The sequence below is a fragment of the Faecalibacterium sp. An122 genome (assembly GCF_002160895.1).
GTDB lineage: Bacteria > Bacillota > Clostridia > Oscillospirales > Ruminococcaceae > Faecalibacterium.
The window spans coordinates 1-56,847 of sequence record NZ_NFLL01000002.1 but is presented as its reverse complement, the minus strand read 5'-3'; the positions used below and the strand labels follow the sequence as shown (position 1 = coordinate 56,847).

The window sequence follows — 56,847 nt, the reverse complement described above, 5'->3', positions numbered from 1 at the left end:
TTTGTTACAATCGGATGCTTGCACCGGTTTCAGGTGCAGGGAACCGCAGGTCAAGCCCTTGACTTGGCCCGATTTGCGTTCTTACAGCCGGATGACATGAAAAATCCCTGTTCCCGTCCAGGAGCAGGGATTTTGCTTTTTTCAGAGCAAGGCGGCCGGGCACACAAAAAGGCCCCCGCCGGGCCGGCAGGAGCCTTTGAAAGCGATATCCGAATACAGGTCAGCCGGTGAAGCGCAGGTTGATGGACCCGTTGGTCACCCGGAAAGACCCGCTGGCCACCCCGCCGCCCTCCTGGTTTGCCAGGTTGCTGCGACCGTTTCGGGCTTCCACTTCCAGCCGGTAATCCGCTTTGGTTCCGGCCAAGGTCCCCTGAATATTCCCGTTTCGGGTATTCAGGTGGTAGTCCAACCCGTAGGTCTCATACAAATGAATCCCTCCGTTGGTGGTTTTGGCCTGTACCTTCACCCCACGGGTGTTTTCCAGGGTCACATTGCCATTTGCGCTGTCCAGGGACAAGGTTTCAGCCTCCACCTCTGATGCCGTAATACTGCCGTTGTGGGTTTTACCCTCGATTTTCTCATACACTGCCTCTGGCAGGGTGATGGTGATTTCGTTTTCACACACCACGGCATCCCCCATCACAGTCACATGGATCACCGGAATGTGAATCGGCTTGATCTTTTCCCCTTCGATGGCTTCCACCCGCACCGTCAGAACGCCGTCCTTTAGGTTGATGTCATAGGAATATTCTCCTCTGGCGTCGGCGGCGGAGTCCACCTGGATGGTATTCCCTGTCCCCTTCCGAATCACAAGGTCGGCGTTTTCCACATCCGCCACAACCGATGTCACCGGCTGGGACGTCTCATACCGGCGAATCATGGATTCTTCCGCCGAGGCCGGCAGGACCGAGCCCAGCATCAGCCCCGCCGCAGCGGCCGCCGCCAGGCATTTCACAGACCATTTGGACATGATATACCTCCTTTGTCTACCGGAAAGATCTTTTGATCCAGTATAGCACCAACCGGCGTTTTTTTGTACGGTTTTGCAGCAAACGGTGGAAAAATGCAGCCAAACGAGGGTTCTTATACCGGCTGGCCCACGATGGCGTACAGATCCGCCCCGGCCCAGTGTTCAAAATAGCCCTTCAGCTCAAAATTGCGGTTCCACTTGTCCTGGGGATAGCTGCCGTACCGGCGGCGGACGTCCTCCATCCGGGCCGCCATATCCACCGGGCCGTCCACCCCCGCAATCGAGTCGCACAGCTGAATCAGGCGGTCATAATCATCGTAGACCACCGCATCCAGGGCCGCGGTCAGTTCCTCCAGAGCGTCGGCCGGAATATCCCGGTGGCCGATATAGGCGTCGATGCCCTGAATCTGGAACGAGTGGGTCAGGCAGATGCGGGCCACATCTTCAAAGCCCTGTTCCTGCATATACTTCCAGCCATAGTAGACATGGCGCAGATGGCCGTCCCCGTACCGGCGGCCGATATCGTGGAGCAGACCCAGCACATAGGCCTTGTCGGGGTCCAGACCGGGGCACCGGGCTGCGATTTTCTCGGCGCAGGCCGCCGCCGTCCGGCAGTGGTCCGCCCAGCGGCCCTGGATTTCGCTCACCTCGCTGTAGCGGGCCTGAGCCTCTGCCAGCAATGCCTGCGCTTGTTGACGGGTGGGGTACATAGGCTTTCTCCTTTCTCTGGACCACCGGGGATTTTCCTCCATCAGGGGTCCGATGTTCTGGGCTGCCCGGGACACCGCCCCCAGCACCTGCACCAGGGCCGCCTCGTCCAGCCGGCCGGAATTATTTTGAAAGGCATAATAGCTCCCCTGCACGCAGAAGGACAGCACCACGCTGCGCACCGGGTCGTCCCAATAGCCGGGAATCTCCCGGCTGGTCAGCTCCCGCAGGCCCCGTTCCAGCCGATCCACCAGGGCTCCCCGCCGGGAACCCGAAAACAAAATCTCCACCTGGCGTCCATGGGCCGTGAAGGCCCGGAACAGCTCCCGGGTCAGCCATTCCGGCCTGCCCCGCAGGTCCTCCGTCCGGATCTGGGCCACCTGGGCCAGAATCGATTCCACCAGCTGGCCCTCCATGGCGTCCGCCAGGGCGTATACATCCTGATAGTGGGCGTAAAAGGTGGATTTGTTGATCTCGGCCGCTTCGCACAGCTCCCGCACCCGGATCTTTTCCAGCGGCTTTTCGGCCCGCTGGGTCAAAAACGCCTCCCGAATCGCCCGCTCTGTCTTTTCAATCCGCCGGTCCAAGGCTACCGGTCCCCTCCTTTTCTGGTCTGTGTGCGCAAAGGCCGGCAGCCGCTGCGCTTGCCTGCGCAGGGCCCCGGCCAGAGCACATATCCCACTGTTTTCCAACGAGTGTCGGTTATCCAACGCTTTTCGGTTTTTGCCGCTGGACACCAACCCTCCATCAACGTACAATTGGGATGGGTATTACTCTTTCCGGTAGAGGAGGCCGGCCGCATCCAGCGCCGCCTCGATCCGCCGGAACGCTTCCTCATCGGCGCACCGGATGGTGTGCAGATGAACGCCCCCGGTCATCCGGCTCAGCAGGCTCTCGGGAGAGGCCTCCGCCTGTTTCACAAAGGCGTCGGCGTCGTACCGGCTGGCCACATTCAGGTTGGCCCGGATTTCCCCATAGAGGGCGTTTTCCACCATGACGTCCACCACCGTGCCCCCCTGGTCTGCCACCGTGTACAATTCCAGGCGCATTTCCTCGGGGGTGTTGTGAACGCAGGCCACCAGGCCGGTATATCCCGCCATGGCGGTCCGCATCCGGTAGCCCCGGGGCGTGGCGTCAATCTGGGTGCCGCCGGCACGCAGCAGGGCTACATCTCCCACCACGATCTGGCGCGACACCCCCAGCTCCCCCGCCAGCACGCTGGCGCTCACCGGGCCGCTGGCTTTCGACAGTTTTTTCAAAATGGCTTCACGCCGGGCTGCAGCATCCATACTCTGCCTCCTCCTTTCAGCCGCCCAGGCCCAGAACGGTGCCGTAGTTGCCGGGCAGCTCCACAATCAGCCGTCCATCTTCGATGCGGGCGTGCACCGGCTGGCTGCCTGCGCAGTCCTCCAGCAGGTCCTCCACCGTGTCGGCGGGCACCGGCAGGTTCATCTCCAGACGGGCGGGGGCGTCGGCGTTGTTCAGAACCGTCAGCAGCGCCCGGCCGTCCAGCACGCGGGCAAACACATACCGCTCGGTGGTCAGGATCAGTTCCTGGGGCTTGCCGTAGGTCAGAGCCGGTTCTTCGGCTTTCAGCTTGCCCAGGGCGGCGTAGACGCTGGTCACCGGGTTGGTGTTCACCGCGTCGGGATAGTCTTCCAGCTCCAGGCAGGGCCGCAGAGGCCAGTCGCTGCCCCATTCCTTCTTGCCCTCGATGCCGAACTCCGAGCCATAATAGATGGACGGGATGCCCCAGAGGGTGTACACCAGGATGGCGATGTGCCGGATATGGTCCCGGTTGCGCAGCTTGTTGGGCAGGCGCTCCACATCGTGGTTGTCCGAGAAGGTATACAGGCGGGTATCGTGGCACAGGCCGTCCAGACGGCGCATGGTGTGGGCGATCTCAAAATAGTTGTGGTCATTGTGGCCGCTCCACAGGCCCTTGTGCAGCTCATAGTTGGTCACCGAGTGGAGGGTCTGGGGGTTGGCCCAGCGGCTGTAATCCCCGTGGATCACCTCGCCCATCAGCCAGAATTCGGGCTTGAGGCCGTCGGTGAAGCGGCGCAGATTCTGCATGAAGCCGAAGTCCAGCACGTCCGCCGCATCCAGACGGATGCCGTCGATGTCGAATTCCTCCACCCAGAAGCGGACGGTGTCAAAGTGATACTGCTGCACCTCGTGGTTGCGCTGGTTCAGCTTGACCAGCAGGTTGTGGCCGCCCCAGTTGGCATAGGAGAAGCCGTCGTTGTATTCGTTGTTGCCCCAGAAGTTGACGTCGCAGAACCAGTCGCGGTAGCGGCTGCCCTCCCGATGGGCCTTCAGGTCCTCAAAGGCGAAGAAGCCCCGGCCCACATGGTTGAACACGCCGTCCACAATCACCTTCTGGCCCCGGTCATGGCAGGCCGCCACAAAGGCCTTGAATTCCTCATTGGTGCCCAGCCGGCGGTCCACGCGGCGGTAGTCCACCGTATCGTAGCCGTGGGAGCCGCTCTCAAACAGCGGTCCGATATAAATGGCGGTGCAGCCCAGCGTATAAGCGTGGGCCGCCCAGGCGTCCAGCTTCTTGAACGCGCCGGGCACAGCCTGCCCGTCGTTCTCATGGGCGCACCCGCACAGACCCAGCGGATACATATGATAAAATACAGCGCTGTCATACCAAGCCATAAAATCATTCACTCCTGTAATTGCATTTTCGGACAGTCGTCGGACTATCCCCCGACAGTATACCACAAAACTGGGTATTTTGTATCGGTTTTTTCCAAATTTTCCAAAATTTTGTTGCCCGTTTAACAAATTCCACACATTCTTTTTGTATTCTGAACCCATTGCAGTTTGAACCAAAGGAGAGCAATCTATGAGTTATCCTGAAATCCCGCAAGCATTTTGGGACGGCGGGTGCTTCGACGCCTACCGTTGGATGGGCGCCCACCCCGCCGCCGGGCCCGACGGCGAGGCCGGCTGGCAGTTTGTGTTCTGGGCGCCGGGCGCCACCGACGTCCAGCTGGTGACCGGCGGACGGGATATCCCCATGCAGCGGGCCGAGACCGGATTCTGGAGCGTCTTTGTTCCGGGCCTGGCCGAGGGAGACTGCTACCAGTACCGGGTGACGGGGGCGGACGGCAGCGTCCAGCTTCACGCCGACCCCTACGCCTTTGCGGCCGAACTGCGCCCCGGCACCGCCAGCCGTCTGGCTGTGCTGGACTTTGCCTTTGACGACGGGGAGTGGATGGCCCAGCGCACCAAGGGCCGGGACCTGCCCATCAGCATCTACGAGATGCACGTCGGCAGCTGGAAGCACAAGCCCGATTCCTGCGCCCCCGACGGGTCGGACGGATGGTACAACTACGAGGAACTGGCCCGGGAGCTGATTCCCTGGCTGAAAGAGCACCACTACACCCATGTGGAGCTGCTGCCCCTGGCGGAACATCCCTTTGACGGCAGCTGGGGCTACCAGACCACCGGGTATTTCGCGGTGACCAGCCGGTACGGAACCCCGGCCCAGTTTGCCCGGTTTGTCAACGCCTGCCACCGGATGGGCATCGGGGTCATCATGGACTTTGTGCCGGTGCACTTTGCCGCCGATCCCACCGGCCTGGCCCGGCTGGACGGCACCTTCCTCTACGAATACGACAGCGACGTGGGCCAGAGCGAATGGGGCACCTGCAACTTCAACTACTACCGCGGCGAGGTGCGCAGCTTCCTGAACAGCGCCTGCGCCATGTGGATGGACGTCTATCACTGCGACGGCATCCGGATGGATGCCATCTCCCGGGCGGTGTACTGGCTGGGGGACCCCGCCCGCGGGGTGAACCAGGGCGCCCTGGATTTTCTGCGGAACCTGAACCACGGCCTGAACCAGCGGTGGCCCACCGGCCTCTACATCGCCGAGGATTCCACCAACTACCTGAAAATCACCGCCCCCACCCGGTACGACGGCATCGGCTTTGACTACAAGTGGGACATGGGCTGGATGCACGACACCCTGGACTATTTCGCCACCCCCTTCGGGGAGCGGCCGGGGCAGTACGACAAAATCCTGTTCAGCATGCACTACTTCTACCACGAGCTGTACCTGCTGTCTTTGAGCCACGACGAGGTGGTCCACGGCAAAAAGACCATCATCGGCAAGCTGTGGGGCACCTACGAGGAAAAGTGCTGCCAGCTGCGGACCCTTTACTTTTATATGTTCACCCATCCGGGCAAAAAGCTGAACTTTATGGGCAACGAGCTGGCCCATTTCCGGGAGTGGGACGAGAAAACCCAGCTGGACTGGAACCTGATGGCCTATCCCTTCCACGACAGCTTCCAGAAATTTTTCGCCGAGCTGTCCCGGATTTACGCCAGCGAGCCGGCCCTCTATGTGGGGGAATACGACAGCCGGTGCTTTGAGTGGGTGGCCTGCGAGAGCCGCACCGAAGGGGTATACGCCTGGCTGCGGCGGGGCCGGGGCCAGAGCCTGCTGTGCGTCATGAACACCCAGGACAAGCCCCACCATCAGTTCCCCCTCTATCTGGAACTGCCCGCCGGGGCCCAGGAACTGCTCAACACCGAGGACAGCTGCTGGGGCGGCTGCTTTGAGGGGGAGCGGAACCTCCACACAGTGGACGGCGGTGTCTATGGCCGGGACTACACCCTCTTTGTGGACCTGCCCGCCATGGGCAGCCGGCTGTTCCGCCTGATCCCCGAGGCGCCCCATCCCGGCGCCGCCCAGGTCAGCGCCGCCAACGCCGCCCGTCTGGCCCGCAACGCCAAGGCCCGGGCCGCCCGCGCCGCCAAAAAGGCAGCCAAATCCAAAACCTGAACTTTTTCCTTCTTTTTCTCCTCCGGGCCTGCGCCTGTGTTCATCCGAACCGGCGCAGGCCCCTTTGTTTTGACCAAAAATGCCTTTTTCTGTCTTGACTGGACAGGATCGGTCCGACTTTGGTATACTGGTACTACAAATCCCCACCGAAAGGAAGTCTTTGCCATGCCGACCACCGTCGTCCGGCCCCGGCTGCGGGGGGCCGTCCCTGCGGCCCTCGCCCTGTCCCTGGTCCTGCTGTGCGTCTGCAACGCCGCGGGCCTGACCGGGTCCTTCTTTTTCCCGCTGTTCAGCCTGTGGGCTGACGCCTTGCTGTTCTGCCTCACCCTGGCGGCCATCCGCCGGGCCGGCGTCCGGTTCCAGCTGTTCCACGGCTCCATCCTCGTTGCTGTCTATCTGGTGCTGGCCATCTGCCTCACCCTCCAGGTGAACAGCCGGGCCTTTGTCTATGTCTGGGACTACAGCAACTACACGCTGCTGCAATACCAGGCCGAGGCCGCCTTTGAGGGCGGAGCTCTGGCGGGCCTGTGGCACCTCATCTCCACCCTCACTGAGGACTACACCAGTTTTATCTGTCTGTTCACCGAGTTTCCCTTCTTCCTGTCCGCCCACACGGGGGACAGCTTTGTCCTCAGCCAGCTGGTCAGCATCCTGCCCACCCTGCTGGTGGCTCTGGGCGGTCTGGCCGTCAAGCTGGGCCAGATGCTCCAGGTCCGCAACGAAAACGGCTTTTTCCTCATCGGCGTCAGCCTGGCGGCCTCCTTCCCCCTGCTGCGGATGGCTGCCGCCCTGGGCCAGCCCGACTGGTTCGGCCTCATTTTCACCCTCATCATCCTGCTGCTGACCATTGACTTCCGCTTTGATACCGGGGACCCCCTGCGGTGCATGGGCATCTTCTTCGCCACCGCCGCCCTGGTCCTCACCCGCCGGTGGTATCTGTATTTCATTGTGGCCTACTACGCCGTCTATGCCGTCACCGTTCTGGCCGGGTCGGTCCGCCTCATTCAGGAGGGAGACGGCCGCCGGGCCGCCGACCGTCTGCGGGGCCTCATCACCTTCGGGGCCGGGTCGGTGGCCGCCATGATCATCCTGTTCTGGCCCATCGTCCAGCACATCCTGACCTACAGCTACAGCACCTACTACGCCGCTTACAACGTGGGCGGCCTGGCGCTGGAACTGGCCAGCCAGTCCATGCGGCTGGGCCCCATGTTCCTGCCGCTGGTGGTCTGCGGGGCGGTCTGGGCGGTTTTCCGGGGCAACCGGGCTCTGACCGTCCAGACTCTGGCGGTACTGGCCATCAGCGTGGTGCTGTTCACCCGGGTCCAGAACATGGGCTCCCACCAGTCCCTCCTGCTGATGCCGGGGTATTTCATCCTGATGCTGATGGGCGCCGCCGCCCTGGCCGACAGTCTGGACCGGCTGCGGTATCTCAAGCTGGGGTACTGGATGCTGGCTCTGGCTTTCAGCCTGTCGGCCCGGCTGTCCCCCCTCACCACCATCGCCCTGCCTGACTTCCTTTTCGACTACATCACCGCCCCCTCGGTGCAGGAGTTCATCCAGCTGGACACCCTCATCTATGACCGCTCCGACATCGACCAGATCCGCCGTCTGGCCCGCTGGATCGACAGCCACTGTGGCGACGGGGAGTTCGCCTACATGATCCCCCACTCCATGACCTACTGTCCCGATACCTTCAAAAATGTGGACCTGCCCGAGCAGCCTCTGGAGGACAAGCTCTCCTTTGGCTTCGGCATTCTGGGGACCCACACCTTCCCCACCGATCTCTTTGAGGCCAAGTACGTCATCACCGCCGACCCCTTCCCCTGGTGCTACGAGGTGAGCGGCGTGGCCGCCAAGCTGAACGACCAGTTCCTGGCCCTCAAGGACACCTATTTCGCCTACGAGGCCAGCTTTGACATGGGCAACGGCACCGTCTTTACCGTCTACCGCCGCATCGTGCCCGCCACCCGGGCCGAGGCCAACGCCTATCTGTCCGCCTTCGCCGCCGAGGACGCCCAGTTCCCCGAGCTGTACAGCCAGGTCATCAACAGCTGGTGCGACCAGCACGGCCTGTGAGGTGAATTTTCCCAAGGGCCTTGCCCAATTCACGGTCCTGGTGTATACTTACTGGATGGATACTTGCTATTCCAATCCTTTCGATATACAGGAGGTCAAATCACCATGATGAAGTTATACGGTGCGCCCATCTGCGTCAACTGCCGCGAAGTCAAGCAGCTGCTGGACGAGAAGGGCATCCCCTACGAGTACGTGGACATCACCGAGAGCACCAAGAACCTGCGGGCCTTCCTGGCCATGCGGGACACCCTGCCCGTCTACGACGCCGTCAAGGCTGAGGGCCGCATCGGCATCCCCACCTTTGTGTGGGAGGACGGCTCGGTCACCCTGGACACCGATTGGCTGAGCGCCGGCGGCGCCTGCACCGACTGCTGAGAACAGGAGCGAAGCATGGCAGACAAACATCCCAACATCACCCTGGGCCAGTACAAAGGTCTGGCTGTCACCCGGCACGTCCGGCCCGTTCTGGACCAGACCGTCGAACAGGAGATCGGCCACCGCTGCCGCCTCCACGCCCGCTACGTTCCCACCAGCGCCCCCGCCAAGCGGGGGGACAAGGTCACCCTGGACTTTGAGGGCTTCCGGGACGGTCAGCCCATCCCCGACAGCAAGATGGAGAACGTCACCGTCCTGCTGGGCACCGGCAAGCTGATGCCCGCCGCCGAGCAGGCGGTCTATGGCCACAGCGCCGGCGAGACCTTCCAGTTTGATTTCACCTATCCGGCCGACTTCCGGGTGGAAAACCTGTCGGGCGTCACCGCCCAGTTCACCATCACCCTCCACTCGGTGGCCGAAAAGCACACCCCCGCCGCCGACGAAGCCTTTGCCAAGAGCCGGGGCTTTGAATCCATGGAGGCCATGCGGGCCCAGATCCGCAAGGAGAAAGAGGCCATCCACGAGCAGGCCGCCGACCGCAAGGCCGGCCAGGACCTGCTGGACATGGCCGGGGCCAACCTGACCGCCGACCTGCCCGAAAAGCAGCTGGCCGCCGAGGCCCAGCGGGAATACCGCCTGCTGGAGGACAAGCTGAAAAAGAGCGGCATCCCTCTGGACGCCTACTGCAAGTCCTGCCGCACCACCCCTGAGCAGCTGAAGGCCAGCTACCGCCAGATCGCCGAAAAGCGCCTGCGCAGCATCCTGGCCGCCAAGGCCATCTCGGAGGCCGAGGGCATTGTAGCCCGCAAGGACGAGGTGGACGCCGAATACCGCCGTCTGGCCGCCCAGCACGTCACCTCTGAGGAGGAGATCCGCAAGGTTCTCTCCCCCGACGCCGTGGCCGCCGCCCTGGTGGCCCAGAAGGTCCAGGCCTTCCTGCTGGAAAACGCCCAGGTGACCACCATTCACGACAAGGCCCCCGAACGCCCTGCCAAAAAAGAGGACTGAGCACCCATGAGCATCTTCACGAAAGTTGCAATGAACGTCCTGCTGAACAATTCTCACCCCGAGATTGAGCGCAAGCAGTGCTGGAACCTGCATCCCCACCGGGAGCAGTGCACCGACTGCAAGGATATCTGTCCCTACGGTGAGGATATTTTCAGCCGGCCCAACCTGGTCAAGGACTGGGACCCCTGCACCGACTGCGGCCTGTGCGTGTCGGTCTGCCGGGCCCGGTGCATTATTCCTTCCACCGAACAGGTCCAGCGGGACCTGGCCCCCGCCACCTCGGACAACGACACCGTGTGGATCGGCTGCGAAAAGAGCACCCGCCACAACGATCTGGTCCGGGCTTGCGTGGGCGCTTTGTCCTGGGAGGCCCTGGCCTATCTGGCCCTGAACAAAAAGCTGGTGCTGGATCTGACCCCCTGCGGCGAGTGCGAGAACGATCTGTGCGCCCAGATGCTGCGGAACAACCTCACCCGCCTGGTGGAATTCCTGGGCGAGCCTCTGTTCAACGCCCGTTTCACCCTGGCCTACCAGCCCGAGGACGCCCCCTATGAGGCCAAGGAACTGTCCCGCCGGGAGATGTTCACCCACATGAGCGACAGCTCCAAGAACGGCACCAAGCAGCTGCTGCGGCGGCTGCCGGTGCTGCAGGACGACGAGGAAAACCGGATTCAGCCCTTCCGCTACGCCCTGAGCGAGCGGGTCAAGCAGCTGAAAACCGCCACCGAGACCCCCTTCCACTACGGGGTGTACCTGCCGGCCTTTACCAGCAAATGCTTTGGCTGCGGCCGGTGTGAAAAGAACTGCAAGGCCGGCGCCATCCGGCTGGAGGACCTGCCCGACGGCCAGACCCGGGTGGTCATCACCCCCTGGAAGTGCAGCGAGTGCGGCATGTGCGTGTCCTCCTGCAACCACAAGGCCATCGACGGGATGAAGCTGCGTTCCCTCACCAGCCTGGGGCCGGTGAGCGTCCTTCGGTTCAAAAAGAATCTGTGCAAGGACTGCGGCAAGCCCATCCCCCCCGAGACCACCGATGGCGTCTGCGCCACCTGCCGGGTGAAGCTGCGGACCAAGCAGCGCCAGGCCGCCGCGGCCGAGCGGGCACGGGCCCGGGCCGCCGAGCGGGCCGCCCAGAAAGCCGCCCAAAAGGCCGCCGCCGAAGCCGCCGAAACGGCTGCTTCCGCCCCGGCTCCGGCCCCTGCGGAATCTGTTTCCGCCCCCGGAACCCCCCACTAAGCCGCCCTGTGCGGCTGGTGTAAGCCCTGTGTAAAATATTGACAGACGCCGGTTTCAATGCTATACTTCATTGCAAGCCGAAACATAGACCGGCGGACTGTTACAACGGAGTAACGGATGTGTTTCCGTTGCTCCGTTTTTGTTTTCTGTAGAAGCAGGGCTTTTGCAGAGCGGTCAACTTTAAAAAATAAAGGGGAGTTTTTCATGCGTCACATGCTTTCACGCCGCCAGTTTCTCAAATCTGCCGGCATGACCACCGCCACCGTCTGCACCGCCGGGCTGCTCAGCGCCTGCGGCTCCGGCTCCTCGGGATCTTCTTCGGGCGCCGCATCCGCCGACACCTCCAGCTACACTATTCTGTATTCCAGCCAGCCCTCCACCCTCAACTACCTCACCACCTCCTCCGACGTGGAAATGGTGGTGGGCGCCAACTGTGTGGACACCCTGCTGGAGTTTGACAACAAGGGCGCCCTGAAAGAGGGTCTGGCCACCTCCTGGGAGTTCGACGAAGCCACCCTTACCTGGACCTTCCATCTGCGGGACGAGAACTGGGTGGACATGAACGGCGAAGTGGTGGCCCCTGTCACCGCCCAGGACTTTGTGGACGCCCTGCGCTATCTGCTGACCCCCGACTATGCCGCCTCCAACGTGGGCCTGGTCACCTCCTACATTGCGGGGGCCGACGAATACTACAACTACCAGGTCAACCTGACCAACGCCAACAACGGCTATGTGGGCGACGACGGCACCACCTATACCGTGGACACCGCCGGCGTGGTCACGGTGGCCGCCCCCGGCGCCGAGGCCCAGACCTTCCAGCCGGTGGACTTTGACGCCGTGGGCGTCAAGGCGGTGGACGAGCACACCCTGACCTACACCCTGACCTACAATTTCCCCGGCTTCCTGAGCCTGCTGGTCTACCTGCCCTACGAGCCGGCCTACGGTCCCCTGCTGGAGGAGATGGGCGACCAGTTCGCCACCTCCGCCGAGACCACCTACAGCTGCGGCGCCTTCTATCTGGCCGAGTACATCCCGCTGGAGAGCTGGGTCATGAAGAAGAACCCCGAGAACTACGACGCCGACAACGTCTTTATTGAGACGGTGAGCCGCATCTACAACGCCGAGGCCGACGTCAACGGCCCCGAGATGGTCAAGCGCGGCGAGATCGACGAGGCCACCATCGGCGCCGACATTCTGGACAGCTGGCTGGCCGACGAGTCCACCAAGGACCTGGTGTCCATGGACCGTCCCAACACCAACTACACCTATTTCTACCTGTTCAACTTCATGCCCTTCTACCACGAGTTCTCGGGCCAGACGGTGGAGGGCCTGGACGACGCCTATGAGCCCGAAAACTGGGCCAAGGCCATCAACAGCACCAATTTCCGCAAGGCCTTCCTGTACGGCATCAACAATTCCGTCACCCTGGCCGTCACCGCTCCCGAGGGCTACGAGGGCTACAAGCTGAACACCGTCACCCCGCCCTCCTTCTGCGCCAACGACGACGGCGTGGACTACACCCAGTGCGGCGACCTGGCCTCCATCACCGAATTCTTCGACGAGGCCAAGGCCAAGGAATACCGTGACGCCGCCATCCAGGAGCTGACCGCCCAGGGCGTCACCTTCCCGGTGAAGGTCCAGCTGCCCTACAACCCCTCCACCAACAACTGGGACCGCCAGTGCCAGATCTTCAAGCAGCAGCTGGAGGGCGTGCTGAACGACGGGGCCGACTTCATTGACATCATCATCACCGAGGGTCCCTCGGACAACTATCTGTCGGCGGTTCGCCGGGCCGGCAAGTACTGCTTCCAGCTGTGCAACTGGGGCGCCGACTACTCCGACCCCGAGACCGAGACCGATCCCTTCTACCAGGCCGCAGGCGAGCGTGGCGGCCGCTACGCCTATCTGCGGACCGGCGTGGAGGACGGCTTTATCACCGGCGAGACCGCCGACGCCATCATGGCCTACATGACCGCCGTGGAAGAGGCCAAGGCCATCACCGGCGACATCAACGCCCGGTATGACGCCTTCGCCAAGGCCGAGGCCATGCTCATCAACAATGCCCTGGTCATCCCCATGGGCATGAGCGTGCCGGCCTACCTGGCCACCCGCCTGAACTACTGGGAGGGCCAGTACGCCTCCACCGGCTTCTCCAACAAGCGTCTGAAGGGCATCCACGTGCTGGACCACTACGTCTCCATGAGCGAATACGAGGCCAACCGCGACGCCCGCTGACGTCTCTTTGGCTCACAGGCTGCAGGGGCCGCACCCGTGCAAATCCGGGCGCGGCCCTTTATTTTGTCCCGCGGCGGGCTCTGATGCCCTCCGCTGAGAAAGGAAGTGCGCAAACCCTATGGCGAGCTATCTGGCCAAGCGCATTGGGCACTCGATTTTGACCCTGTTCATCATCGTGACGCTCGTGTTCTGCCTGCTCCGGCTGATGCCGGTGGAGGGCTATTTTGCCAACTACGAAAAAATGACCGAGACCCAGATCCAGGCCGGCCTCCAGTCCATGGGCCTGCTGGACCCCCTGCCGGTCCAGATCTTCCGCTTCTGGCGGGACGCCCTCCAGGGTGATCTGGGGGTCAGCCACATCTACCGGGTGAATGTGCCGGTGGTGGACATCCTCAAGGACAAGCTGCCCATCTCGATCCAGATGGGCGTGCTGGCCATGCTGGTGTCTCTGGTGGTGGGCATCCCGCTGGGATCGGTAATGGGCCGGTTCAAGCACCGGCTGCCCGACAAGATCGGCACGGCGGTGGTCATCCTGATTCAGGCCGTCCCCGCCGCCGTCTACTACCTCTATATCCAGATGTACGGCACCACCGCCCTCAACATCGGCCTGCTGTTCAACGCCGACCGCTGGCAGTACTGGGTGCTGCCGGTGTTCTCCATGAGCCTGGGCAACATCGCATTCTATGCCATGTGGCTGCGGCGGTACATGGTGGACGAGAGCAACAAGGACTATGTGCTGCTGGCCCGGGCCAAGGGCGTCAGCGAGGACCGCATCGCCCTGAAACACATCTTCCGCAACGCCATGGTCCCCCTGGTGCAGTATATCCCCTCGGCGTTCCTGAACACGGTGGTGGGCTCCATCTACATTGAGAGCCTGTACAGCATCCCCGGCATGGGCGGCCTGCTGGTCACCTGCGTCCAGCGCCACGACAATACCATGGTCCAGGGCATCGTCCTGCTGTACGCCTGCGTGGGCATCATCGGCCTGATTCTGGGCGACCTGCTGATGGTCCTGATCGACCCGCGGATCTCCCTGGCCAAGAAAGAAGGTGGTCGCTGATGCTGTTCTTTTTCAAAAACGCCAAGTCCGCCCCGCTGGAAGCGGCCCTGAACCGCCAGCAGGCGGCCGACGGGCCCGACGCCTGGGCCCATCTGCCCGAGGAGGAACTGTTCACCCCCGCCGGGTTCAGCGAAAAGCAGGCCGAGGCCACCGCCTACTCCAACTACAGCTACTGGGGCAGCACCCTGCGCTCCTTCTTCAAGAACAAGTTTGCGGTGGCGCTGCTGATCGCCCTGGTGGCGGTGGTGGGCTTCGCCTTCCTGCAGCCCCATCTGCCCGGTCAGGTGGACCCCAACTACTGCCGTGTGGACCCTGACACCGGCATCCAGCTGCGGAACGTGGCCCCCGGCGTGGACGGCTTCATCTGGGGCTCCAACGCCATCGGCCAGGATCTTTGGGCCCGCATCTGGGCCGGCACCCGCACCAGTCTGGTCATCGCTTTCTTTGTGGCCATGATCGAGGCGGTGGTGGGCATTACGGTGGGCGTGCTGTGGGGCTATGTCCGGCAGCTGGACTTCTTCTTCACCGAGCTGTACAACATCTGCGACAACATCCCCTCCACCATCATCCTGATCCTGATCTCCTATGTGGCCAGCCCCAGCGTCCCCACCCTGATTCTGGGCATGTCCCTCACCGGGTGGATCGCCATGGCCCGCTTCATCCGCAACCAGATCCTCATCATCCGGGACCGGGACTACAACGTGGCTTCCCGCTGCATCGGCACTCCCACCTTCCGCATCGTGCTGCGGAACCTGCTGCCCTATCTGGTGTCGGTCATCATGCTGCGGATGGCCCTCACCGTCCCCGCTGCCATCGGCAGCGAGGTGTTCGTCACCTACATCGGCCTGGGCCTGTCGGTGGAGACCCCCTCTCTGGGCAACCTCATCAACGACGGCCGCCAGGTCATGATGCAGGCGGGGCTGCGCTATCAGCTGATCTATCCCACCATCATCCTGAGCTTTGTCACCATCGCGTTCTATCTGATCGGCAACGCCTTCTCGGACGCCGCCGATCCCAAGAACCACATGCAGTAAAGGAGGGCTGAAATTATGGACAACCAAACTCCCATCCTTTCGGCCCGCAATCTCCACATCTGCTTCAACCTGCGGGGCCGGGTGCTCCACGCCATCCGGGGCATCGACCTGGACATTTACAAGGGCGAGGTCCTGGCCATCGTGGGCGAGAGCGGCTCGGGCAAATCGGTGTTCACCAAGTCCTTCATGGGCCTGCTGGACGCCAACGGCTCCATCACCGAGGGCACCATCGACTACTATGGCGCCGACGACGGAAAAACCATCCGTCTGTCCGGCCTGAAAAAGGAAAAGGACTGGCTGAAGGTCCGGGGCCACGAAATCGCCATGATCATGCAGGACCCCATGACCAGCCTGAACCCCCTGAAAACCATCGGGGACCAGATCGCCGAGGCGGTGGAGCTGCACCAGCATCTGAAAGGCAAAGCCGCCCGGGAAAAGGCCATCGAATACCTGCGGGACGTGGGCATCCCCGACCCGGAGCGCCGGGCCAAGCAGTACCCCCATGAGTTTTCGGGCGGCATGCGCCAGCGGGTGGTGATCGCCATTGCGGTGGCCTGCAACCCCCAGATTCTGATCTGCGACGAGCCCACCACCGCCCTGGACGTCACCATTCAGGCCCAGATTCTGGAGCTGCTGAAGGAGATGCGGGTCAAGTACAACCTGACCATCGTCCTCATCACCCACGACCTGGGCGTGGTGGCCAACATCGCCGACCGGGTGGCGGTCATGTACGCCGGGGACATTGTGGAGATCGGCACCGCCGACGAAATCTACTACGACCCCCGCCATCCCTACACCTGGGCGCTGCTGTCCAGCATGCCCCAGATGGGAGTCAAGGGAGAGGACCTGTTCAACATCCAGGGCACCCCGCCCAACCTGTTCGCCGAAATCCGCGGGGACGCCTTTGCGCCCCGGAACCCCCAGGCCCTGAAAATCGACTTTGTCAAGCAGCCGCCCTACTTCACCGTCAGCCCCACCCACCGGGCCAAGACCTGGCTGCTGGACCCCCGGGCGCCCAAGATTGAGCCTCCGGCGGTGGTGCAGCGGCTGCGAGAGGAGGGAATCTGAATGCCGGAACCCAACAAGGAAGTCCTGCTGGAGGTCAAAGACCTGGAGGTGACCTACGGCACCGGCCGCAAGAAATACCGGGCGGTGTCCCGGGCCAACTTCACCATCTACAAGGGCGAGACCTTCGGCCTGGTGGGCGAGAGCGGATCGGGCAAAACCACCATCGGCCGGGCCATCATGCGGATCATCCCCACCTCCGGTGGCCAGATTCTCTACAAGGGCCAGCAGATCAACGGCAAAATCTCCAAAGAGCTGGACCGGAAGGTCATCAAGGAAATCCAGATGATTTTCCAGGACCCCCAGTCCTCTCTGAACGAGCGGGCCAAGGTCAGCTACATTGTGGGCGAGGGCCTGATGAACGTCCGGCCCGACCTGACCGCCGCCCAGCGGGAGGAAAAAGTCCGCCAGGCCCTGCTGGAAGTGGGCCTTCTGCCGGAATTCGCCTCCCGGTTCCCCCACGAGTTCTCGGGCGGCCAGCGCCAGCGCATCGGCATCGCCCGGGCCCTGATCGTGGAGCCGGACTTCATCATCGCCGACGAGCCCATCTCGGCCCTGGACATGTCCATCCGGGCCCAGGTGCTCAACCTGCTGCGGCATCTCCAGCAGCAGCGGGGCATCACCTATCTGTTCATCGCCCACGACCTGTCGGTGATGCGGTACATTTCGGACCGGATCGCCGTCATCCACAAGGGCGACATTGTGGAGCTGGCCGACGCCGAGGAACTGGTGACCCACCCCATCCATCCCTACACCCGCAGCCTGCTGTCCGCCATTCCCATGCCCAGCCCCCGCCGGGAACGGGGCAAAAAGCTGCTGGTCTATGACCCCTCCATCCATCACTACGACGCCTGCCCGCCCGAGTGGCGGGAGCTGCGGCCCCGCCACTGGGTGCTGTGCAATGCCCAGGAGGCCGGCGCCTGGCTGGAGGAACCGTGACTTTTATTTCATAAACCGCCTGCCGGGCCATGCCTTTGTCAAAAAGGGGCATGGCCCGGTACTTTTGTTTCAAAAATGGGCTGCGTTCACTCTTTAGACAAAAGTTTCTGTTATACTGGCATCCAGCGGCGGGGGCTCCGGTGTTTGTATTGACTTGCCCCTTTCCGTGCTTCTATAATAAGGGATGTGCGGGGTCCGCCGTCACAGCCACATCCGGCCTGACCCCCATCCACGCATCCGTCCATGAAAGAAAGGAATACTATGCCTGTCACCAAAGAGCTGGTCTATGCATCCCAGGCAAAGCCCTGGCTTGGGTCCTATGACCCCAAGTTCCGGGATATGCCCGTTCCTGAATGCACCGCATTTGAGTACGTCTGCCGCCAGAACAAAGGGCACCTGTCGGATATCGCCCTCAGCTATTACGGCAACCAGATCACCTACGCCTCCCTGTTCGTCCAGGTGAAAAAGACCGCCGCCGCCCTCCGGGCCGCCGGCGTCCGCAAGGGCGACATCATCACGGCGGTCAGCGTCATGACCCCCGAGCTGATCTATCTGTTCTACGCCGTCGACATGGTGGGCGCCACCCTGAACCTGGTGGACCCCCGCTACAGCCCCGACGGCATCCACGAGTACATTGAGGAAGCCCAGTCCAAAATGCTGATCTCCCTGAGCGTCTGCTACGACAAGTGCCATCAGGCCGTCCGCCGGACCACCGTGGAGAAGATTCTGCTCCTTTCCCCCGCCGACTCCCTCAAGGGACCCATGAAGCTGGCCTACATGGCCGCCAACCCCGACCGCAACCGCTACGCCTCCAACGTCATCCCCTGGAAGCAGTTCATGGCAGCCGGCAAGGACGCCAGTACCGCCAGCGAGCCCTTTGACCCCAAGCACAGCTGCGTCATGGTCCACACCGGCGGCACCACCGGCTCCCCCAAGGGGGTTATGCTGGGCGACACCGCGTTCAACGCCATCGCACAGCAGTTCTCGGCCTTTGAGGCTCTGTTCTCCCGCCAGCAGCGGCTGCTGAATGTCATGCCTCCCTTCATCGCCTACGGCTACGCCTGCGGCGTCCATCTGCCCCTGTCCCTGGGCCTGACGGTGGTCATCGTCCCCAATCTGGACCCCGCCGAGCTGGGCAAGCTGATCCTCAAGCACAAGCCCTCCCACATGTTCGGCGTGCCGTCCCACTATCAGGTGCTGGCCGCTGACCCCCGGATGAAGAACAAGGACCTGTCCTTTGTGCTGAACCTGGCCTGCGGCGGCGACGCCATCTCGGTGGGCGCCGAGCGGTCGGTCAACGACTTCCTGATCGGCCACGGCGCACCCTACGGCCTGGCCAAGGGCTACGGCATGACCGAGGTGTGCTCGGCCGCCACCGCCGCCGCCGGCATCTACAACAAGCCCGGTTCGGTGGGCCGTCCCCTGCCCAGCACGGTGGTCTCCATCTTTGAGCCCGGCACCGAAAAGGAACTGCCCATCGGCGAGCGGGGCGAGATCTGCATCTCGGGCCCCTCCATGATGCAGTGCTACTACAACAAGCCGGACGAGACCGCTTTCGTCATGCGCAAGCACGCCGACGGCCGGGTCTGGGTCCACAGCGGCGACATCGGCTACATGGACGAGGAGGGCTATGTCTTCCTGGACAGCCGCATCAAGCGGATGATTATCCGTCACGACGGCTTCAAGATCTTCCCCTCCATGATCGAGAATGTCCTCAGCACCCATCCCGCCGTGGCCAACTGCTCGGTGGTTGGCTGTGTGGACAAGGACCACGTCCAGGGCCGTCTGCCCCTGGCCTACATCGTCCTGAACAAGGACTGTCAGAAGAAAAAGCGCCAGATCATCCGGGAGCTGCGGGCCATGTGCGCCGACGAGCTGCCCGAATACATCCTGCCGGTGGCCTATAAGTTCATCGACCAGCTGCCTCTGACCCCCGTGGGCAAGGTGGACTATCTGGAGCTGGAAAAGCAGGTCACCCCCCGGGACTACTAAGTCCCCCGACTGGAAACACAGCGGCTCTGTGCAGGGAGCCGCCTCCCAATTGAACCCGGCGGACGGCCTCTCCGAAACGCCGTCCCATCAAGCCGCACCTGTATGACAGGCAGCTGAGCCGAGCGCGTCCAGTGGACGAAACAGCGAGGCGAAGCTGGCGCAGCGGTCTGAATTTTCAAGCATCATCTTTGATGCGCTGAAAATTCAGGGCACCGCAAGAGGCTAACATACCGAGCGCGTCCGGCAGGCGAAGCTGGCGCAGCGCTCCACTTTTTGCAAGGGCATTTATGCCCGCAGAAAAAAGTGGCTAAGCGCAAGAGGACAACACAGCTGCTGCGTTCCATTGTTGAAACGAAAAGCTGTATTTTGTGCCGCGCTTTTAAAAATGCAGCGCGCCGCAAAACCGGCTCTGTGCAGGGAGCCGCCTCCCAATTGACCCCGGCGGACGGCCTCTCCGAAACGCCGTCCCATCAAGCCGCACCTGTATGACAGGTTGCGGCTTTTTTATTTGAAATTTCCCCGCCCGGGGTTGACATTTGGGGCCCGGGCATTTATGATGAAGAGGTAAAATTTCCCCAAAATCACGTAATTCGTCCTTATTTTACCGGCTTTTTGCCGAATTCGGGACGAAAAGGAGTCTGCTATGAAAAAACGCATTCTCAGCTTCCTGCTGGCGGCTGCTCTGGCGGCATCCTGTCTGCCCATGAGCGCATTTGCTGAGGAACCCGCCGCCCCTTCCGGCCCCGCATCCGTTGGCATCATCGGCAGCGCCGATGGCCCCACCGCCATCCTGATCTCCGAGACGCCCGAGACCGACGGTCCCGCGGCCCCTGCCGCACCGGAAGCCCCCGCCCCCGCGGCGGAAGCTCCGGCCCCTGAAACGCCCGCCGCGCCTCCCGCTCCCGATGCGGCCGCCGAGGATTCGGCCCAGCCCGCCGCACCGGAAGCCCCCGACGCCCCGGTCCTGGTGCCTGAGACCCCCGCCGAGGACGCCGCCGAAGGCCCCGAGGAGGACCACAGCCTCACCTACATCGCCTTTGGCGACAGCATCGCCGCCGGCGTGGGCCTGACCGGCTTCATGTACGACGATTCCAACGTGTTCTATGACATCCGCCCCAACTTCAAGGGCTATTCCAACGAGTGCTACGTCTCCTACGTGGCCGAGGCTCTGGGTCTGGACCGGGATCACGCCATCAACCTGGGCCTGCCCGCTCTGATGACCAAGGACCTGCTGGAAATGGTCCGGGACGGCCAGATGTCCGAGTTCAACCAGCCCGCCGGCACCTACTACTCCTATCCTGAGTTCCAGGACTACATCCGGGAAGCCGACGTCATCAGCATTGAGATCGGCATGAACGACGCCATGGTTCCCTTCATCGTCTCCATCGGCGAGGCCACCAACTGGAAGTCGGAGCAGCTGGCCAACACCATCGTATCGGGCGGCTACCGGGATATGTCCTTCTCCAGCTTCGTCCAGATGGTGCAGCAGCTGTTCAGCATCCGTCTGACCTTCAAGGAGACCTCCGACCTGTTCTACGCCCTGACCACCGGCGCCTCCAACGTCTGCCGCGACGCCTACACCAGCGTGGAAACCTATCTGCCCCAGATCATCGAGGCCATCCGCGCCCAAAACCCGGACGCACAGATCCTGCTGCTGGGTTGCTACAACCCCGTCCCCCTCATGTGGACCTGGAGCAACTTCTTCAACAAGTACAACCGCTTTGTCCGTGATCTGGCCGAGGATACCGGCTGCACCTATGTGCCCATCCCCCGCACCAAGGTCGCCAACGACGGCCATCCCACCATCGCAGGCCACAAGTACATCGCCCGCCAGATTGTGGACGCCATCGAGCAGTAAAAAATTTTTTCGGACACTTTTTTCAGATTTTTCCGCGTCCCCGGAGTTTCTCCGGGGATTTTTTATTGCCCGGGCGCTGTTTCAAACGCACGTTATTGCGTTTATTTTCAAGTGTGCAGCGGTACCCGCACAAAAATCCGAAAAAATTTTCCCATTTTTGCTTGACAGATCCACCCGGTTGTGCTATTATACTTCTCGCAGCCTGTGCCGAACGGCTGTCCCTGATATAAAACCCCATGGGATAAGGACATGCGCCCGTAGCTCAGCTGGATAGAGCAACTGCCTTCTAAGCAGTGGGCCGGGGGTTCGAGTCCCTTCGGGCGCATTGCTGTGGTGCCCATAGCGTAGTCGGTTAACGCGCCAGATTGTGGATCTGGAGATCGAGGGTTCGAGTCCCTCTGGGCACCCCACCAAACGACATCCGCTTTTGCGGATGTCGTTTTTTTTTTTCCCTCTTGTTCCCTCTTGACAGCTCCGCCGCCCCTGTGGTAAGATAAGGCCGTTAGATATAGCTAACCTTCTCCCCGACGGGAGAGGCCCTCCGGCGCGCGGCGCCTTCTTTTTGGGCCAGGAGGTTAGTATAAACTTACCACATTTCACCGGGCCCCGGCCCCAGACCAAGAGGTACAACCCATGGAGAGAAATTTCGAGACCGTCATGATCGAGCAGTGCTCCCCCGTGCTGGCGGGGATCAAACCGGCCAATCTGTTCCGGTATGTGACCCGGGACAAGGCGGGGCTGTACCGGACGGTGGAGGACTGGAACGCCCAGCTCAACGGCCGCGGGCTGCATCTGCGGGTGATGAAGGAATGTCCCCACGGGGAGTGGTATCTCCTCTACCTCTACCGGCCCGCCCGTCTGGGCCCCATTCTGGCCGGGGAGGAAACCGGCCGCTTTCTGGAACAGGAGGGCTACACCCTCCCCGCCCGGCCCGACAGCCCCGCGGGCTGTCAGGTGCTGCTGGACCAGCTGGCCCGGCGTCTGGAATGCGGGGGCGAGTTCCCCCACGAAATCGGGGTGTTCCTGGGCTACCCGCTGGCCGACGTCATCGGGTTCATCCGGAACCGGGGGCAGAATTTCACCTTCTGCGGCTTCTGGAAGTCCTACAGCGACCCCGACGACGCCCGGCGCTATTTCTGCCAGCTGAAAAAGTGCACCGACGTCTACCTCCGGCTGTTCCACAGCGGCACCCCCATTCTCCGGCTGGCGGTGGCGGCGTAAGTTGTGCCAAACCTGCCCAAAAAATCCGGTCCCTGGAGGGAAACAAGTTGTTTGTTTTCACAAACTTACTGATTTTTCGCAAAAGCGATTGACTTTTGAAGTTAGTAAGTATAAACTTACTGCCAGAACGAAGTTTGACAAAGAGAACCAACAGGAGGAATTGCCTATGATGCCCCTGACAACAGCCCGGCCGGGCGAGACGGTGACCATCCGGCGGATCACCGGACGGGACCAGGTGCGCCAGCACCTGGCGGAGCTGGGTTTTGTGGTGGACAGCGACGTGACGGTGGTGAACGAGATCGCCGGCAGCCTGATTCTGCAGGTGAAAAACGGCCGGATCGCGCTGGACAGCCAGATGGCCAACCGGATTCTGTACTAAGGCAAAGCGGCCGCCCTGCCGGGGCGGCGGTTTGGATACAGCAACAATGTGGGAGGAAAACGCTATGAAAACCCTGAAAGACGCCAAGGTGGGCCAGACAGTAACGGTGGCCCGGCTGAACGGAACCGGCCCGGTCAAGCGGCGGATCATGGATATGGGCATCACCAAGGGGGTCCAGATCTATATCCGAAAGGTGGCCCCTCTGGGGGACCCCATGGAGCTGAACGTCCGCGGCTATGAGCTGAGCGTCCGCAAGGCCGACGCCGAGATGGTGGAAATCAACTGAGGACAGCGGAGAAAGGAGAGACAGCAGATGGCACAGATCAAGATTGCCCTGGCGGGCAACCCCAACAGCGGCAAAACCACCCTGTTCAACGCCCTGACCGGCTCCAACCAGTATGTGGGCAACTGGCCGGGCGTCACGGTGGAAAAGAAAGACGGCCGCCTGAAGGACCACAAGGACGTGGTGATTCAGGACCTGCCGGGTATCTATTCCCTCTCCCCCTACACGCTGGAGGAAGTGGTGGCCCGGGGTTATCTGGTGAGCGAAAAGCCGGACGCCATCCTGAACATTGTGGACGGCACCAACATCGAGCGCAACCTCTACCTCACCACCCAGCTGATCGAGCTGGGCATCCCGGTGGTGGTGGCGGTGAACATGATTGACCTGGTCCGCAAAAACGGGGACCAGATCCATCTGGACAAGCTGGGCCAGGCCCTGGGCTGTCCGGCGGTGGAGATCAGCGCCCTCAAAGGCGAGGGCTGCAAGGCTGCCGCCCAGGCGGCGCTCCGGGCCGCCCAGAGCCGTGCGAGCGTTCGCCTGCCGGCGGTCTTCACCGGCGAGGTGGAACAAGCTCTCCAGGCCATCGAAGCCCTGCTGAAGGGCAAGGTGGAGGAGCGGTTCCTCCGGTGGTATGCCGTCAAGCTCTTTGAGCGGGACGAGAAGGTCACCGCCGAGCTCAAGCTGGACGAGGCTGCCGCCGCAGGCATCGAACAGGCCGTCGCCGCCTGCGAAAAGGAGCTGGACGACGATGCCGAGAGCATCATCACGGGTCAGCGCTACGCCTTCCTCCACGGCGTCATGCAGAAAGCCTACACCCGCAAGGCGCGCAAGGACAACCTGACCGCCTCCGACCGGATCGACCGCATCGTCACCAACCGCATCCTGGCTCTGCCCATCTTTGCGGTGGTGATGCTGGCCATCTACACCATCGCCATGGGCAGCACCGCCTTCTCCTTCGGCACCATGGGCACCGACTGGGTCAATGATGTGCTGTTCGGCGAGATCGTACCCCCTGCGGTGGAGGGCTTCCTGGTGTCCATCGGCTGCGCCGACTGGCTGGTGGGCCTCATCAACGACGGCATTGTGGCCGGCGTGGGCGCAGCCCTGGGCTTTGTGCCCCAGATTCTGGTGCTGAGCTTCCTGCTGGCCATCCTGGAGGACGTGGGCTACATGGCCCGCATCGCCTTCGTCATGGACCGGATCTTCCGCCGGTTCGGCCTGTCGGGCAAGAGCTTTATCCCCCTGCTGGTGGCCTCGGGCTGCGGCATCCCCGGCGTCATGGCCTCCCGCACCATTGAGCAGGACCGTGATCGCAAACTCACCATCATGACCACCTGCTTCATCCCCTGCAGCGCCAAAATGCCCATCATCGGCCTGCTGGCCGGCGCCATCTTCGGCGGCAGCAGCCTGGTGGCCACCAGCGCCTACTTCATCGGCGTGGCTGCCGTGGTCATCAGCGGCGTGATGCTCAAGAAAACCCGTGCCTTTGCCGGCGACCCCGCCCCCTTCGTGATGGAGCTGCCCGCCTACCATGTGCCCGCCTGGGGCAACGTCCTGCGCTCCACCTGGGAGCGCGGCGCCTCCTACGTCCGGCGGGCCGGCACCGTCATCCTGGCTTCCACCGTGGTGCTCTGGTTCCTGCAGGGCTACGGCTTTGTGAACGGCGCCTTCGGCGCGGTGGAGGACGCCAACGCCTCCCTGCTGGCCGCCATCGCGGGCGTCGTCGCCCCCGTCTTTGCGCCGCTGGGCTTTGGCAACTGGCGTGCTACGACCGCCTGCGTGGGCGGCCTGATCGCCAAGGAGAACGTCGTTTCCACCCTGGCCGTCACCTTCGGCGTGGCTGAGGTCGCGGAGAACGGCGACGAGATCTGGAGCCTCATTGCGGCCAATTTCACCGCCCTGGCCGCCTACAGCTTCATGGTCTTCAACCTGCTCTGCGCCCCCTGCTTTGCCGCCATGGGCGCCATCAAGCGGGAAATGAACAACCCCCGCTGGACGGCCTTTGCCATCGGCTACATGTGCGCCTTTGCCTACGTCACCTCCCTGATCGTCTATCAGCTGGGCGGTCTGGTGACCGGCGAAGTTTCCTTTAACCCCTTCACCGTGGTGGCCCTGGTCCTGCTGGCCGGGCTGCTGTACCTGGTGTTCCGCAAGAATCCCTACGAGGACGGCGACGGCGTCCGCCTGCGCAAAAAGACTGCGCTGCAGGCCTGAGCCCCTCGTTCCCATTGCTTTCCCACAAGGAGGTCCTGCCGTTATGCTGGAATTTATCACCGCCAACCTCTCCACCATTCTGGTGGCCGCTGTGGTCTTTGGCCTGACGGGGCTGTCGCTCCGGGCCACCATCCGCAGCATGCGCTCGGGCAAGTGTTCGGGCTGCAGCAGCTGCGGCGGCCATTGCAGCGGCAGCTGCCACGGCTGCGGCCACTGACCCTCCCCGAAAGGAGCTGGTTCCCCCATGGAACTTTCCCCCGCCCATCTGCGCTATCTGCTGGCCATCTATGAGGCCGCCCGGACCCAGCGGGACATCTCCTCCCGCACCATCGCCGAGCGGCTGGGGGTGACCCGGCCCTCGGTGGCCCGGGCCCTGGGCCAGCTGATGGAGCGCGGGATGATCGTCAAAGCCCATTACGGCAAAATCTATCTGACCGACCGGGGCTCCTTTGTGGCACGCCGGGTCCAGCAGCAGCTGGACAGCGTGCTGGAAAACTTTCCTCCTTTGGCGCTGGACGCCGCCCCCCTGACCGACCAGGAAAAACGCCAGGCAGCCCTGGCCCTGGCCGCCGCCCTGCCGGAACGTCTCTACTCCGGCGCCTACCAAAACCTCCTGGACGACGCCAGCGTCTGATCCCATCAAAAAGACCCTGCCCGGACCAAACGGTTCACGGACAGGGTCTTTTTGTTTTGTACCGTTACAGCAGCATGCCCAGGGCCCCCAGGCCGAAGCCCAGAACCGCGCCGGCGGCCACATCCCTCACCCAGTGGACCCCGGCCAGCACCCGGGTGACGCAGATGGCCAGGGCCGACACCGTCAGCACCCCGGCCACGGCAGAGTTCACCGGCAGCCAGGCCATGGCGATCACCGCGCCGCTGAGGGCGTGGCGGGAGGGAAAGGACTTGCCCCCGGTCTCCTTGGGCAGCAGAGGGGTGAAGCCGGGCTGCTGGTAGGGCCGAGGCCGGTTGAGGGCGGCCCGCAGGGCGCTGCCCCCCACAAACACCACCCCCGGCACCAGGACTGCCCGGGCCAGCAGCTGCATACAATCCTCACCGGCGGCTGTGCGGGCCGCCAGCAGCCCCAGCAGGGCCAGATACATCCCGGCCTGGGCCAGCGGCAAAAGCCTCGTACAGGCCGCCAGAGCCGCCCTGGCGGCGGGCCGGGCGGCAAACCACCGGTACACCCGGCTGTAGCGCTCAGGACTCACAGCGGCCCCCTCAGAAACAGGTGTCGAGGTATTCCTCGATGTCAAAGGGATCGGGGGCGGCATCCTTGCGCAGATAGAGGGGGTGGTGAGGATGCCCCTTCTTGCTCCGCTTGCCGATGGTGACCCAGGGGATGTTTTTCTCCCGGGTGAGGGCCACCATCTCCCGCATCAGCCCCGGCAGGTAGGCCCGCTTTTCGATCAGGGTGCCCCAGGCTGCCCACATGGTGGGCTGGGTCTGGCTCAGCACCGCTTCCAGCCAGCGCAGGTTCTCATCGCAGAGGGCACGGTCGGGAGTCTGGTCCATGTCGTTGGGATCGGTGGCCCGCTGGGGGTAGACGTTGAACATGATCCAGCTGTCAAAGCCATTGGCCGCCGCCAGCCGTTCCACGCTCTTGACGGTGGGGTCCAGCGCCCCGGGCTGGGCGGTGCTGGGATTGATGCCGATGCACACCAGGGGCCGCCGGCCCGGCTTTCCCAGCACAAACCGGTAGGGCATGTACACGTGGGGCTCATAGTACCACAGGCCCCCGGCGTATTCCCCCGCCTCCAGGACGGGAAGTTGTTTTGTCTCCATAGCGTTTTGGATTCCCTTTCGTTTTTTCTTCTATCCTACCTGAAAACCCCGCCCGGCGCAAGATGCAAAAAAGCCCGCAGGGCCAAACGCACCCGCGGGCAGGATTCACTTTCAGGCCAGGAACGCAAACCACACAAAGGAAACCACAATCGCCGCCAGCATCAGCAGCATGGCCCCGCTGGAAAAGCCGGTGGTCACCGAGGTTTCTCCGTGCTCATAGGTCAGCATCCGGCGGTACTGTTCCAGGAACGAGTCGTCCACGTCCCCATAGAAGTGCCTCCACAGCCCGGGGCGGCCGCGGAGCAGCTGCCAGTCGGTGAGGATGCGCACAAAAAACACCAGGCCGAAGGCGAACATTGCAACGCATATCCACTCCCAGGGGTACAGAGATCCCAGTGCCTGATGCAGTTCATCTGCATCGAGGAAATACAGGATTGCAATATACTCCATCGTATTCAGAAAATGCTGCGTCAAAGGGCCTCTTGGCAGTTCCATACACCCGGCCTCCTTTCGGTCTTTGGGGAACAACTTGTATGACAAGTTTATTATACCGCCCGCCGCCGGGGAAGTAAATGGACGGTTTTCACGTATTTTTCACGTTTTTTTGTTCTTTTGCCCCAGGCCGGGGCCGGGTTTTTATGCATTTTCCCGCTTTTGTAAAAATGGGTGCGGCTTTTCCTTCACGGCCCATGCTTCTCCTAAAGACAAAAACAGGAAAATGTGGTATACTGAAACCAGGACGCGCCAAACTTGGACGTTCTGTGTGTGATTTTCGGCTTTTCGATCTTTGAGAAAGGAGCCTTTATCTTATGTCTTTGGAAGAATACAAACTCGCCCTCAAGGCAGGTCAAAAGGACTACCGGGCCCACGTCGCCCGGGGCCAGAGCCCTTACCTGCCGGTTCTGGACGATATTCTGGTGAACGTCAAGATTGTGGCCACCGAGCCCCTGGGCCTGGTGAACATGCCCAGCGAGAGCATCGTGGGCACCAAGACCAGCGGCCGCCACACTGCCTTTGCTCCCAACTTCATGCCCCTGCTGGACGTGGACACCGAGTTCGCCAGCAAGTGGTCGGTCCTGTGCGAAGCGCACCTGGAGGAGGGCATCCGCAACCCGGTCACCGCCTATGAGTTCCTCAACCAGTTCTATATCGAGGAGGGCAACAAGCGGGTGTCGGTGCTCAAGCACTTCGACGCCGCCAGCATCCCCGGCACCGTCACCCGGCTGATCCCCGCCCGCAACAACAGCCTGGAGAGCCGCATCTACTACGAGTTCATGGACTTCTACAAGCTGTCCAAGGTGAACATCGTCCAGTTCTCCCGCCCCGGTAGCTACGCCAAGCTTCAGAAGCTGGTGTGCAAGGCCTCGGGCGAGGAGTGGACCGACGAGGACCGCAAGAACTTCAACGCCCTGCACACCAAGTTCCGCCAGCAGTTCCGCGCCCTGGGCGGCGCGCGGCTGCCCCTGACGGTGGGCGACGCTCTGCTGGTGTACCTGTCGGTGTACCGCTATTCGGACGCCTGCGACTCCACCCCCGCCCAGATCAAGGAGAATCTGGCCCGCATCTGGGACGAGATCACCGTCCTGACCAAGGACCAGGCGGTGGAAGTGGTGCTGGAACCCGCCTCCGAGCCCGCCGAGGGCCGGCTGAGCCTGTCCAAGCTGAACATCTTCATTCCCCGGCCCAGCGAGCTGCATGTGACCTTCCTCCACGAGGCCAACGAGACCAACAGCGCCTGGGTCCGGGCCCATGAGAAGGGCCGCAGCGCCCTGGCCAACACCTTCACCGACCGGGTGATCCTCTCCTCCCACGAGAACGTGGACCCCCATGTGGACGCCGAACAGATTCTGGAGGAGGTGGCCCACAACGGCGCCGACGTGGTGTTCACCACCAGCGTCCGGATGCACACCGCCTGCCTGAAGGTGGCCGCCCAGCATCCCAAGATCAAATTCCTCAACTGCTCCCTGAACACCCCCCACCCGCTGGTCCGCACCTACTATCCCCGGACCTACGAGGCCACCTATATCCTGGGCATGCTGGCCGGCATCCTGTCCCCCACCAACACGGTGGGCTATGTGGCCAACAACCCCATCTACGGTATCCCCGCCGCCATCAACGCCTACGCCCAGGGCCTGCGCTCGGTGCGGCCCGAGGGCAGGGTCCTGCTGCGGTGGGCCTGCCTGCCCGACCCGGCCCATCCTCTGGACTTCTCGGACCGGGAGGACGTAACCCTCTTTTACGCCCGGGACAGCCGCGAGGCCCCCGACACCCACCGGGACTACGGCCTGTGCCAGCGTCTGCCCGACGGAGTCCTCCGTCCGGTGGGCCTGCCCCAGTGGCGGTGGGATGTGTTCTATATCGAGATCATCCGTTCCATTCTCAACGGCAGCTGGGACGAGGCGGACACCAGCAAGGCCATCAACTACTGGTGGGGCATGAAGAGCGGCGCCGTGGGCATCCAGTACAGCGACGGGCTGCCCGGCGGCCCCCTGCAGCTGCTGGGCCTGATGGAAACCCAGCTCCACAGCGGCCTGCTGACCATCTTCCCCTCTAAAGTGTACGCCCAGGACCACCGGATGCACTCCCCCCAGAAGATCGTCTACACGCCCAAGGAGCTGATGCTGATGGACTGGCTGGACGCCTGCGTGGAGGGCGCCCTGCCCAGCTACGACCAGCTGGACGTGAAAACCCGCACCCTGGCCGACATCTGCGGCCTGGACGTCATCAAGGAGGACGCGGACGGCACAGCGGCGCCGTCCAAGATCTGATCCCCCTGTCTGCAGTACGAAACGACAAACGGTAAAAGGAATTTAACAGAACGGAGCATGAAGGAACGTGAAGATACTCGCTATATCAGACGAAGCCTCCAAGGCGTTGTGGTGTCCGCAATGCCGCGAACGGCTGGAAGACATTGACCTGATCCTCTCCTGTGGGGATTTACCCCGCAGCTATCTTGAATTTCTGACCAATTTCACAGCCGCGCCCATCCTCTATGTCCACGGCAACCACGACGCAGCCTACGCCAAGCAGGAGCCCGGCGGCTGCATCTGCGTGGACGACGAGGTCTATGTCTGGAAAGGCCTGCGGGTGATGGGCCTGGGCGGCTCCATCCGCTACAACCGGGAGAGCCCCTACCAGTACACCGAACAGAAAATGCGCCGCCGGATCGCCCGGCTGCGGCCCAAAGTCCGGCGTCTGGGAGGCATCGACCTGCTGCTGACCCATTCCCCCGCCAAGGGCCTCAACGACGGCACCGACCTGCCCCACCAGGGTTTTGACTGCTTCAACAGTCTGCTGGAGGAGCTGCAGCCCCAGTGGTTCGTCCACGGGCACATCCATCTGTCCTACGACTGCCGCCTGCCCCGGGTCTGTTCCCACAACGGCATCACCGTCATCAATGCCACCGAGCGCTATACCTTCGAGGTTCCTGATTTCGAGGACCGGCCCATCGGCAAGTCCTTCTCGCTCCGCTCGTTCCTTACCACCTTTGCCCGATAAGTCAAATCAAAAAAGGCCCGTCCTGCGGTTCACCATGAGCCGCGGGGCGGGTCTTTGTGTATGTAAGCGATGGGGTGGATCTGAAAACGCCTCCGCGCCGTCTCCTCCTGCCCCAAAGCGCATCTGCCGCGTTGCAGTCGCTTGCATTCCACAGAGGAGTGCGGCGTTCCTGCGCCTTGCAGCTGCATCTTTGGGGCGAACGGTCCGGCACGTCTGCATTCTCAGATTCATCCCGGGGTTATTTCAGGCTGACGTCGTGGCGGGTGGGCTGGCCGGCGGCAAAGGCCCCGGCGCTCTCAAAGACGCCCCGCACCATGCTCTCCACGTCCTCGTCGGTGTAGAAAGCGGTGTGGCAGGTCAGCAGCACATTGGGGAAGCTGCGCAACAGGGCCAGTTCGGGGTTGGCGATGGGGTCGCCGGAACGGTTGTAGTAATACAGGCCGTTCTCGTTCTCCAGCACGTCCAGCGCGGCGGCTCCCACCCGGCCGCTCTCCAGGGCGGCGATCAGGGCATCGCTGTCGATGAGGGTGCCGCGGGCGGTGTTGACGATCACCACGCCGTCCTTCATCTTGGCCAGGGCGGCCGCGTCAATCAGGTGATGGTTGGCTTCGGTGGCGTTGGTGTGGAGGGTGATGACGTCGCTCTGGGCAAACAGGGTGTCCAGGTCCACGTATTCCGCATACTTGGCGGCCTCCTGGTTGGGGTAGAGGTCATAGGCCAGCAGTTTGCAACCGAATCCCGACAGGTGCTGCAGCACCGTCCGGCCGATGTTGCCGGTGCCGATGACGCCCACGGTGCAGCCGGACAGGTCCCGGCCGATCTTCCCCTTGAGGGAGTAATCCTGCACCTCGCCCCGCTTGAGGATATGGCCCACACGGCGCAGGGACATCATCATCAGCATGATGGCAAAGTTGGCCACGCCCCGGGGCGGGTAATCCACGTTGGAAACCTTCATCCCCAGTTCGCGGGCCTTCTGGCGGTCCACATGGTCGTAGCCGATGGACCGGCAGCAGATATACTTGACCCCCAGCTGGTGGAACCGCTCCACCATGGCGGCGCTCATGTCGCAGGGCGTCATCGAGACGGCGTCACAGCCGGCGGCCAGGGCGGCGTTTTCCAGGTTGGGGTATTCCTCACAGCCCTCAAACGCGATGCCGGTCTCGGCGCTGAGCTTCTGCGCACAGGGCAGCTCGTCGTAGGGGCGGAGGGTATAAAAGAAAATCTTCATTTGGCATTCCACCTTCCCAGTCTCTTTGTATGGGTTTCCCCGCCCCTAATGATAGCACGTTTTGGCCCGGCGCGGCGGGGTGTGCAGAGTGAATTTTTCTCACCTGTGGGATGAGCGGCCCACGGCACCGCGGGCCTTGTAAAAGGGCGAAAAATGGAGTATGCTAAAGAGCGGACCAAATCCAAACTGCACCGCCGCCCCGGTCCGGGCCGGGAAATTTTCCAGGCCGGACGGCTGAAAGGAGATCTGTTATGCGCGCTTACGAACGCCTTCTGCGGTACGCCAGAGTGTATACCACCTCAGACCCCACCACCGGGGCCCATCCCTCCACCGAACGCCAGTTCGACCTGGCCCGTCTGCTGGTGGACGAGATGAAAGAGATGGGCATTGAGGATGCCGCTGTGGACGAGCACTGCTATGTATACGGCAGCATCCCTGCCACCCCCGGCTGTGAGAACCGGCCGGCCCTGGGCCTGATCGCCCACATGGACACCGCCCCCGACGCCTCGGGCGAGAACGTCCAGCCCGTGATCCATGAAAATTACGACGGCCAGGACGTGGTCTTGCCCGGCACCGGCGCAGTGATGAAGGTATCCACCTTCCCCTTCCTGGCCTCCATGAAGGGCGAGACCCTCATCACCTCGGACGGCACCACCCTGCTGGGCGCCGACGACAAGTCGGGCGTGGCCGAAATCCTCACCGCCGCCGAGACCCTGCTGCAGGGTGAGATCCCCCACGGCAAGATCTGCATCGCCTTCACCCCCGACGAGGAAATCGGCGAGGGCGCCGACCTGTTCGACATCCCCCGCTTCGGCGCCGACTTTGCCTATACGGTGGACGGCGGCGATGTGGGCGGCATCGAGTATGAGAACTTCAACGCCGCCTCGGCCACCGTCACCATCCGGGGCCTGTCGGTTCATCCCGGCAGCGCTAAGGACACCATGATCAACGCCTCCAACGTGGCCATGGAGTTCCACATGGCCCTGCCCCTGATGGCCCGTCCCGAGACCACCGAGGGCCGCCAGGGCTTCTATCACCTGTGCCAGATGTACGGCGACGTCAACGAGGCCAAGCTGGGCTATATCCTGCGCGACCACGACGCCGACTGCCTGGAATACAAAAAGAGCGAGCTGCAGCAGATTGCGGCCTGGCTCAACAGCCGTTATGGCGAGGGCACCGTCACCGTCGAAATCAAGGACGGCTACCGCAACATGATCGAGAAGATCAAGCCCCACTTCCACCTGGTGGAGACCGCCCGCACCGCCATCCAGATGGCCGGTCTGGAGCCGGAGGAAATCCCCGTCCGGGGCGGCACCGACGGCGCCGTCCTGAGCTGGAAGGGTCTGCCCTGCCCCAACCTGGGCACCGGCGGCTTCAACTTCCACGGCGTGTTCGAGTGCACCACCGCTGAGCGGATGGACAAGGCCACCGAAGTGCTGCTGAACATCATCAGCCTGTACGCCAAGTAAAAACACAGCGCCCCGTACCTGTTTGTCAGGCCCGGGGCGCTTTTGCGGGGTTTTTCAGAGGATTTTCCGCAGCAGATACCGGTCAAAGCCGCCGTACATGGGCCGGCGGCAGACGATCTCAAACCCTTCGGCCAGGGCGTTGCGGAGGCTGTAGGCGTTGTCGGGGCTGACGGTGGCCCCCAGGCCCACAATCCCCTCCGGCAGCCAGCCGCAGGCTGCCCGGGCCATGGTCCGCTGCAGGCCGTTTCCCCGCCAGGCCGCGCAGACCACCACGCTGTCGGCGTTGGCCCAGCGGGGCCATTCCGCCGGGGGCAGGCCCATGAAGGCGGCGTAATTCTCCGGGCTGGAGCCCATGCACCGCAGGGTGAAGTAGGCCCCCAGGGTTTCGCCGTCCCACACCCCCACGCAGACCCCATCCGCCATGCAGGCCGCCAGCTGGTCCCGGGTGTCGGGCACAAACTGTTCCGGGTGAGGCATCCCGGCGTGAACCTCCCGCTGGAGCTGCTCCATGGCGTCCAGGTCCTCCGGACCGCAGCGCCGCAGCTCCACCGGCAGATGCGCCGGCTGACCGTTCACCTTTTCCAGGACTAAATCCATCTTGGTTTCCTCCCTTTGCACTGTGCATCGCGGCTTTTGTTTCCCAGTATAATCCCGGTTTTAAATCCTGTCAAATTATGGTATAATATCCGAAGGATATTACTTTTAATCGGCGCGAAGCGCCTACTTTGTACCACAGGAGCGTCAGCGACTATGGTATAATATCCCAAAGGATATTACTTTTGATCGGCGCAAAGCGCCTACTTTGTACCACAGGAGCGTCAGCGACTATGGTATAATATCCCAAAGGATATTACTTTTGATCGGCGCAAAGCGCCTACTTTGTACCACAGGAGCGAAGCGACTATGGTATAATAACTGCAAAAGCAGTTATTTATTCCAATCGGCGCACAGCGCCCACTTTGTACCACAGGAGCGTCAGCGACTATGGTATAATATAAAAGGATATGACTTTTCACAGCGCGGCCGCGGCGCTGGACAATCAAATTCACACGATGCGGAGCCCGCCGTCTGGGCGGCGGGGAAAGGAAGGCATTGCCATGAAGGAACCCACCCCTGACACAACGGTCCGCCTGGGCGGAACGGTCATCAGCGACCGCGTGGTCGCCCAGCTGCTGGAGGAACTGCGCACCGGCCGTTACGCCGGCGCAGACCGTCTGCCCGCCGAGCTGGACCTGGCTGCAGAGCTGGGCGTCAGCCGGACGGTCATCCGGGACGCCCTCAGCACCATGGAGCGGGCCGGCTATGTGGAGCGGGTCCGGGGGATCGGCACGGTGGTCAACCGCGCTGTTCTCTCCCTGCGCAGCAGGCTGGACCAGAAACTGGAATATTACCCCCTGATCCGCTCGTTCGGCAGCTACCCCCACGCCGACGGCATCCAGGTCCAGCCCATCCGGGCCAGCGAGGACCTGGCCCGCAGCCTGGGTCTGGAGCCCGGGGCCGAGGTCATCTGCATCCGCAAACGGGTGCTGGCCGACTCCACCCCCGTCATCTACTCCATCAACTACCTGCCCAAGGCCCTGCTGGGCGGGCGGGACTACACCCGCCTGGATCTGGCCGGCTCCATCTTCGATGTGCTGGACCAGGTCTGCGGCCAGCAGGTCTCCTCCACCGTGGCCCACATCAAGGCCAGCTGCGGGGACGATACCATCCGTTCCGCCATGCGCCTGGCCCCCGGCGAGGCCATGCTGCTGCTGGACGAGGTGTGCTACACCCGTCTGTGCCGGCCGGTGCTGCGCGCATTCAGTTATTACACCAATTTCTTTGATTTTTCCATCTTACGCAAGCTGTTATAAGGAGGCAAATTGTCTATGCGCCATCTGATTGATCCGCTTGACTTTACCCGCGAGGAAACCGACGCCCTGCTGGATCTGGCCAGCCGCATCCGGGAGGATCCCGCCGCTTACCAGGAGGTGGCCCGCTACAAGAAACTGGCCACCCTGTTCTACGAGCCCTCCACCCGCACCCGCCTGTCCTTTGAGGCGGCCATGCTGAATCTGGGCGGCCATGTGCTGGGCTTCCCCAGTGAAAACGTTTCCAGTGCCACCAAGGGCGAGAGCGTGGCCGACACCATCCGCGTGGTGTCCTGCTACGCCGACATTGCCGCCATGCGCCATCCCAAGGAGGGCGCTCCCCTGCGGGCCAGCCGCTATTCCCGCATCCCGGTGATCAACGCCGGCGACGGCGGCCACCAGCACCCCACCCAGACCCTCACCGACCTGATGACCATCCGCAGCCGCAAGGGCACTCTGAACGGTCTGACCATCGGCCTGTGCGGCGATCTGAAGTTCGGCCGCACCGTCCATTCCCTCATCAAGACCATGGTCCGCTATGAGGGTGTGCGGTTCGTCCTCATCAGCCCCGAGGAACTGCGCGTGCCCGACTACATCATCACCGATGTGCTGGAGGGCAGCGACATTCCCTACGCCGAGACCCGCAGCCTGGAGGAATCCATGCCCGGGCTGGACATCCTCTATATGACCCGCGTCCAGAAGGAGCGGTTCTTCAACGAAGAGGACTATATCCGGTTGAAAAACAGCTATATCCTCACCCGGGACAAGATGGCCCTGGCCAAGCCCGACATGGCCGTGCTGCATCCCCTGCCCCGCGTGAACGAGATCGCCCTGGACGTGGACGATGATCCCCGCGCCGCCTACTTTGAGCAGGTGCAGAACGGCGTCTACGTCCGCATGGCCCTGATTATGACTCTGCTGGGTCTGCCTGACCCCAAAGCGCCGAAGGAGGGCGTCTGATATGCTGAACATTGACGAAATCCAGAACGGCATTGTAATCGATCACATCAAGGCCGGAACCGCCGTGGGCCTGATGGATCTGCTGGGCATCAAGGGCAACCGCTCCGCCAGCGTGGCCCTGATCCAGAACGCCCGGTCCCACAAGTCCCCCACCGGCCGCAAGGACATCATCAAGGTGGAGGGGGATTCCTCCTGGCTGAACCTGGACGTGCTGGCCTATCTGGACCCCAACATCACCGTCACCACCATTCACGACGGCAAGCCGGTCAAGAAGGAGAAGCCCCAGCCGCCCCGCCGTCTGGTGAACATCGTCCGGTGCCGCAACCCCCGGTGCATCTCTTCCATCGAGGAGGAGTGCGACCAGATCTTTGAGCTGAGCGCCAACGGGAAGTATCGCTGCATCTACTGCGAGCAGGAGCTGCAGGTGAACCGCGACTAAGCCCCTCTTTTAAGTCAAAACAATGCCCCCGCTGTCTTTTTCGGGAGAGCAGGGGCTTTTTGGTTTCCTGTTGGTCACACCGTCACACCAGAACGAAGTCCGCGGGCAGGCGGCCGATGACGATGGCCGCCGCCAGCATGGCCACCGTCAGGCCCAGGTACAAAAAGCAGAGGTTCTTTGCACGGCCGTCCTTTTGCTGCCGGGCCGCCTGGTACATCAGCCCAAAGCAGAGGACCGCCAGGCCAAACGCGCAGGCCAGCCCGCCCCACACATAAAAGGCGTACCCCGCCGGGATGAACCGTGCGCTGTTGCCCAGCCACACGGCGGCAAAGCTCCAGAGCAGAAACGCCGGGACCCACATCTTGTGCATTGACAGTCTCCTCCTTTCTATGGTTTTCACCCTTTCCCGCAGATCATCTCCCGGATGGCCTTCATGGCGGTGCTGCGGGGGCGGCTCATATCCTCCACCAGGGAGATGGCCCGCTCGGGCACCGGCTGTTCCAGCGGGACGCAGAACAGCTCCCCCCGGGCAATCTTGGGGGCCACCAGCTTTTCGGGATAAAAGCCGATGCCCAGCCCATGCTCCACCATAGGGAGAATCTGGTCCATGGTGGCCGCCTCCACGTCCACCCGGAAGGGCACCCCGTGGGAGGTGAAGAACCGCTGATAAAAGGCGTATGTACTGGTATCCTGGCCGATGCACACCAGTGGGTACCGGGCCAGCTCGGCCATGGTGCACCGCCGGGAGGCAATCTCGCTGTAGGCGGGGCCGCAGACCGGCACCTCCCGGAACCGCAGCAGCTCGGTCTGCTGGAGGGTGCGGTCGGTGAGCTGGGGCGCCGTGATCACCGCAAAGTCGCTCTCCCCGTTCCGCAGGCGCTCGATGGCCTGGGGGGTGGTCTCGTTGGTGATCCGCAGGTGCACCCCCGGATACTCCACCCGGAAGGCCGACAACTTGTCCAGCAGGATCATATGGAGGGCCGCCTCGCTGGCGCTGATGGACAGGGACCCGCTCTCCAGGCTGCCGTCCTGGCGGATCTCCTCCTCCCCCAGCTGCAGCTCCTCCACCGCCGCCGCCACCCGCCGGTACAGCCGCTGCCCCTCCGGCGTCAGGCTGATGCCCCGATTGGACCGGTGGAACAGTTTGCACCCCAGCTCCTGCTCCAGATTTTTCATGCAGCGGGTGATGTTGGGCTGGTTGTTCTTCAGCACCTCGGCCGCCCGGGTGAAGCTCCTGCACTGGGCCACCACATAGAAAATCCGGTAGTAATCGTAGTTGATCGTCATAGAAAATTTCCCTTATTTTTTATGAATTATGCTCTATTTGTCATACAAAAAATATATTACGAGCATATTAACAAGATATTTTACAATTTTCACTATTAATAGTATAATACGCTCGACCCAAAATTGCAATTTGACAACCGCTTCCTCCGGGGAGGCGGCGGTCGAAGCCCGGCAAATCCCCCTCCGGGGCGGCCGGGCAGGCAGGTTGAATATCGTTGGATGAAAGGAGTCTTTCCAAAACCATGAAACAGAATAAGCGGAGTCTTATCCTGTGGCTCGTGCTGATCGTGGTGCTGGCAGTCGCCTCTGTCCTCACCGGGACCCCCGGCGGAGAGAGCGAGAGCGTCAAGGCAGTGATGCGGGACGCTGTGCTGCACGAGACCGGCCAGGTGAGCCTTTTCGGGATCATGGACGTCAACCCCGGCCTGATCTCGGCCTATGTGGTGACGGCCGCGCTGCTGGTGCTGGCTGTCTGCCTGCGGATCTTCGCAGTGCCCCATTTCACGGAGGTTCCCGGCAAGCTGCAGATGCTGCTGGAACTGTGGGTGGATACCTTCCGCGGGATGGCCGAGAAGAACAGCCCTCACAACAACAAGGTGCTGGGCCCCTACCTCTTCGGTGCGGGCACCTATATCTTTGTCAGCACCCTGTTTGAGCTGCTGGGCGTCCAGGTGGTGACCACTGCGGGCCACTCGCTGGCCCTGCCGGCCCCCCTGTCGGACGTCAACGCCGCCATCGCCATGGGCGTGCTGTCCTACCTGTTCATTATGTCGGGCGGCGTGAGCGCCGTGGGCATCCGCGGCGTGGGCCGCACCCTCAAGGAGTTCTCGCTCCCCATCTCCATGAGCTTCCGACTGTTCGGCGCTCTGCTCAGCGGCCTGCTGGTCACCGAGCTGGTCTACTACTATATCACCCTCAGCTATGTGCTGCCGGTGATCGTGGGCGTCATGTTCACCATGCTCCACTCCCTGATCCAGAGCTACGTGCTGACCATGCTGGTGGCCCTGTATTACGGCGAGGTGTCCGAGCCGGTCCAGCCCAAAGTCAAGAAAAACAAAAAGAACAGCGACGCCCTTGCGGCCTGATCCATCGCTGTCCCCAATTCAGGAGGTTATCACTACTATGAAGACGATGAACATCAAGAAAGTCCTTTCCGTCCTGCTGGTCATGCTGGCTATGGTCGTGACCATGGCTGCCCCCGCTTTCGCCGACGAGCCCGCTTCCAGCGAGCCTGCCACCACCCAGTCCGCTCAGGCTGAGACCGAGGCCGAGGCTGCCGATTCTTCCACCTCCACCACCGCCGCCAAGGCTTTCGCTTCCGCCATCGCCGTGGGCCTGGCTGCTGCCGGCGGCGCTGTCGCCATGGGCGTTCTGGGCGCCAAGTCCTCTGAGGCCATCGCACGCCAGCCCGAGGCCGAGGGCAAGATCCGCACTTCTATGATGCTGACCCTGGTCTTTATCGAGACCGCCATCATCTACGCCCTGCTGGTCGTTATCCTGATTATCTTTGTTCTGTAAGCACGGGAGGTACCACAATGAATCTCCCTCTGAATATCAATCTGCAGCAGATTTTTCTGCACATGCTGAACTTCGTGATCCTGGTGGGCGGTCTGTACTTCATCCTGTACAACCCCATCAAGAAATTCATGGATCAGCGCACCGCCCACTATGCCGAGATGGACAAGGCTGCCGCCGACAAGCTGGCCGCCGCTGAGAAGCTGGAGGCCGAGCATCAGGCTCAGCTGAGCAAGCTGGACGAGGAGCTGCGCCAGCGCCGCGCCGAGAGCCAGAAGATCGCCCAGGATGCCGCCCAGCAGCAGCTGAACCGCGCCCAGGAGCAGGCCGACCAGATCATCGCCGGCGCCCAGAAGGCCGCCGAGAGCATCCGCACCAAGGCCGTGGCCGATTCCCAGAAGGAAATCAAGGAGCTGGCCATGGCTGCCGCTGCCAAGCTGACCCTGCAGTCCAGCAAAGACGCCTTCGACGAATTTTTGAACCTGGCAGAGGAAGGGAAACAGAATGAGCAACATGAAAAAGCCTGAAGCAGCCACCGCCGCTTTTCTGTACAGCCCCGAGGCCCCTACTGAGGAGCAGCGCCAGCGGTTTGAGGATTTTCTGGCCCGCACCTACCCCGACCGCACCGTAACCCTCACCTGGAAAAAGGCCGCCAACCTGAAGGGCGGCTTCCGCCTGGAGGTGGGCTCCGACGTCTACGACTGGAGCCTGAAGGGCCGCATGGAGCAGCTGCGCCGCAAGATCGACGCACTGGATGTCCGCCAGGACAACCTGCTGCCCCTGATGCGCCAGACCGTTGTGGACTGGGCCCCCAGCACCAAGCCCGAGGAGATCGGCACCGTGCTGACGGTGGGCGATGACATCGCCACCATTTCGGGCCTGCAGGACGCCGTCTACGGCGAAGTCCTGGACTTCACCAACGGCATCCGCGGCATGGTCCAGGAGCTGCGCCCCGATGAGCTGTGCTGCGTCCTGTTCGGCGACAGCAGCGGCATCGAGGCCGGCGACCCGGTCCGCCGCACCGGCAAAGTGGCCGGCATGCCGGTGGGCGACGCCTTCCTGGGCCGCGTGGTGGATGCCCTGGGCAACCCCATCGACGGCGGCCAGGAGATTCAGGCCGACGCCTACTATCCCATTGAGCGGCCGGCTCCCGGCATCATCCATCGCCAGCCCGTCAACCAGCCCATGGAGACCGGCCTGCTGGCCATCGACGCCCTGTTCCCCATCGGCCGCGGCCAGCGCGAACTGATCATCGGCGACCGCCAGACCGGCAAGACCGCTGTGGCTCTGGACACCATCCTGAACCAGAAGGGCAAGAACGTGGTCTGCATCTACGTGGCCATCGGCCAGAAGGCCAGTTCGGTGGCCCTGCTGACCGAGAACCTCCGCCGCCGCGGCGCCATGGACTACTGCATCGTGGTCAACGCCTCGGCCAGCGACTCCGCCTCCCTGCAGTACATCGCACCTTACGCCGGCTGCAGCCTGGGCGAGTACTTCATGCACCAGGGCCGGGACGTGCTGATCGTCTACGACGACCTGTCCAAGCACGCCATCGCCTACCGCGCCCTGTCCCTGCTGCTGGAGCGCAGCCCCGGCCGTGAGGCATACCCCGGCGACGTCTTCTACCTCCACAGCCGTCTGCTGGAGCGTTCGGCCCACCTGTCCGACGACATGGGCGGCGGCAGCATGACCGCCCTGCCCATCATCGAGACCCAGGCCGGCGACGTCTCCGCCTATATCCCCACCAACGTCATCTCCATCACCGACGGCCAGCTGTTCCTGGAGAGCAACCTGTTCTTCGCCGGCCAGCGCCCCGCCGTCAACGTGGGCCTGTCGGTGTCCCGTGTGGGCGGCGACGCCCAGACCAAGGCCATGAAAAAGGCCGCCGGCGCCATGCGTCTGGATCTGGCCCAGTACCGCGAGATGGAGGTCTTTACCCAGTTCTCCAGCGACCTGGACGAGACCACCAAGCGCCAGCTGACCTACGGCCAGGGCCTGATGCGGCTGCTGCGCCAGAAGCAGTATCACCCGCTGACCCAGCACGAGCAGGTCATCACCCTGGTGGCCGCTCTGAACCACACCATGGAGTCCATCCCCGCCGAGAAGATCAGCGACGCCCAGCATGAGATGCTGGCCTGGTTCGAGGAGCAGGACGCAGCCCTGTGCCAGCGGATCGACTCCACCGGCCTGCTGTCCGACGACGACCGCCAGCAGATCATCGACCTGGCCCGCACCTTCGTGGCCGGCTATCAGAAGAAGGGGCAGTGACATGGCGAGCACCAAAGAGATCAAAGACCGGATCGAAAGCGTCCGGGAGACCCAGAAGATCACCAACGCCATGTACCTGATCTCCTCCACCAAGCTGCGCCGCGCCCGGGAGGACCTGGCCCACACCCGCCCCTATTTTGAGGCGCTGCGGGGCGAGATCAAGCGGATTTTCCGCACTTCCAGCGACATCCACAGCCGCTATTTCTATCCGCCCCACGAGGACGACATCAAGGGCGGGCCCTACGCCTGCCTGGTCATCACCGCCGACAAGGGTCTGGCCGGCGCCTACAACCAGAACGCCGTCAAGGAAACCATGCGGGTCCTGGCCGACCACCCCGGCACCAAGCTGTTCGTCGTCGGCGAGTACGGGCGGCACTATTTCAACCAGCACCATATCCCCATCGAGCAGAGCTTCCTCTACACGGCGCAGAACCCCACTTTGCAGCGCGCCCGTGAGATCAGCTCCATCCTGCTGGAGGGCTTCAACGCCGGCCAGTGGAAGAAAATCTATATCGTCTACACCGATATGGCCAGCAGCCTGGCCTCGGCCGCCCAGAGCACCCGCCTGCTGCCCTTCCACCGGGCCCACTTTGCCTCCACCGAAGAAGATCACTCCTCCGACAGCTTCGAGTTTATGCCCGATATGGTCACCGTGCTGGACAATATGATCGAGAGCTATATCTCGGGCTTTATCTACAGCGCCCTGATCGACAGCTTCTGCAGCGAGCAGAACGCCCGCATGACCGCCATGGACGCCGCCAACGAGAACGCCCAGCGGCTGCTGGACGAGCTGTCCCTGCAGTACAACCGGGTGCGTCAGGCGGCCATCACCCTTGAGATCACCGAGGTGTCTGCGGGTGCAAAGGCCCAGCGCCGCAAGCGCCAGGCAGCCCATAAAGAACGAAAGGATGTGTGACCCACTTGAATACAGGCAAAATCGTACAGGTCTCGGGCCCTGTCGTGGACGTGACGTTTGAAAATCTGCCCCTGCCCCGCATCCGTGAGGCCCTCACCGTCACGGTGGAGGGCAGCGAGCGGGTGATGGAGGTGTCCCAGCATCTGGACAGCCACACCGTCCGCTGCGTCATGCTGGCCCCCAGCGAGGGCCTAGCCCGTGGCATGGAAGTAAACGCCCCCGGCCACACCATTCAGGTGCCGGTGGGCGAGCGGGTTCTGGGCCGGATGTTCAACGTCCTGGGCCAGCCCATCGACGGCGGCGAGCCGGTGCCCGCCGACACCCCCGTCAAGAGCATCTACCGCAAGCCCCCTCCCTTTGAGGAGCAGAACCCCGCCGTTGAAATCCTGGAGACCGGCATCAAGGTCATCGACCTGCTGGAGCCCTACGCCAAAGGCGGCAAGATCGGCCTGTTCGGCGGCGCCGGCGTCGGCAAGACCGTCCTGATCCAGGAGCTGATCCACAACGTGGCCATGGAGCACGGCGGTTATTCCATCTTCACCGGCGTGGGCGAGCGCAGCCGCGAAGGCAACGACCTGTGGCACGAGATGAACGAGAGCGGCACCGCCGACAAGACCGCCCTGGTCTTTGGCCAGATGAACGAGTCCCCCGGCGTCCGTATGCGTGTCGCCCTGTCGGGCCTGACCATGGCCGAGCACTTCCGTGACGAGGCCCACAAGGACGTGCTGCTGTTCATCGACAACATCTTCCGTTTCGTCCAGGCCGGCAGCGAGGTCTCCACCCTGATGGGCCGCATGCCTTCGGCCGTGGGCTACCAGCCCACCCTGGCCAACGAGATGGGCGAGCTGCAGGAGCGGATCACCTCCACCAAGGAGGGCTCGGTTACCTCGGTCCAGGCCGTCTACGTCCCCGCCGACGACCTGACCGACCCCGCCACCGCCACCACCTTCACCCATCTGGACGCCACCACCGTTCTGAGCCGTAAGATCGTGGAGCAGGGCATCTACCCCGCCGTGGACCCCCTGGAGTCCACCTCCCGCATTCTGGAGCCCGACATCGTGGGCGAGGAGCACTACCGCGTGGCCCGCAAGGTCCAGGAAATCCTCCAGAAGTACCGCGAGCTGCAGGACATCATCGCCATCCTGGGCATGGACGAGCTGAGCGAGGAGGACCAGAAGACGGTCAGCCGCGCCCGCAAGGTCCAGCGTTTCCTGTCCCAGCCCACCCACGTGGCTGAGAAGTTCACCGGCATCCCGGGCGTCTACGTCCCCCTGTCCGAGACCATCAAGGGCTTCGCCGCCATCGTGGACGGCGAGATGGACCAGTACCCCGAGGCCGCCTTCTTCAACGTGGGCCCCATCTCGGACGTGCCCGAAAAGGCCCGCAAGATCGAGGCAGGTGAGCTGTAATGAACACCTTCCACCTGCGCATCCTGGCGGCGGACGACCTGTTCTTTGAGGGTGAGTGCGAAAACCTCATCGTCCCCAGCCCGGACGGCTCCTTCGGCGTCCAGGCGCACCACTCCAACATGATTTCGGCCGTCTTCCCCGGTGAGCTGCACTACCGCCCCTCCGAGGGCCCCGACGCCGGCGTTGAGAAGATCGCCGCCGTTTCCTCCGGCCTGATCAAGGTGGAGAACAACGACGTGCTGGTGCTGGTGGATACCGCCGAGCGCCCCGAGGAGATCGACGCCAACCGCGCCCGCCGGGCCGCCGACGAGGCCAAGGAAGCGCTGCTCCAGAAGCGCAGCATTCAGGAGTACCGCATCGCACAGTACAGCCTGGCCCGCGCCGTCAGCCGTCTGCAGGTCCACAGCGACTTCCAGAACTGGAAAAAGGGCTGATCCCCTGCGCCGGATTCCTTATAAGTACAGAAAAGTCTCCGCCTTCGGGCGGGGGCTTTTTTTGCACCGGGCGTTTCCTCAGATTTATCACACAACAGTCATACTTCTTTCGCAATCTAAACGGCAGAAGGACCGTATTAAAAGTACCAGGGCCAAATTTTGGCATCTGGAAAAGGCAATGATAAGATGAGGTAACAACTATGCGCAAAAAATACATTGTTCCCATGGCATGCCTGGCGCTGGCTGCCACCCTGGCCGGCTGCGCTCCGCTGGCCCCCCTGAACGAATCCTCCCAGATGGTGGAGGAAGAACCCGCCGGCCCCCGGCCGGTGGTGACCATTGAGGACGACACCCTCCGGTTTTTATACAGTGCCAACAGCACCGGCGGCGGCACCCTGCTGCGGGGCGACCAGGTACTGTACAAAGGCGCGCCCTCTGAGGACATCCGCCTTCTGAGCAGCCCCGACACCGGCCATCCGGTGGGCTGGCAGAAGGGCGGCAACGGCCCCGACGGCTGGTACACCGCCGTATACGACGACGAGGGCGAACTGCTCTGGTCGGAGGACGGCGAGTGGCGGGCGGCCCTGTCCGATGACCTGCTGGCCCTGGAGCCGGGCCCCCGCCGGGTGGACGCCGGGCCCAACGGCGAAACCGGCTGCCGTCTGGTGGACCTGACCGACGGCGAAGAAATCCCCCTGCCCGCCAACACCACCAGCTGCATCCCCACCAACGAGGACCAGGTGGTGCTGACCGTCACCTCCGACCCCCAGCGGGCCGACATGGAGAGCTCCTCGGTGCAGGTGATGACCCTGGACGGGGAGGAACTGCTGCGGGTGGACAACGCCTATGCCTTCCAGGCCTACGGCTTCGAGGGCGAGACCGGCTATGTGGGCATTCAGATTTACGACGCATCCGCCGAGGAATGGACCACCAGCTTCTACAACCCCGCCACCCAGGAGTACATCCCCCGGTTCTTCAGTTTCTGCGGGGAGGAGATGCTCTGCTACCAGCAGGCGGACGGCCAGTATGTGGTGCGCACCCTGGACGACCCCGCTCCCCTGGCCTTCTATGACACCCCCTGCTCCTACTGGAGCCCGGACATGGCGCTGGTGTCGGACGGCGACGGCGGCAGCATCCTCTACCTGGCCGACGGTTCGGCCCTGCCCCTGCTCAGCTCTCTGTCCTACGATCTGGACGGGGAGAGCGCCGTTTTCCTGCTGGAGGACGGCAGCCTGCTGATCTGCGGCGAGGACGGCTCCCAGACCATTCTGGTCCCCGAGCTCCACGGCGCGGCACAGGCCTCCATCTACAGCTTTGAGGACGGCTACATCCTGCTGTCCCTGGAGTCGGAGGACTATCAGTCGGTGGCCTATCAGATTTACGACGCATCCGGCCTGCTGTACGACACCTCCACCGACCCCGGCATGACCTATGACCGTCTGCTCTACCTGACCGACGGTCCCAGCGGCCCCCTCTATCAGGCCGCCTACACCGGCCTGGGCAACAGCACCCTTTACAACGTAGTGGACAGCCATGGGAACATCCTTCTCAGCGGCCTGGCCGACGTGGTCTCCCCCACCGTCTACGAACTGCCCGACGGGATTTTCCCGGCGCGGCGGGGTTTTGAGCGGGGCTTTATGGATTACACCGGGGCCTGGGTCTACTCCGAAAGCGTCTTTTCCTCCCTGTCGGACGACGACGGGCACTACTATTGGTAATTTAAGGAGGCATTTTTATGTTTCGTACCGCTTCTATCTCCCGACGCAGCTTTCTGACCGCCCTGGGTCTGGGCACCGCCGCCGCCCTGCTGGCCGGGTGCAGCAGTCCGGCTTCTTCCTCCGCCAGCTCGGAGGATTCCGCATCCAGCGCCGCACCGGCTGAGCCCTTCCTGACCCCGGAGGAGTTCCCCGGGGTGGACGGCTCCACCGCCTGCATCCCCCTGATGGCCCAGATCATGGCCGACACCACCGGCGCCGACCTCACCGAGGCCCAGAGCGCCATCTCGGTCAGCACCACCGCCTACGCCTGGGAGAACATGGGGGTCTACGATTCCGATCTGGCCCAGCTCCTGATTGTCTACGAGGCCCCCGACTACGTCAAGGACGAAATCGCCCAGGCCGGCACCCAGCTGGAACAGAAGGCCATCGGCCGGGACGCCCTGGTCTTTATCGTCAACGAGGACAACCCGGTCCAGAGCCTCACCCAGGACCAGCTGCGGGAGATCTATGCCGGCCACATCACCAACTGGAAGGACGTGGGCGGCGACGACACCCCCATTGTGGCCTTCCAGCGGGGAGAGGACAGCGGCAGCCAGACCCTGTTCCAGAATCTGCTGATCCAGGACGGCGAGCTGATGGAGGCCCCCACCGAGCTGGCCCCTGCCTCCATGGGCGGCCTGGTGGACAGCATCGCCTCCTACAACAACAGCGCCAACGCCATCGGCTTCTCGGTCTACTACTACATCGAGCAGATGTACAGCCAGCCGGGCCTGCGGCTGCTGGCCGTGGAGGACGTGACCCCCTCCAACGACACCATCGCCAGCCAGGAGTACCCCCTGTGCAACGATTTCTATGCGGTGATCCGGGCGTCGGCCGCCGCCGACAGTCCCGAGCGTCAGGTCTATGACTGGCTGTCCACCGAGGACGGCGTCCGCTGCATCGAAAAAGCGGGGTATGTGCCCGCCGTGTAACCCGGACGCGCACAGTCAGTCTTGACAAGCGCCGGGCCTCTGTGTTATTCTTACAAAGCAAGGAATCCCTGTTCGCTGACGGAAAGCGGGAAGCGCTGCTTCCCCTGTGTGGAGTATCACCACATGCGGACCGGGAGTTCGTCAAAGCCGACCGTCTGGGCAGCCTTGCGCGGTATTTGCCGCGCAGCGCTGCCCTTTTTGTTTGTCAGCAAAGGAGAAAACTGCTATGAAGTCTGACATCGAGATCGCTCAGGAAGCCACCCTCCGCCCCATCACCGAGATTGCCGCCCAGCTGGGCCTCCAGCCCGAGGACGTCATCCCCTACGGCCACTACAAGGCCAAGATCAACCATCATCTGGCCGAGAACCCCGCCAAGCAGGGCAAGATGATTCTGGTCACCGCCATCAGCCCCACCCCCGCCGGCGAGGGCAAGACCACCACCAGCGTGGGCCTGGCCGACGCCCTGTGCGCCCTGGGCAAAAAGACCATGCTCTGCCTGCGTGAGCCCTCGCTGGGCCCCGTCTTTGGCGTGAAGGGCGGCGCAGCCGGCGGCGGCTACGCCCAGGTGGTCCCGATGGAGGACATCAACCTCCACTTCACCGGCGACATCCATGCCATCGGCACCGCCAACAACCTGCTGGCCGCCATGATCGACAACAGCATCCAGCAGGGCAACCCCCTCCACATCGATCCCCGCCGCATCACCTGGAAGCGCTGCATGGACATGAACGACCGTCAGCTCCGCTTCATCGTGGACGGCCTGGGCGGCAAGGTCAACGGCACCCCCCGTGAGGACGGCTTTGACATCACGGTGGCCAGCGAGGTGATGGCGGTGTTCTGCCTGGCCTCCAGCCTGGCCGACCTGAAAGAGCGCCTGTCCCGCATTGTCTGCGCCTACACCTACGACGGCCAGCCGGTGACCGCCGGCCAGATCGGTGCCGCCGGGGCCATGGCCGCCCTGCTGAAGGACGCCATCGATCCCAACCTGGTCCAGACTCTGGAGCACAACCCCGCCATCATCCACGGCGGTCCCTTCGCCAACATCGCCCACGGCTGCAACAGCGTCATGGCCACCCGTCTCAGCCTGGCCCTGGCCGACTATGTGGTCACCGAGGCCGGCTTCGGCGCTGACCTGGGCGCCGAGAAGTTCCTGGACATCAAGTGCCGGGCCGCCGGCATCGCCCCCTCGGCCTGCGTCCTGGTGGCCACCGTCCGGGCCCTCAAGAGCCACGGCGGCGTGGCCAAGGCCGACCTGAACAAGTCCAATCCCGACGCCGTCCGGGCTGGTCTGGCCAACCTGGGCCGCCACATCGAGAACATGAAGGACAACTTCGGCCTGCCGGTGGTGGTGGCCGTCAACGCCTTCCCCACCGACACCGAGGAGGAGCAGGCCATCGTGTCCCAGTTCTGCGCCGACCAGGGCGTGCCCTGCGTCCTGAGCGAGGTGTTCGCCAAGGGCGGCGAGGGCGGCAAGGCCCTGGCCGAGGCCGTCCTGTCCATCATGGAGGACCGTCCCATCCAGTACACCTATCCCCTGGAGGCCTCTCTGCGGGAGAAGATCGAGGCTGTGGCCGGCAAGATCTACCGCGCCGACGGCGTGGACTACAGCTCCGCCGCCGCCAAGACCCTGGACGAGCTGACCGCCATGGGCTACGGCAATCTGCCGGTCTGCATCGCCAAGACCCAGTACAGCTTCAGCGACAACGCCGCCCTCAAGGCGGCTCCCACCGGCTTCCGGATGAGCGTCCGTGAGGTCCGTCTGGCCGCCGGCGCCGGCTTTGTGGTGGTCATCTGCGGCAGCATCATGACCATGCCCGGCCTGCCCAAGGTCCCCGCCGCCGTCAACATCGACGTCACCGACGACGGCCGCATCACCGGTCTGTTCTGATTTTTCCTCCTTTCACACCAATATGCCCCGGGGCCTTCCTGCAGCAGGGAAGGCCCCCTTTTTGTGTGCGGCCGGCCGCGGGCCTTCTTGACAGGTTGGGGCGGGGTCTTGTATATTTATGTATAAGCATCCGGCACACAGCTGCTGAACAGAAAGAGGGGCGCAGCCGCCATGCTGCGCCCCGTTTTGTTATGTTTTTAGGAGGGTGATTCACCATGAGCGTTTTCCGCGATGATTTCCTTTGGGGCGGCGCCTGCGCCGCCAACCAGTTTGAGGGCGCATGGGACGTGGACGGCAAGGGCGAAAGCGTGCCTGACCACTGCACCAATGGCAGCCACACCCATCCCAAATGGGTGACCCAGACCATCCATCCCGACCGGCTCTATCCCAGCCATCAGGCCATCGACTTCTACCACCACTACGAGGAGGACATCGCCCTCTTTGCCGAGATGGGGTTCAAGGTGTTCCGCACCTCCATCAACTGGACCCGCATCTTCCCCACCGGCGAGGAAACCCAACCCAACGAGGCGGGGCTGGCCTTCTATGACCGGGTGTTCGACTGCTGCAAGAGCCACGGCATCCAGCCTCTGGTGACCATCAGCCACTACGAGCTGCCCTACGCTCTGGCCCAGAAGTACAACGGCTGGGCCGACCGCCGTCTGGTGGACTTCTACATGAACTACTGCAAGGCCATCTTTGAGCGGTACAAGGACAAGGTCACCTATTGGCTCACCTTCAACGAGATCAACTGCGGCATGATGCCCATGGGCTCGGTGCTGGGCCTGGGCACCATCCAGGGCTTTGAGGGCCCCATGACCCAGGTGCCGGACAAGCCCCAGGAGCGGTTCCAGGCGCTGCACCACCAGTTTATTGCCAGCGCCCTGGCGGTGGACTACGCCCACCAGCACTACCCCCAGTTCAAGATGGGCAACATGGACTGCTTCATCACCACCTATCCCTACACCTGCGACCCCACCGACATTCTGGCCAACCAGCAGGCCATGCGCCAGACCAACTGGTATTGTTCCGACGTCCAGGTGCGGGGCGAATATCCCAGCTACGCCAAGCGGATGTGGGCCGACCAGGGCGTCACCATCCGGATGGAGCCGGGCGACGCTGAAATCCTGAAAAAGGGCACGGTGGACTTCTACACCTTCAGCTACTACATGTCCAACTGCGTCACCACCCACAAGGACGCCGACCACATCGACGGCAACATTGTGGGCGGATTCAAGAATCCGTACCTGAAGGCCAGCGACTGGGGCTGGCAGATCGATCCCAAGGGCCTGCGCTACTCCCTGAACGAGATCTATGACCGCTACCGCATCCCCCTGATGGTGGTGGAGAACGGTCTGGGCGCCTATGACACCCTGGAGGCCGACGGCACCGTCCACGACAGCTACCGCATCGACTACCTGCGCAGCCACATCCAGCAGATGGCTGAGGCCGTCAAGGACGGCGTGGACCTGATGGGCTACACTCCCTGGGGCTGCATCGACCTGGTGTCCGCCTCCACCGGCGAGATGGCCAAGCGCTACGGCTTTATCTACGTCAACAAGTACGACGACGGCACCGGCGACTACAGCCGTCTGCGCAAGGACAGCTTCTACTGGTACAAGAAAGTCATCGCCACCAACGGCGAGGATCTGGACTGATTCCTTCTCTTTGCCACGGCGCCGGCCCCGCCGGGGCTTGGAACGCATACCGGCAGGCCCCGCGGGGGAGACGCCCAACGGCCTCTCCCCCGCATTCCGGGCGCCGCGGCCCTATAAGCCGGTGAAGGCGCTCCCGGCGGCCGCCCTTTCCAGGCGCAGCGGCCGTCGCAGGCCGCCCGCCTGACCTCTTCGCGCTTTTTACATGCCCTCACAGAAAGGGCGCACAAATAACCAAACCCAAAACGCACCGGACGGTTTCGTCTGGTGCGTTTCTTTTTTGCCGGGCGGCTCTGAGGCGAAGGAGCCATTCTTTCTCGCCGTTTGACGGGATGGCGGGCCTGTTTTTTGCGCATCCTACAAAATGCACATCCGGCTTTTGTGGATTGTGCGAAGGGCACCCCCGCCAATCCCTCAAAATTTTTAGGCTTGACAGGGGAAAGATTGTGATGTATAGTATCTGATATCAAGTTTTTCAAAACCTTGTGTAAAGCTAAAGGCAATCCCGACAGCCGGAGGCTGCCGCCCGGAGCGGCACCCTTTGGCCGGATACAGCATACAACAGATTGATGCCCAAGGGACAGGAAAGGATGATCCAACCATGAACATGTCTGCCGCTTCCCGTCAGCCCTACCCGATCCGGCGCCACACCCTGTATATCAAGGACCCTGCCAGCGCCATCTCTCATTTCATCGGGGCCATCGGCTTCGCCTGGGCCAGCATCCCCCTCATCATCAAGGCGGCCCAGTCGGGCCAGCCTCTGGCCCTGCTGTCCATGACCATCTACGCATTCAGCCTGATTGCGCTGTACGCCGCCAGCACCGCCTACCACACCATCCCCGCCGCCCATCCCCGGGAAACCCTGCTGAAAAAGATCGACCACATCATGATCTTTGTCCTCATTGCGGGCAGCTACACCCCGGTGTGCCTGCTGGCGCTGCCCCGGCTGTCCGGCGGCATCCTGCTGGCGGTGATCTGGGGCTGCACCATCCTGGGGGCCTGCTCCATGCTGTTCTTTGTGTTCTGCCCCAAGTGGGTGTCCTCGGTGCTGTATATCGCCATGGGCTGGGCCTGCATCTTTGCGCTGCCTCAGCTGCTGGCCTGCCTGTCCCCCGCCTGTTTCGGCTGGCTGCTGGCCGGCGGGCTGTTCTACACGGTGGGCGGCGTCATCTACGCCCTCAAGCGCCCCGGCTTTGAACAGCGCCACCCCAATTTCGGGATGCACGAGATCTTCCATCTCTTTGTGATGGCCGGCAGCCTGTGCCACTATATCGTCATGTACGTTTTCCTCCTGGGCTGAGGGTTTGACTCAGCCAAAGGCAGGCGTTCCCCCTCTGTTCCCGGGGACGCCTGCCTTTTTTGTTTTGCGGGCCCATCCCCCGCTCCAACACAACTGCTGCTTTTTGAGAATTCCGTGCTATAATGTGTATAATAGGTTTTGCTGTTTACCAGGGTGTGATTTCAATGCTGCCGGCAGCGGCCCGCGTTCCATTTTACGGGCCGGCTGTATTTCTGTTGATGGTATGGTCCCATTGGCCATTTTGATTGCATGAAAGGAGGACGAATCCATATGAAACCGTACCAGGCCCTTCTGGCGTTGATGGGGTATTATCTATTGCAGATCTATGTCGCTTCATCTATCTCATTGGACTATTACATGGTCATCAGCTTGCCCATTGCGTTGATTGCATTTGGATGGCTGCTGCACAAAAAGCAAATGCTGCATATGAGTAGTCGGGACTTGAAGGGTTCTCAGCTCTTCTTTTGTCTGGGAATTGGCCTTGGCCTGGCTCTGTTTTCCAAAATATCGGTTGTTCTTGGTGTTTTGAGCGGAGCGCCAGTCCTTGAAATGCTGCTTCCGGATGGTTTCCTTTGGATTCCAACCGTTGTAGTGCTGGGGCCGGTTGTAGAGGAACTCTTGTACCGGGGAATCCTGTTCGGCTCCTTTTCCCGATCCTTCTCTTACAAAATAGCCATCGTACTCTCAACAGTTCTTTTTTTGCCGGGACACAATCTGATTTCCGGCCTATCGGTGTTTGTCGTTGGCGTCCTGCTGGCCTGGCTCTATTGGCGGACGGACAATCTTGCGGTCACCATGGTGATTCATGGCACCATCAATTTGGGCACTTTCTTGTCTATGCCGATCCTCGCCCTGCTGGCCGTCAACCGAACCCTTGGGATCATGGCAGGCCTGCTGATGGTTTTACTGGGCATCGGGATCACCTGTCTGTCCACCAAAATGTTCCTTCAAAAACACGATGCTTTGCCGGCCTGACATCCGGATGCAGGCTTGCGTCCCGTCCCCGGCCGCATCACAGCGGGGGCCAGCTCTGCTTTTCACCCGCGGGAGCCATCTTGCCCGGTTCACGCCCCACCGGAGACTGACTTAGAACCATAAAAACGGCGCCTGACTTTTTATAGAAGCCAGGCGCTGTTTTTCGCTTTCCCCGTCCCGGCTGCGGGGACGCCGGCTGGCTCCATTCTCTCCCCGGCAGGGCCAGCGCAAATGGCAGCCATACGGCGGCCGGGGGCAGCGCCGCACTGGAACGCCGTCCTCCCCTTGACAGGGCCGGCGCGGCCCCGATATTCGGCCTTCTCGCTGCGCATCGGCGGCCATCCCCAGTTTGTGCGCCCCCCTGATCAACCCCATGGCCCAGGGCGCAGCCGTGGCCCGCTACGGCAAGATCGACGAGGCCACCGAAGACAAAATCAAGGGCCTGTGCGCCAGCAACGAGAACTACGGCAACTTCTTTGCACAGAACTGCTTCATGGGCGCATCCGGCACCCTGCTGATCGTCTCTACCCTTTCGGAACAGGGCTACCCGGTGGACGCCCTGCAGATTGCTCTCTGGTCTCTGCCCATTGCGCTGTGCGCAGTGATTGTGGGCACCGCGTTCAACCTGCTGTTTGACAAGAAGCTGAACGCCCAGTACAAAAAAAGCGGCACGGAGGGCAAGAAATAATGGAGTGGACTTTCAGTACGGTTGTGGCCGAGATCTTTTACTGTGTGATCGGCCTGATCTTTATTCTGACCGGCATCAAGGCGCTGCGTGACAGCGCTCTGGGCTCCCGGTTCTTAACCGCGGGATTCTGGTTTATCCTCGCCTTCACCTTCATCGCCGGCCCCTATCTGCCCAAATACGTCACCGGCGTCTGCGTCATTCTGATGGCCATCCTCACCGCGCTGGGGAAAGTTCGTCCCAGCAAGAGCGACGTCCCCAGCCCCGAAACCACTCGCGCTCATGCGGACCGGATGGGCTACAAGGTCTTTATCCCCGCTCTGGCGCTGGCCCTCACTGCGGTGCTGGTCGCCACCTTCTGGACTAGCCTGGGCGCCAACAACGCCATCGGCGTCTCTGCCCTGGTTGCCCTGTTCATCGCCTTCGCGCTCTTTAAGTGCAAGCCCTCCTACGCTGTATCCGACGGCACCCGCCTGATGGACAACGTGGGCCCTGTGGGCATTCTGCCGCAGGTTCTGGCTGCTCTGGGCTCCCTGTTCACCGCGGCAGGCGTGGGCGATGTCATCGCCTCCGGCGTGGAAAAGGTGATCCCCGACGGCAGCCGCCTGATCGCTGTGGCCGTCTACTGCATCGCCATGGCCCTGTTCACCATCATCATGGGCAACGGCTTCGCAGCCTTCTCGGTGATTACCGTGGGCGTCGGCATCCCCTTCCTGATTATGCAGGGGGCCAACCCGGTGGTTGTGGGCGCCATGGGCCTGACGGCAGGCTATTGCGGCACCCTGCTCACCCCCATGGCCGCCAACTTCAACATCATGCCCGCGGCTCTGCTGGAGACCAAGGACAAGTATTCCATCATCAAGGCCCAGGCTCCTGTGGCTCTGACCATGCTGGCAATCCACATCGTGCTGATGTACCTGCTGGCTTTCTAAGCTCGATCTGTGCGGCCCCTATCCGGGACCGCACAGTATCTTTTCAAGACTGATTTTAAGGAGAAATACTGCTATGAAACTGCTGCTGACAGCATTCGATCCCTTTGGCGGCGACTCCATCAACCCCGCTCTGGAAGCGGTGAAGCTGGTTCACGACCAGGTGGGCGGCGTGGAAGTGGTGAAGCTGGAGGTGCCCACCGTATTCCGGAAATCCATCGACACGGTGGCTGCCGCCATCGAAAAGGAAAAGCCGGATGCCGTCCTCTGCATCGGACAGGCCGGCGGCCGCTACGATCTGACCCCCGAGCGGGTCGCCATCAACATCGACGACGCCCGCATCCAGGACAACGAGGGCAACCAGCCCATTGACCTGCCCATCTTTGAGGACGGCGCCCCCGCCTACTTCACCACCCTGCCCATCAAGGCCATGGTGCAGAACATCCGGAACGCAGGGATTCCCGCCAGCGTGTCCAACACCGCAGGCACCTTCGTCTGCAACCACCTGATGTACGGCGTGCTGTACACCCTGGCCAAGCACTATCCGGGTGTGCGGGGCGGCTTTATGCATGTTCCCTTTGTCCCCAGCCAGGTGGTCAACCGTCCTTCTCCGGCCCCCTGCCTGTCCATGCAGGACATCGCCCGGGGCATCGAGGCCGCCATTGAGGCCATCGAGACCCACCAGACCGATCTGAACACCGCAGAGGGCCGCACCCACTGAGGTGAAAACCAAAAGGCGCAGCGCATTTTCCAGGCTATGGGAAACGCGCTGCGCTTTTTTGTGGGGGCAGATGCGGGGTGTCCGGTCGCTGTGTGGATTTCCCCTGCGGGGTGTGTCCCTCAAAACGATGAGAAAGCGGTTTTCCGCTCTCCGGCTGCGTTTGGCAGGCAGGACCAGTCCTGTTTTCACAGGCCGTTCCCTGCCGCCTGTCAGCCGCCGGTTATGCCGCTGTGCCGCTCCTCGGCCGCCCTGTTGAATGTTAGTTGAACTTTTGCGCATACGCAAAGAAAAACACCCGTCAGCGTTTTGCACGCTAACGGGTGTTTGGTGGTTGCGGGGGCTGGATTTGAACCAACGACCTTCGGGTTATGAGCCCGACGAGCTACCGGACTGCTCCACCCCGCGCTATCTGGCCGGCCTTTCGGCTGACTCCTTTGTGCGCCTCGCGATGTCGTATCGCTCAGTGCTCCATTATAATAGCACAGGACGGGGTGGATGTCAATAGTTTTTTGAAAATTTTTCTTGGGCGGGGTTCAAAAGCCCGGGATGCAGGGTCAGCGGCGGCGGCGCTTGAACAGGACCACGACGGCGACAGCCGCTGCGGCCACCAGGATCACCACCGGCCACAGGCCGGCCAGAGTCACCGCGATGGCGGCCAGGCCGCGGACGAAGTTCTGCCAGCCCTCGGCGAAGGCGGCGCCCATCCGCTCAAAGAAGTTGGAACCGGTGGGGGTGTAGGTCTCCACTTCCCGCAGGCTGACGGTGACGGTGCAGCTGGCGATCTGATCGTCGTACCAGTCCAGCTGGCTCTGCCAGCTCTCCAGCTGATACTGCACCTCCGACAGCTGGGCCTCGATGTCCAGCAGGTCGGACAGGCTCTCGGCGCTGGCCTGCAGTTTCCGCAGGCGGTCCCGCTGGCCTTCCAGGTTGGCGATGCGGCCCGCCACGTCGGTATACTGGGCGGTGACGTCGTCGGCCTGTTCGCTGCGGGTCACCACGCTGCCGGTCTGGCCGGCGGCCTCCAGGAAACTCTCATAGTTTTCCTCCGGCACGCGCAGGGTCATGGACAGGCTGCGGGTGTTGTCGCTGTTGTTGGACTCGCTGCTGTTCTCCATCCAGCCGCCGGCCTCGGCCAGGGCCTGTTCCAGGTCGGCACGGGCGGTGTCGTAGTCCTTGGTCTCCAGGCTGAGATAGGCGGTATAGATGATCTTCTCCCCCGCCACGGCGGTGGTATCACCGGCCGAACCGGCGCTGCGCGACTCCATTCCGTTGTCTGCGGCGGTGTCCAGGCTATAGTTGGCGGCGGCAGGGGCGCTGGCCAGTGCGGTGCTGGATGCAGCCCCGCCGGCGGCGCGCTGCAGGCTCATGGTGGACAGGCCATCCGAGCCCATATTCAGGGTCTGGCTGCCCACAACGGCCACCGCGGCACAGGCGGCAATGCCTGCCGCCCACCGCTGCCAATGGGGGAACCGGACGGCGCGGCCTTTCTTGGGGGCCGC

52 protein-coding genes and 3 tRNA genes are annotated in these 56,847 nt (G+C 62.6%); 42 read left to right on the top strand and 13 right to left on the bottom strand.

Annotated elements, in window-relative coordinates:
- Nucleotides 1–220: 220 nt before the first annotated feature.
- The 4 genes from B5E67_RS02240 to B5E67_RS02225 form a co-directional block, all read right to left on the bottom strand.
- Nucleotides 221–970: a DUF4097 family beta strand repeat-containing protein gene (locus B5E67_RS02240; RefSeq protein ID WP_087382438.1), complete on the bottom strand. Its 750-nt coding sequence runs from the start codon at nt 968–970 to the stop codon at nt 221–223.
- A 113-nt stretch (nt 971–1,083) separates the two neighbouring features.
- Nucleotides 1,084–2,265 carry an HD domain-containing protein gene (locus B5E67_RS15805; protein WP_242956720.1) on the bottom strand — a complete coding sequence of 394 codons (1,182 nt, stop codon included), beginning with the start codon at nt 2,263–2,265 and terminating at the stop codon, nt 1,084–1,086.
- Nucleotides 2,266–2,448: 183 nt separating this feature from the next.
- Nucleotides 2,449–2,967: a transcription repressor NadR gene (locus B5E67_RS02230; RefSeq protein ID WP_087382435.1), complete on the bottom strand. Its 519-nt coding sequence runs from the start codon at nt 2,965–2,967 to the stop codon at nt 2,449–2,451.
- A gap of 16 nt (nt 2,968–2,983) precedes the next feature.
- Nucleotides 2,984–4,342: an alpha-amylase family glycosyl hydrolase gene (locus tag B5E67_RS02225; protein WP_087245255.1), complete on the bottom strand. Its 1,359-nt coding sequence runs from the start codon at nt 4,340–4,342 to the stop codon at nt 2,984–2,986.
- Nucleotides 4,343–4,532: 190 nt separating this feature from the next.
- Between B5E67_RS02225 and glgB the strand changes: the two genes are divergently transcribed.
- The 20 genes from glgB (at nt 4,533) to B5E67_RS02130 (ending at nt 26,088) form a co-directional block, all read left to right on the top strand.
- On the top strand, nt 4,533–6,479 hold the full coding sequence (gene glgB / locus B5E67_RS02220; RefSeq protein ID WP_087382432.1) for a 1,4-alpha-glucan branching protein GlgB: 1,947 nt from the start codon (nt 4,533–4,535) through the stop codon (nt 6,477–6,479).
- Between the two features lie 165 nt (nt 6,480–6,644).
- Nucleotides 6,645–8,555, top strand: coding sequence for a hypothetical protein (locus B5E67_RS02215; protein WP_087382428.1), 1,911 nt, complete (start codon nt 6,645–6,647; stop codon nt 8,553–8,555).
- Nucleotides 8,556–8,660: 105 nt separating this feature from the next.
- Nucleotides 8,661–8,930 (top strand): glutathione S-transferase N-terminal domain-containing protein, encoded by a 270-nt coding sequence (locus B5E67_RS02210; RefSeq protein WP_087245249.1) that lies wholly within the window; start codon nt 8,661–8,663, stop codon nt 8,928–8,930.
- A 15-nt stretch (nt 8,931–8,945) separates the two neighbouring features.
- On the top strand, nt 8,946–9,938 hold the full coding sequence (gene tig / locus B5E67_RS02205) for a trigger factor (RefSeq protein ID WP_087382425.1): 993 nt from the start codon (nt 8,946–8,948) through the stop codon (nt 9,936–9,938).
- 6 nt (nt 9,939–9,944) lie between these two features.
- Nucleotides 9,945–11,174, top strand: coding sequence for a 4Fe-4S dicluster domain-containing protein (locus B5E67_RS02200; protein WP_087382422.1), 1,230 nt, complete (start codon nt 9,945–9,947; stop codon nt 11,172–11,174).
- A 204-nt stretch (nt 11,175–11,378) separates the two neighbouring features.
- Nucleotides 11,379–13,409, top strand: coding sequence for an ABC transporter substrate-binding protein (locus B5E67_RS02195; RefSeq protein WP_087382419.1), 2,031 nt, complete (start codon nt 11,379–11,381; stop codon nt 13,407–13,409).
- 118 nt (nt 13,410–13,527) lie between these two features.
- Nucleotides 13,528–14,469: an ABC transporter permease gene (locus B5E67_RS02190; RefSeq protein WP_087245242.1), complete on the top strand. Its 942-nt coding sequence runs from the start codon at nt 13,528–13,530 to the stop codon at nt 14,467–14,469.
- A complete protein-coding gene (locus B5E67_RS02185) occupies nt 14,469–15,503 on the top strand; it encodes an ABC transporter permease (RefSeq protein WP_087382416.1) in 1,035 nt (344 codons plus the stop codon). Before B5E67_RS02190 ends, B5E67_RS02185 begins: the two co-directional genes overlap by 1 nt.
- A gap of 15 nt (nt 15,504–15,518) precedes the next feature.
- Entirely contained in the window at nt 15,519–16,571 is a 1,053-nt protein-coding gene (locus B5E67_RS02180) for an ABC transporter ATP-binding protein (RefSeq protein ID WP_087245238.1), read from the top strand.
- On the top strand, nt 16,572–17,507 hold the full coding sequence (locus B5E67_RS02175; RefSeq protein ID WP_087382413.1) for an ATP-binding cassette domain-containing protein: 936 nt from the start codon (nt 16,572–16,574) through the stop codon (nt 17,505–17,507).
- Nucleotides 17,508–17,768: 261 nt separating this feature from the next.
- Nucleotides 17,769–19,499 carry a class I adenylate-forming enzyme family protein gene (locus tag B5E67_RS02170; RefSeq protein WP_087382410.1) on the top strand — a complete coding sequence of 577 codons (1,731 nt, stop codon included), beginning with the start codon at nt 17,769–17,771 and terminating at the stop codon, nt 19,497–19,499.
- 643 nt (nt 19,500–20,142) lie between these two features.
- On the top strand, nt 20,143–21,357 hold the full coding sequence (locus tag B5E67_RS02165; RefSeq protein ID WP_087382407.1) for a GDSL-type esterase/lipase family protein: 1,215 nt from the start codon (nt 20,143–20,145) through the stop codon (nt 21,355–21,357).
- A 251-nt stretch (nt 21,358–21,608) separates the two neighbouring features.
- Nucleotides 21,609–21,682: transfer RNA gene (locus tag B5E67_RS02160), tRNA-Arg, on the top strand.
- An 8-nt stretch (nt 21,683–21,690) separates the two neighbouring features.
- Nucleotides 21,691–21,767, top strand: a tRNA-His gene (locus tag B5E67_RS02155).
- A 223-nt stretch (nt 21,768–21,990) separates the two neighbouring features.
- Complete coding sequence (locus tag B5E67_RS02150; RefSeq protein ID WP_087245231.1) at nt 21,991–22,578, top strand: DUF3793 family protein; 588 nt, start codon at nt 21,991–21,993, stop codon at nt 22,576–22,578.
- Nucleotides 22,579–22,744: 166 nt separating this feature from the next.
- Entirely contained in the window at nt 22,745–22,957 is a 213-nt protein-coding gene (locus B5E67_RS02145; RefSeq protein ID WP_087245229.1) for a FeoA family protein, read from the top strand.
- Nucleotides 22,958–23,021: 64 nt separating this feature from the next.
- Nucleotides 23,022–23,243 (top strand): ferrous iron transport protein A, encoded by a 222-nt coding sequence (locus B5E67_RS02140; RefSeq protein ID WP_087245227.1) that lies wholly within the window; start codon nt 23,022–23,024, stop codon nt 23,241–23,243.
- A 27-nt stretch (nt 23,244–23,270) separates the two neighbouring features.
- Nucleotides 23,271–25,454 carry a ferrous iron transport protein B gene (gene feoB / locus B5E67_RS02135; RefSeq protein WP_087382404.1) on the top strand — a complete coding sequence of 728 codons (2,184 nt, stop codon included), beginning with the start codon at nt 23,271–23,273 and terminating at the stop codon, nt 25,452–25,454.
- 43 nt (nt 25,455–25,497) lie between these two features.
- Entirely contained in the window at nt 25,498–25,671 is a 174-nt protein-coding gene (locus B5E67_RS15380; protein ID WP_143405370.1) for a FeoB-associated Cys-rich membrane protein, read from the top strand.
- Nucleotides 25,672–25,698: 27 nt separating this feature from the next.
- Nucleotides 25,699–26,088, top strand: coding sequence for a MarR family transcriptional regulator (locus tag B5E67_RS02130; RefSeq protein WP_087245223.1), 390 nt, complete (start codon nt 25,699–25,701; stop codon nt 26,086–26,088).
- A gap of 64 nt (nt 26,089–26,152) precedes the next feature.
- On the opposite strand, the gene B5E67_RS02125 is transcribed toward B5E67_RS02130, so the two are convergent.
- The 3 genes from B5E67_RS02125 to B5E67_RS02115 all read right to left on the bottom strand — a co-directional run bounded on the left by B5E67_RS02125 (nt 26,153) and on the right by B5E67_RS02115 (nt 27,731).
- Complete coding sequence (locus tag B5E67_RS02125) at nt 26,153–26,662, bottom strand: phosphatase PAP2 family protein (RefSeq protein ID WP_087382402.1); 510 nt, start codon at nt 26,660–26,662, stop codon at nt 26,153–26,155.
- A 10-nt stretch (nt 26,663–26,672) separates the two neighbouring features.
- Complete coding sequence (locus tag B5E67_RS02120) at nt 26,673–27,236, bottom strand: DUF1643 domain-containing protein (RefSeq protein WP_087382399.1); 564 nt, start codon at nt 27,234–27,236, stop codon at nt 26,673–26,675.
- Nucleotides 27,237–27,347: 111 nt separating this feature from the next.
- A complete protein-coding gene (locus B5E67_RS02115; RefSeq protein WP_143405369.1) occupies nt 27,348–27,731 on the bottom strand; it encodes a hypothetical protein in 384 nt (127 codons plus the stop codon).
- A gap of 314 nt (nt 27,732–28,045) precedes the next feature.
- On the opposite strand from B5E67_RS02115, the gene B5E67_RS02110 reads away from it, so the two are divergent.
- Together B5E67_RS02110 and B5E67_RS02105 are read left to right on the top strand one after the other, a co-directional pair.
- Nucleotides 28,046–30,004 carry a BMP family ABC transporter substrate-binding protein gene (locus B5E67_RS02110; RefSeq protein ID WP_087382394.1) on the top strand — a complete coding sequence of 653 codons (1,959 nt, stop codon included), beginning with the start codon at nt 28,046–28,048 and terminating at the stop codon, nt 30,002–30,004.
- 67 nt (nt 30,005–30,071) lie between these two features.
- On the top strand, nt 30,072–30,734 hold the full coding sequence (locus B5E67_RS02105; protein ID WP_087245213.1) for a metallophosphoesterase family protein: 663 nt from the start codon (nt 30,072–30,074) through the stop codon (nt 30,732–30,734).
- Nucleotides 30,735–30,972: 238 nt separating this feature from the next.
- On the opposite strand, the gene B5E67_RS02100 is transcribed toward B5E67_RS02105, so the two are convergent.
- Nucleotides 30,973–31,962: a D-isomer specific 2-hydroxyacid dehydrogenase family protein gene (locus B5E67_RS02100; protein WP_087245211.1), complete on the bottom strand. Its 990-nt coding sequence runs from the start codon at nt 31,960–31,962 to the stop codon at nt 30,973–30,975.
- Nucleotides 31,963–32,213: 251 nt separating this feature from the next.
- Here B5E67_RS02100 and pepT point away from each other — a divergent pair, with 251 nt between their 5' ends.
- Entirely contained in the window at nt 32,214–33,431 is a 1,218-nt protein-coding gene (gene pepT, locus B5E67_RS02095) for a peptidase T (protein WP_087364620.1), read from the top strand.
- A 54-nt stretch (nt 33,432–33,485) separates the two neighbouring features.
- On the opposite strand, the gene B5E67_RS02090 is transcribed toward pepT, so the two are convergent.
- Nucleotides 33,486–34,028 carry a GNAT family N-acetyltransferase gene (locus B5E67_RS02090; RefSeq protein ID WP_087382391.1) on the bottom strand — a complete coding sequence of 181 codons (543 nt, stop codon included), beginning with the start codon at nt 34,026–34,028 and terminating at the stop codon, nt 33,486–33,488.
- Nucleotides 34,029–34,528: 500 nt separating this feature from the next.
- On the opposite strand from B5E67_RS02090, the gene B5E67_RS02085 reads away from it, so the two are divergent.
- Genes B5E67_RS02085 through B5E67_RS02075 form a run of 3 tightly spaced genes read left to right on the top strand, consistent with a single transcriptional unit; the run spans nt 34,529 to nt 36,680 of the window.
- The gene (locus tag B5E67_RS02085; protein WP_087382389.1) at nt 34,529–35,284 is read left to right on the top strand and encodes a GntR family transcriptional regulator; all 756 of its coding nucleotides are present in this window, start codon (nt 34,529–34,531) and stop codon (nt 35,282–35,284) included.
- A 15-nt stretch (nt 35,285–35,299) separates the two neighbouring features.
- The gene (pyrB, locus tag B5E67_RS02080) at nt 35,300–36,241 is read left to right on the top strand and encodes an aspartate carbamoyltransferase (protein ID WP_087245203.1); all 942 of its coding nucleotides are present in this window, start codon (nt 35,300–35,302) and stop codon (nt 36,239–36,241) included.
- 1 nt (nt 36,242) lies between these two features.
- Entirely contained in the window at nt 36,243–36,680 is a 438-nt protein-coding gene (locus B5E67_RS02075) for an aspartate carbamoyltransferase regulatory subunit (RefSeq protein WP_087364625.1), read from the top strand.
- 82 nt (nt 36,681–36,762) lie between these two features.
- Here B5E67_RS02075 and B5E67_RS02070 read toward each other — a convergent pair whose 3' ends face one another.
- Together B5E67_RS02070 and B5E67_RS02065 are read right to left on the bottom strand one after the other, a co-directional pair.
- Nucleotides 36,763–37,050, bottom strand: a complete 288-nt coding sequence (locus tag B5E67_RS02070; protein WP_087382386.1) for a hypothetical protein — start codon at nt 37,048–37,050, stop codon at nt 36,763–36,765.
- 26 nt (nt 37,051–37,076) lie between these two features.
- Entirely contained in the window at nt 37,077–37,967 is an 891-nt protein-coding gene (locus tag B5E67_RS02065) for a LysR family transcriptional regulator (protein WP_087382383.1), read from the bottom strand.
- Nucleotides 37,968–38,209: 242 nt separating this feature from the next.
- Between B5E67_RS02065 and B5E67_RS02060 the strand changes: the two genes are divergently transcribed.
- The 16 genes from B5E67_RS02060 (at nt 38,210) to pcp (ending at nt 55,348) form a co-directional block, all read left to right on the top strand.
- Entirely contained in the window at nt 38,210–39,052 is an 843-nt protein-coding gene (locus B5E67_RS02060; protein WP_087382380.1) for a F0F1 ATP synthase subunit A, read from the top strand.
- Nucleotides 39,053–39,089: 37 nt separating this feature from the next.
- Nucleotides 39,090–39,485, top strand: a complete 396-nt coding sequence (locus B5E67_RS02055) for an ATP synthase F0 subunit C (RefSeq protein ID WP_242956718.1) — start codon at nt 39,090–39,092, stop codon at nt 39,483–39,485.
- Between the two features lie 17 nt (nt 39,486–39,502).
- Nucleotides 39,503–40,009 carry an ATP synthase F0 subunit B gene (locus B5E67_RS02050; protein WP_087364630.1) on the top strand — a complete coding sequence of 169 codons (507 nt, stop codon included), beginning with the start codon at nt 39,503–39,505 and terminating at the stop codon, nt 40,007–40,009.
- A complete protein-coding gene (atpA, locus tag B5E67_RS02045; protein WP_087382377.1) occupies nt 39,987–41,750 on the top strand; it encodes a F0F1 ATP synthase subunit alpha in 1,764 nt (587 codons plus the stop codon). Before B5E67_RS02050 ends, atpA begins: the two co-directional genes overlap by 23 nt.
- 1 nt (nt 41,751) lies before the next feature.
- The gene (gene atpG / locus B5E67_RS02040) at nt 41,752–42,666 is read left to right on the top strand and encodes an ATP synthase F1 subunit gamma (RefSeq protein WP_087245190.1); all 915 of its coding nucleotides are present in this window, start codon (nt 41,752–41,754) and stop codon (nt 42,664–42,666) included.
- Nucleotides 42,667–42,671: 5 nt separating this feature from the next.
- Entirely contained in the window at nt 42,672–44,075 is a 1,404-nt protein-coding gene (gene atpD, locus B5E67_RS02035; RefSeq protein ID WP_087245188.1) for a F0F1 ATP synthase subunit beta, read from the top strand.
- On the top strand, nt 44,075–44,509 hold the full coding sequence (gene atpC, locus B5E67_RS02030) for an ATP synthase F1 subunit epsilon (RefSeq protein ID WP_087382374.1): 435 nt from the start codon (nt 44,075–44,077) through the stop codon (nt 44,507–44,509). Before atpD ends, atpC begins: the two co-directional genes overlap by 1 nt.
- A 200-nt stretch (nt 44,510–44,709) precedes the next feature.
- On the top strand, nt 44,710–46,227 hold the full coding sequence (locus tag B5E67_RS02025) for a DUF5046 domain-containing protein (RefSeq protein WP_087382371.1): 1,518 nt from the start codon (nt 44,710–44,712) through the stop codon (nt 46,225–46,227).
- A gap of 17 nt (nt 46,228–46,244) precedes the next feature.
- On the top strand, nt 46,245–47,198 hold the full coding sequence (locus tag B5E67_RS02020) for a substrate-binding domain-containing protein (RefSeq protein WP_087382368.1): 954 nt from the start codon (nt 46,245–46,247) through the stop codon (nt 47,196–47,198).
- A 226-nt stretch (nt 47,199–47,424) separates the two neighbouring features.
- Nucleotides 47,425–49,086: a formate--tetrahydrofolate ligase gene (locus tag B5E67_RS02015; RefSeq protein WP_087382365.1), complete on the top strand. Its 1,662-nt coding sequence runs from the start codon at nt 47,425–47,427 to the stop codon at nt 49,084–49,086.
- Nucleotides 49,087–49,301: 215 nt separating this feature from the next.
- Entirely contained in the window at nt 49,302–50,741 is a 1,440-nt protein-coding gene (locus B5E67_RS02010; protein WP_087382362.1) for a family 1 glycosylhydrolase, read from the top strand.
- Between the two features lie 598 nt (nt 50,742–51,339).
- Nucleotides 51,340–52,038: a hemolysin III family protein gene (locus B5E67_RS02005; protein WP_242956716.1), complete on the top strand. Its 699-nt coding sequence runs from the start codon at nt 51,340–51,342 to the stop codon at nt 52,036–52,038.
- Between the two features lie 270 nt (nt 52,039–52,308).
- Nucleotides 52,309–53,013 carry a type II CAAX endopeptidase family protein gene (locus B5E67_RS02000; protein ID WP_158098839.1) on the top strand — a complete coding sequence of 235 codons (705 nt, stop codon included), beginning with the start codon at nt 52,309–52,311 and terminating at the stop codon, nt 53,011–53,013.
- A 349-nt stretch (nt 53,014–53,362) separates the two neighbouring features.
- Nucleotides 53,363–53,701, top strand: a complete 339-nt coding sequence (locus B5E67_RS01995) for a DUF969 family protein (RefSeq protein ID WP_242956715.1) — start codon at nt 53,363–53,365, stop codon at nt 53,699–53,701.
- On the top strand, nt 53,701–54,630 hold the full coding sequence (locus tag B5E67_RS01990; RefSeq protein WP_087382355.1) for a DUF979 domain-containing protein: 930 nt from the start codon (nt 53,701–53,703) through the stop codon (nt 54,628–54,630). The genes B5E67_RS01995 and B5E67_RS01990 overlap by 1 nt, the downstream gene beginning before the upstream one ends.
- Nucleotides 54,631–54,703: 73 nt before the next feature.
- Complete coding sequence (gene pcp / locus B5E67_RS01985; RefSeq protein WP_087245174.1) at nt 54,704–55,348, top strand: pyroglutamyl-peptidase I; 645 nt, start codon at nt 54,704–54,706, stop codon at nt 55,346–55,348.
- A 328-nt stretch (nt 55,349–55,676) separates the two neighbouring features.
- Here the strand turns inward: pcp and B5E67_RS01980 are convergent.
- Together B5E67_RS01980 and B5E67_RS01975 are read right to left on the bottom strand one after the other, a co-directional pair.
- Nucleotides 55,677–55,753, bottom strand: a tRNA-Met gene (locus tag B5E67_RS01980).
- A gap of 149 nt (nt 55,754–55,902) precedes the next feature.
- A partial coding sequence (locus B5E67_RS01975) for a DUF4349 domain-containing protein (protein WP_087382352.1) occupies nt 55,903–56,847 on the bottom strand: 945 nt, incomplete at its 5' end.

What these genes read in the sequence shown, in the direction of transcription:
- tig (WP_087382425.1), top strand. Translation starts at nt 8,946, where the DNA reads ATGGCAGACAAACATCCCAACATCACCCTGGGCCAGTACAAAGGTCTG.
- pyrB (WP_087245203.1), top strand. Translation starts at nt 35,300, where the DNA reads ATGCGCCATCTGATTGATCCGCTTGACTTTACCCGCGAGGAAACCGAC.
- B5E67_RS02230 (WP_087382435.1), bottom strand. Translation starts at nt 2,967, where the DNA reads ATGGATGCTGCAGCCCGGCGTGAAGCCATTTTGAAAAAACTGTCGAAA.
- B5E67_RS02070 (WP_087382386.1), bottom strand. Translation starts at nt 37,050, where the DNA reads ATGCACAAGATGTGGGTCCCGGCGTTTCTGCTCTGGAGCTTTGCCGCC.
- B5E67_RS02065 (WP_087382383.1), bottom strand. Translation starts at nt 37,967, where the DNA reads ATGACGATCAACTACGATTACTACCGGATTTTCTATGTGGTGGCCCAG.
- B5E67_RS02145 (WP_087245229.1), top strand. Translation starts at nt 22,745, where the DNA reads ATGATGCCCCTGACAACAGCCCGGCCGGGCGAGACGGTGACCATCCGG.
- B5E67_RS15380 (WP_143405370.1), top strand. Translation starts at nt 25,498, where the DNA reads ATGCTGGAATTTATCACCGCCAACCTCTCCACCATTCTGGTGGCCGCT.
- B5E67_RS02050 (WP_087364630.1), top strand. Translation starts at nt 39,503, where the DNA reads ATGAATCTCCCTCTGAATATCAATCTGCAGCAGATTTTTCTGCACATG.
- pepT (WP_087364620.1), top strand. Translation starts at nt 32,214, where the DNA reads ATGCGCGCTTACGAACGCCTTCTGCGGTACGCCAGAGTGTATACCACC.
- B5E67_RS02180 (WP_087245238.1), top strand. Translation starts at nt 15,519, where the DNA reads ATGGACAACCAAACTCCCATCCTTTCGGCCCGCAATCTCCACATCTGC.
- B5E67_RS02195 (WP_087382419.1), top strand. Translation starts at nt 11,379, where the DNA reads ATGCGTCACATGCTTTCACGCCGCCAGTTTCTCAAATCTGCCGGCATG.
- B5E67_RS02015 (WP_087382365.1), top strand. Translation starts at nt 47,425, where the DNA reads ATGAAGTCTGACATCGAGATCGCTCAGGAAGCCACCCTCCGCCCCATC.
- B5E67_RS02240 (WP_087382438.1), bottom strand. Translation starts at nt 970, where the DNA reads ATGTCCAAATGGTCTGTGAAATGCCTGGCGGCGGCCGCTGCGGCGGGG.
- B5E67_RS02025 (WP_087382371.1), top strand. Translation starts at nt 44,710, where the DNA reads ATGCGCAAAAAATACATTGTTCCCATGGCATGCCTGGCGCTGGCTGCC.
- B5E67_RS02020 (WP_087382368.1), top strand. Translation starts at nt 46,245, where the DNA reads ATGTTTCGTACCGCTTCTATCTCCCGACGCAGCTTTCTGACCGCCCTG.
- atpA (WP_087382377.1), top strand. Translation starts at nt 39,987, where the DNA reads ATGAGCAACATGAAAAAGCCTGAAGCAGCCACCGCCGCTTTTCTGTAC.
- B5E67_RS02010 (WP_087382362.1), top strand. Translation starts at nt 49,302, where the DNA reads ATGAGCGTTTTCCGCGATGATTTCCTTTGGGGCGGCGCCTGCGCCGCC.
- B5E67_RS02210 (WP_087245249.1), top strand. Translation starts at nt 8,661, where the DNA reads ATGATGAAGTTATACGGTGCGCCCATCTGCGTCAACTGCCGCGAAGTC.
- pcp (WP_087245174.1), top strand. Translation starts at nt 54,704, where the DNA reads ATGAAACTGCTGCTGACAGCATTCGATCCCTTTGGCGGCGACTCCATC.
- glgB (WP_087382432.1), top strand. Translation starts at nt 4,533, where the DNA reads ATGAGTTATCCTGAAATCCCGCAAGCATTTTGGGACGGCGGGTGCTTC.
- B5E67_RS02190 (WP_087245242.1), top strand. Translation starts at nt 13,528, where the DNA reads ATGGCGAGCTATCTGGCCAAGCGCATTGGGCACTCGATTTTGACCCTG.
- B5E67_RS02060 (WP_087382380.1), top strand. Translation starts at nt 38,210, where the DNA reads ATGAAACAGAATAAGCGGAGTCTTATCCTGTGGCTCGTGCTGATCGTG.
- B5E67_RS02215 (WP_087382428.1), top strand. Translation starts at nt 6,645, where the DNA reads ATGCCGACCACCGTCGTCCGGCCCCGGCTGCGGGGGGCCGTCCCTGCG.
- B5E67_RS02165 (WP_087382407.1), top strand. Translation starts at nt 20,143, where the DNA reads ATGAAAAAACGCATTCTCAGCTTCCTGCTGGCGGCTGCTCTGGCGGCA.
- B5E67_RS02170 (WP_087382410.1), top strand. Translation starts at nt 17,769, where the DNA reads ATGCCTGTCACCAAAGAGCTGGTCTATGCATCCCAGGCAAAGCCCTGG.
- atpG (WP_087245190.1), top strand. Translation starts at nt 41,752, where the DNA reads ATGGCGAGCACCAAAGAGATCAAAGACCGGATCGAAAGCGTCCGGGAG.
- B5E67_RS02175 (WP_087382413.1), top strand. Translation starts at nt 16,572, where the DNA reads ATGCCGGAACCCAACAAGGAAGTCCTGCTGGAGGTCAAAGACCTGGAG.
- atpC (WP_087382374.1), top strand. Translation starts at nt 44,075, where the DNA reads ATGAACACCTTCCACCTGCGCATCCTGGCGGCGGACGACCTGTTCTTT.
- B5E67_RS02110 (WP_087382394.1), top strand. Translation starts at nt 28,046, where the DNA reads ATGTCTTTGGAAGAATACAAACTCGCCCTCAAGGCAGGTCAAAAGGAC.
- B5E67_RS02055 (WP_242956718.1), top strand. Translation starts at nt 39,090, where the DNA reads ATGAAGACGATGAACATCAAGAAAGTCCTTTCCGTCCTGCTGGTCATG.
- B5E67_RS01990 (WP_087382355.1), top strand. Translation starts at nt 53,701, where the DNA reads ATGGAGTGGACTTTCAGTACGGTTGTGGCCGAGATCTTTTACTGTGTG.
- B5E67_RS02150 (WP_087245231.1), top strand. Translation starts at nt 21,991, where the DNA reads ATGGAGAGAAATTTCGAGACCGTCATGATCGAGCAGTGCTCCCCCGTG.
- feoB (WP_087382404.1), top strand. Translation starts at nt 23,271, where the DNA reads ATGGCACAGATCAAGATTGCCCTGGCGGGCAACCCCAACAGCGGCAAA.
- B5E67_RS02075 (WP_087364625.1), top strand. Translation starts at nt 36,243, where the DNA reads ATGCTGAACATTGACGAAATCCAGAACGGCATTGTAATCGATCACATC.
- B5E67_RS02115 (WP_143405369.1), bottom strand. Translation starts at nt 27,731, where the DNA reads ATGGAACTGCCAAGAGGCCCTTTGACGCAGCATTTTCTGAATACGATG.
- B5E67_RS02000 (WP_158098839.1), top strand. Translation starts at nt 52,309, where the DNA reads ATGAAACCGTACCAGGCCCTTCTGGCGTTGATGGGGTATTATCTATTG.
- B5E67_RS02085 (WP_087382389.1), top strand. Translation starts at nt 34,529, where the DNA reads ATGAAGGAACCCACCCCTGACACAACGGTCCGCCTGGGCGGAACGGTC.
- B5E67_RS02130 (WP_087245223.1), top strand. Translation starts at nt 25,699, where the DNA reads ATGGAACTTTCCCCCGCCCATCTGCGCTATCTGCTGGCCATCTATGAG.
- B5E67_RS02090 (WP_087382391.1), bottom strand. Translation starts at nt 34,028, where the DNA reads ATGGATTTAGTCCTGGAAAAGGTGAACGGTCAGCCGGCGCATCTGCCG.
- B5E67_RS02005 (WP_242956716.1), top strand. Translation starts at nt 51,340, where the DNA reads ATGAACATGTCTGCCGCTTCCCGTCAGCCCTACCCGATCCGGCGCCAC.
- B5E67_RS02225 (WP_087245255.1), bottom strand. Translation starts at nt 4,342, where the DNA reads ATGGCTTGGTATGACAGCGCTGTATTTTATCATATGTATCCGCTGGGT.
- B5E67_RS02100 (WP_087245211.1), bottom strand. Translation starts at nt 31,962, where the DNA reads ATGAAGATTTTCTTTTATACCCTCCGCCCCTACGACGAGCTGCCCTGT.
- B5E67_RS02185 (WP_087382416.1), top strand. Translation starts at nt 14,469, where the DNA reads ATGCTGTTCTTTTTCAAAAACGCCAAGTCCGCCCCGCTGGAAGCGGCC.
- B5E67_RS02120 (WP_087382399.1), bottom strand. Translation starts at nt 27,236, where the DNA reads ATGGAGACAAAACAACTTCCCGTCCTGGAGGCGGGGGAATACGCCGGG.
- B5E67_RS02140 (WP_087245227.1), top strand. Translation starts at nt 23,022, where the DNA reads ATGAAAACCCTGAAAGACGCCAAGGTGGGCCAGACAGTAACGGTGGCC.
- B5E67_RS02200 (WP_087382422.1), top strand. Translation starts at nt 9,945, where the DNA reads ATGAGCATCTTCACGAAAGTTGCAATGAACGTCCTGCTGAACAATTCT.